Origin of the sequence: Bradyrhizobium sp. CCGB12 (genome assembly GCF_024199845.1) — a bacterium.
In the GTDB taxonomy this organism is placed as follows: Bacteria; Pseudomonadota; Alphaproteobacteria; order Rhizobiales; family Xanthobacteraceae; genus Bradyrhizobium.
Genome location: NZ_JANADO010000001.1, coordinates 338,518 through 396,188, shown reverse-complemented (window position 1 = coordinate 396,188; position 57,671 = coordinate 338,518). Strand labels below are relative to the sequence as shown.

General features: G+C 65.5%; 47 protein-coding genes, 1 other RNA gene and 2 pseudogenes (2 of these 50 only partly in view). 15 read left to right on the top strand and 35 right to left on the bottom strand.

The annotated features are described in order from the left end of the window. Positions 1-477, top strand: the 3' portion of a protein-coding gene (locus tag NLM27_RS01860; RefSeq protein ID WP_254141716.1) for a 50S ribosomal protein L11 methyltransferase. It extends 411 nt beyond the left edge of the window; 477 of the gene's 888 nt are visible here — the last part of the coding sequence; its start codon lies off the left edge, out of view; it ends in the stop codon at positions 475-477. A gap of 123 nt (positions 478-600) precedes the next feature. Here the strand turns inward: NLM27_RS01860 and NLM27_RS01855 are convergent, their stop codons facing one another. After that, positions 601-777, bottom strand: a complete 177-nt coding sequence (locus NLM27_RS01855) for a hypothetical protein (RefSeq protein WP_254141715.1) — start codon at positions 775-777, stop codon at positions 601-603. Positions 778-955: 178 nt separating this feature from the next. Between NLM27_RS01855 and NLM27_RS01850 the strand changes: the two genes are divergently transcribed. Together NLM27_RS01850 and NLM27_RS01845 are read left to right on the top strand one after the other, a co-directional pair. Beyond that, positions 956-2,785: an aminopeptidase P family protein gene (locus NLM27_RS01850; protein WP_254141714.1), complete on the top strand. Its 1,830-nt coding sequence runs from the start codon at positions 956-958 to the stop codon at positions 2,783-2,785. A 317-nt stretch (positions 2,786-3,102) separates the two neighbouring features. After that, positions 3,103-4,380 (top strand): multidrug effflux MFS transporter, encoded by a 1,278-nt coding sequence (locus NLM27_RS01845; RefSeq protein WP_254141713.1) that lies wholly within the window; start codon positions 3,103-3,105, stop codon positions 4,378-4,380. A 117-nt stretch (positions 4,381-4,497) separates the two neighbouring features. Here the strand turns inward: NLM27_RS01845 and ligA are convergent, their stop codons facing one another. Beyond that, a complete protein-coding gene (gene ligA, locus NLM27_RS01840; protein ID WP_254148729.1) occupies positions 4,498-6,651 on the bottom strand; it encodes an NAD-dependent DNA ligase LigA in 2,154 nt (717 codons plus the stop codon). A 111-nt stretch (positions 6,652-6,762) separates the two neighbouring features. On the opposite strand from ligA, the pseudogene NLM27_RS01835 reads away from it, so the two are divergent. The 3 genes and pseudogenes from NLM27_RS01835 to NLM27_RS01825 all read left to right on the top strand — a co-directional run. After that, a pseudogene (locus NLM27_RS01835) lies at positions 6,763-6,906 on the top strand (GIY-YIG nuclease family protein); the annotation flags it as partial. A gap of 91 nt (positions 6,907-6,997) precedes the next feature. Then, positions 6,998-7,946 (top strand): IS630 family transposase gene (locus NLM27_RS01830; RefSeq protein WP_254141712.1). Its coding sequence is split into 2 segments (ribosomal slippage): positions 6,998-7,333 and positions 7,335-7,946, totalling 948 coding nucleotides; the frame shifts between segments, so codons are not numbered across the junction. A 6-nt stretch (positions 7,947-7,952) separates the two neighbouring features. Further along, positions 7,953-8,099, top strand: a pseudogene (locus NLM27_RS01825) (GIY-YIG nuclease family protein); the annotation flags it as partial. Positions 8,100-8,187: 88 nt separating this feature from the next. Here NLM27_RS01825 and recN read toward each other — a convergent pair. The 19 genes from recN to rsmH all read right to left on the bottom strand — a co-directional run bounded on the left by recN (position 8,188) and on the right by rsmH (position 32,259). Beyond that, on the bottom strand, positions 8,188-9,876 hold the full coding sequence (recN, locus tag NLM27_RS01820) for a DNA repair protein RecN (protein WP_254141711.1): 1,689 nt from the start codon (positions 9,874-9,876) through the stop codon (positions 8,188-8,190). 13 nt (positions 9,877-9,889) lie between these two features. After that, complete coding sequence (locus tag NLM27_RS01815; RefSeq protein WP_254141710.1) at positions 9,890-10,774, bottom strand: outer membrane protein assembly factor BamD; 885 nt, start codon at positions 10,772-10,774, stop codon at positions 9,890-9,892. A gap of 247 nt (positions 10,775-11,021) precedes the next feature. After that, complete coding sequence (gene lpxC, locus NLM27_RS01810; protein ID WP_254141709.1) at positions 11,022-11,984, bottom strand: UDP-3-O-acyl-N-acetylglucosamine deacetylase; 963 nt, start codon at positions 11,982-11,984, stop codon at positions 11,022-11,024. 362 nt (positions 11,985-12,346) lie between these two features. Next, entirely contained in the window at positions 12,347-14,134 is a 1,788-nt protein-coding gene (gene ftsZ / locus NLM27_RS01805) for a cell division protein FtsZ (protein ID WP_254141708.1), read from the bottom strand. Positions 14,135-14,224: 90 nt separating this feature from the next. After that, positions 14,225-15,547, bottom strand: coding sequence for a cell division protein FtsA (gene ftsA, locus NLM27_RS01800; protein WP_254141707.1), 1,323 nt, complete (start codon positions 15,545-15,547; stop codon positions 14,225-14,227). Next, positions 15,544-16,572 (bottom strand): cell division protein FtsQ/DivIB, encoded by a 1,029-nt coding sequence (locus tag NLM27_RS01795; protein WP_254141706.1) that lies wholly within the window; start codon positions 16,570-16,572, stop codon positions 15,544-15,546. Before NLM27_RS01795 ends, ftsA begins: the two co-directional genes overlap by 4 nt. A 351-nt stretch (positions 16,573-16,923) precedes the next feature. Then, positions 16,924-17,910: a D-alanine--D-alanine ligase gene (locus NLM27_RS01790; RefSeq protein WP_254141705.1), complete on the bottom strand. Its 987-nt coding sequence runs from the start codon at positions 17,908-17,910 to the stop codon at positions 16,924-16,926. A gap of 72 nt (positions 17,911-17,982) precedes the next feature. Next, complete coding sequence (gene murB / locus NLM27_RS01785) at positions 17,983-18,900, bottom strand: UDP-N-acetylmuramate dehydrogenase (RefSeq protein WP_254141704.1); 918 nt, start codon at positions 18,898-18,900, stop codon at positions 17,983-17,985. A 185-nt stretch (positions 18,901-19,085) separates the two neighbouring features. After that, complete coding sequence (murC, locus tag NLM27_RS01780) at positions 19,086-20,489, bottom strand: UDP-N-acetylmuramate--L-alanine ligase (protein ID WP_254141703.1); 1,404 nt, start codon at positions 20,487-20,489, stop codon at positions 19,086-19,088. A 122-nt stretch (positions 20,490-20,611) separates the two neighbouring features. After that, positions 20,612-21,712 (bottom strand): undecaprenyldiphospho-muramoylpentapeptide beta-N-acetylglucosaminyltransferase, encoded by a 1,101-nt coding sequence (gene murG / locus NLM27_RS01775; protein WP_254141702.1) that lies wholly within the window; start codon positions 21,710-21,712, stop codon positions 20,612-20,614. Positions 21,713-21,826: 114 nt separating this feature from the next. Then, positions 21,827-22,978 (bottom strand): putative lipid II flippase FtsW, encoded by a 1,152-nt coding sequence (gene ftsW, locus NLM27_RS01770; RefSeq protein ID WP_254141701.1) that lies wholly within the window; start codon positions 22,976-22,978, stop codon positions 21,827-21,829. Positions 22,979-23,172: 194 nt separating this feature from the next. After that, complete coding sequence (locus NLM27_RS01765; RefSeq protein ID WP_254141700.1) at positions 23,173-23,577, bottom strand: hypothetical protein; 405 nt, start codon at positions 23,575-23,577, stop codon at positions 23,173-23,175. A 2-nt stretch (positions 23,578-23,579) separates the two neighbouring features. Further along, positions 23,580-24,977, bottom strand: a complete 1,398-nt coding sequence (murD, locus tag NLM27_RS01760; RefSeq protein WP_254141699.1) for a UDP-N-acetylmuramoyl-L-alanine--D-glutamate ligase — start codon at positions 24,975-24,977, stop codon at positions 23,580-23,582. 7 nt (positions 24,978-24,984) lie between these two features. Further along, a complete protein-coding gene (gene mraY / locus NLM27_RS01755) occupies positions 24,985-26,088 on the bottom strand; it encodes a phospho-N-acetylmuramoyl-pentapeptide-transferase (RefSeq protein WP_254141698.1) in 1,104 nt (367 codons plus the stop codon). Between the two features lie 117 nt (positions 26,089-26,205). Then, positions 26,206-27,585 (bottom strand): UDP-N-acetylmuramoyl-tripeptide--D-alanyl-D-alanine ligase, encoded by a 1,380-nt coding sequence (gene murF, locus NLM27_RS01750; protein WP_254141697.1) that lies wholly within the window; start codon positions 27,583-27,585, stop codon positions 26,206-26,208. Next, positions 27,582-29,039, bottom strand: a complete 1,458-nt coding sequence (locus tag NLM27_RS01745; protein WP_254141696.1) for a UDP-N-acetylmuramoyl-L-alanyl-D-glutamate--2,6-diaminopimelate ligase — start codon at positions 29,037-29,039, stop codon at positions 27,582-27,584. The genes murF and NLM27_RS01745 overlap by 4 nt, the downstream gene beginning before the upstream one ends. Before the next feature lie 83 nt (positions 29,040-29,122). Beyond that, a complete protein-coding gene (locus NLM27_RS01740) occupies positions 29,123-30,877 on the bottom strand; it encodes a penicillin-binding protein 2 (protein ID WP_254141695.1) in 1,755 nt (584 codons plus the stop codon). Next, positions 30,874-31,266, bottom strand: coding sequence for a hypothetical protein (locus NLM27_RS01735; protein WP_254141694.1), 393 nt, complete (start codon positions 31,264-31,266; stop codon positions 30,874-30,876). Before NLM27_RS01735 ends, NLM27_RS01740 begins: the two co-directional genes overlap by 4 nt. Positions 31,267-31,269: 3 nt before the next feature. Beyond that, on the bottom strand, positions 31,270-32,259 hold the full coding sequence (gene rsmH / locus NLM27_RS01730) for a 16S rRNA (cytosine(1402)-N(4))-methyltransferase RsmH (RefSeq protein ID WP_254141693.1): 990 nt from the start codon (positions 32,257-32,259) through the stop codon (positions 31,270-31,272). Positions 32,260-32,783: 524 nt separating this feature from the next. Here rsmH and NLM27_RS01725 point away from each other — a divergent pair. Continuing rightward, positions 32,784-33,566 carry an N-acetylmuramoyl-L-alanine amidase gene (locus NLM27_RS01725; RefSeq protein ID WP_254141692.1) on the top strand — a complete coding sequence of 261 codons (783 nt, stop codon included), beginning with the start codon at positions 32,784-32,786 and terminating at the stop codon, positions 33,564-33,566. 119 nt (positions 33,567-33,685) lie between these two features. Here the strand turns inward: NLM27_RS01725 and NLM27_RS01720 are convergent, their stop codons facing one another. Then, positions 33,686-34,918, bottom strand: coding sequence for an RNA polymerase sigma factor (locus NLM27_RS01720; protein ID WP_254141691.1), 1,233 nt, complete (start codon positions 34,916-34,918; stop codon positions 33,686-33,688). Between the two features lie 13 nt (positions 34,919-34,931). Beyond that, positions 34,932-35,285: a YciI family protein gene (locus tag NLM27_RS01715; RefSeq protein ID WP_254141690.1), complete on the bottom strand. Its 354-nt coding sequence runs from the start codon at positions 35,283-35,285 to the stop codon at positions 34,932-34,934. Between the two features lie 149 nt (positions 35,286-35,434). Between NLM27_RS01715 and rnpB the strand changes: the two genes are divergently transcribed. Then, positions 35,435-35,865, top strand: an RNA gene (gene rnpB / locus NLM27_RS01710) — RNase P RNA component class A. A 132-nt stretch (positions 35,866-35,997) separates the two neighbouring features. Here the strand turns inward: rnpB and NLM27_RS01705 are convergent. Together NLM27_RS01705 and NLM27_RS01700 are read right to left on the bottom strand one after the other, a co-directional pair. Then, positions 35,998-36,711: an alpha/beta fold hydrolase gene (locus NLM27_RS01705; RefSeq protein ID WP_254141689.1), complete on the bottom strand. Its 714-nt coding sequence runs from the start codon at positions 36,709-36,711 to the stop codon at positions 35,998-36,000. A 69-nt stretch (positions 36,712-36,780) separates the two neighbouring features. Then, positions 36,781-37,209, bottom strand: a complete 429-nt coding sequence (locus tag NLM27_RS01700) for a DUF983 domain-containing protein (RefSeq protein ID WP_254141688.1) — start codon at positions 37,207-37,209, stop codon at positions 36,781-36,783. Positions 37,210-37,288: 79 nt separating this feature from the next. On the opposite strand from NLM27_RS01700, the gene NLM27_RS01695 reads away from it, so the two are divergent. Together NLM27_RS01695 and NLM27_RS01690 are read left to right on the top strand one after the other, a co-directional pair. Then, a complete protein-coding gene (locus NLM27_RS01695) occupies positions 37,289-38,659 on the top strand; it encodes a PLP-dependent aminotransferase family protein (protein WP_254141687.1) in 1,371 nt (456 codons plus the stop codon). 174 nt (positions 38,660-38,833) lie between these two features. Beyond that, entirely contained in the window at positions 38,834-39,577 is a 744-nt protein-coding gene (locus tag NLM27_RS01690; protein WP_254141686.1) for a sulfite exporter TauE/SafE family protein, read from the top strand. A gap of 50 nt (positions 39,578-39,627) precedes the next feature. Here NLM27_RS01690 and NLM27_RS01685 read toward each other — a convergent pair whose 3' ends face one another. From NLM27_RS01685 to NLM27_RS01670, 4 genes are all read right to left on the bottom strand, one after another. Then, positions 39,628-41,034 carry an MATE family efflux transporter gene (locus tag NLM27_RS01685; RefSeq protein WP_254141685.1) on the bottom strand — a complete coding sequence of 469 codons (1,407 nt, stop codon included), beginning with the start codon at positions 41,032-41,034 and terminating at the stop codon, positions 39,628-39,630. Between the two features lie 66 nt (positions 41,035-41,100). Then, positions 41,101-42,900, bottom strand: coding sequence for an ABC transporter ATP-binding protein (locus NLM27_RS01680; protein ID WP_254141684.1), 1,800 nt, complete (start codon positions 42,898-42,900; stop codon positions 41,101-41,103). A gap of 414 nt (positions 42,901-43,314) precedes the next feature. Beyond that, positions 43,315-44,898, bottom strand: coding sequence for a DHA2 family efflux MFS transporter permease subunit (locus NLM27_RS01675; protein WP_254141683.1), 1,584 nt, complete (start codon positions 44,896-44,898; stop codon positions 43,315-43,317). Between the two features lie 27 nt (positions 44,899-44,925). Continuing rightward, positions 44,926-46,239, bottom strand: a complete 1,314-nt coding sequence (locus NLM27_RS01670; protein ID WP_254141682.1) for an HlyD family secretion protein — start codon at positions 46,237-46,239, stop codon at positions 44,926-44,928. A 194-nt stretch (positions 46,240-46,433) separates the two neighbouring features. On the opposite strand from NLM27_RS01670, the gene NLM27_RS01665 reads away from it, so the two are divergent. Together NLM27_RS01665 and NLM27_RS01660 are read left to right on the top strand one after the other, a co-directional pair. Beyond that, positions 46,434-47,069 (top strand): TetR/AcrR family transcriptional regulator, encoded by a 636-nt coding sequence (locus NLM27_RS01665; RefSeq protein ID WP_254141681.1) that lies wholly within the window; start codon positions 46,434-46,436, stop codon positions 47,067-47,069. A gap of 53 nt (positions 47,070-47,122) precedes the next feature. Beyond that, positions 47,123-47,464, top strand: coding sequence for a DUF6665 family protein (locus tag NLM27_RS01660; protein WP_254141680.1), 342 nt, complete (start codon positions 47,123-47,125; stop codon positions 47,462-47,464). A 75-nt stretch (positions 47,465-47,539) separates the two neighbouring features. On the opposite strand, the gene NLM27_RS01655 is transcribed toward NLM27_RS01660, so the two are convergent. Continuing rightward, positions 47,540-48,754: an extensin family protein gene (locus tag NLM27_RS01655; RefSeq protein WP_254141679.1), complete on the bottom strand. Its 1,215-nt coding sequence runs from the start codon at positions 48,752-48,754 to the stop codon at positions 47,540-47,542. A gap of 481 nt (positions 48,755-49,235) precedes the next feature. Continuing rightward, a complete protein-coding gene (locus NLM27_RS01650) occupies positions 49,236-50,078 on the bottom strand; it encodes a DUF2147 domain-containing protein (RefSeq protein WP_254141678.1) in 843 nt (280 codons plus the stop codon). 197 nt (positions 50,079-50,275) lie between these two features. Between NLM27_RS01650 and NLM27_RS01645 the strand changes: the two genes are divergently transcribed. Then, the gene (locus NLM27_RS01645) at positions 50,276-51,067 is read left to right on the top strand and encodes a DUF2147 domain-containing protein (RefSeq protein WP_254141677.1); all 792 of its coding nucleotides are present in this window, start codon (positions 50,276-50,278) and stop codon (positions 51,065-51,067) included. A 199-nt stretch (positions 51,068-51,266) separates the two neighbouring features. Continuing rightward, the gene (locus tag NLM27_RS01640) at positions 51,267-52,745 is read left to right on the top strand and encodes a FecR domain-containing protein (RefSeq protein WP_254148728.1); all 1,479 of its coding nucleotides are present in this window, start codon (positions 51,267-51,269) and stop codon (positions 52,743-52,745) included. 241 nt (positions 52,746-52,986) lie between these two features. Here the strand turns inward: NLM27_RS01640 and NLM27_RS01635 are convergent, their stop codons facing one another. Together NLM27_RS01635 and asd are read right to left on the bottom strand one after the other, a co-directional pair. Next, positions 52,987-53,553, bottom strand: coding sequence for an NUDIX hydrolase (locus NLM27_RS01635; RefSeq protein WP_254141676.1), 567 nt, complete (start codon positions 53,551-53,553; stop codon positions 52,987-52,989). Between the two features lie 71 nt (positions 53,554-53,624). Then, positions 53,625-54,488 carry an archaetidylserine decarboxylase gene (gene asd / locus NLM27_RS01630; RefSeq protein ID WP_254141675.1) on the bottom strand — a complete coding sequence of 288 codons (864 nt, stop codon included), beginning with the start codon at positions 54,486-54,488 and terminating at the stop codon, positions 53,625-53,627. 35 nt (positions 54,489-54,523) lie between these two features. Here asd and NLM27_RS01625 point away from each other — a divergent pair, with 35 nt between their 5' ends. Next, on the top strand, positions 54,524-56,188 hold the full coding sequence (locus tag NLM27_RS01625) for an aminotransferase class III-fold pyridoxal phosphate-dependent enzyme (protein WP_254141674.1): 1,665 nt from the start codon (positions 54,524-54,526) through the stop codon (positions 56,186-56,188). 338 nt (positions 56,189-56,526) lie between these two features. Here NLM27_RS01625 and NLM27_RS01620 read toward each other — a convergent pair whose 3' ends face one another. After that, entirely contained in the window at positions 56,527-57,186 is a 660-nt protein-coding gene (locus NLM27_RS01620; protein ID WP_254141673.1) for a hypothetical protein, read from the bottom strand. 155 nt (positions 57,187-57,341) lie between these two features. Beyond that, positions 57,342-57,671: the final stretch of a class I SAM-dependent methyltransferase gene (locus tag NLM27_RS01615; protein ID WP_254141672.1), read on the bottom strand. The gene runs 360 nt beyond the window's last position; the window shows 330 of its 690 coding nt (coding positions 361-690); its start codon lies beyond the right edge, outside the window; its stop codon occupies positions 57,342-57,344.

Here is a 57,671-nt window from a genome sequence, read left to right as displayed (position 1 = left end):
ACGCGCGGCTGTTTACTGCTGCTTGACCATGTCCTGAAGAGTTCCCGCCCGAGGAACCTGCTCGACCTCGGCACCGGGACCGGCGTGCTGGCGATAGCCGCGGCCAAGGCGCTGCATCGCGCCGTGCTCGCCTCCGACATCGACCCGCCGTCGGTGCGGGTGGCGGCCGAGAACGCGATGCTGAATGAAGTTGGTAACGATGTGCGGGTGATCTGCGCCACCGGCTTCGCCGCGCCGGATTTCGGCAAATGCGGTCCGTTCGACCTAGTGCTGGCCAACATCCTTGCCAACCCGTTAAGGCAATTGGCTGGGCCGATGGCGCGGCACCTCGCCCCCGGCGGGCGCGTGATCCTCTCCGGCCTGTTGACGCATCAGGCCCCCGCCGTCATCGCCGCATACCGCGCCCGCGGTCTCGTGCCAGTGCGGCATCTGCGAATCGAGGGGTGGAGCAGCCTGCTGTTGCGGAAGCTGTCGTGAGTGGCGAAGCTACCGTAGGGTGGGCAAAGCGCAGCGTGCCCACCATATCGTTCGCCATCGTGGAAAGATGGTGGGCACGGCGCTTTGCGCCTTTGCACACCCTACGGAATTGCGCTCGCCGTCCTACTTCGCCGGCTTCTCGTCCCGGCGTATCGCGCGCTCATCCGGCAACCTCCGCCTCGCGCGACGCGCGGCGAAACGGTCGATCATCTGGCTGATGAGGCCACGCGGCTTCTTCGGCAACGCAGTCGGGCCGCGGCGCACCGGCGGCGATATCTTCTCAAACGTGAATGATGGCATCGTGTGTCCCCTCGCCGTTGAGTAAAACCACTTGCTCGAATTTCCCTGTCATCCGGACGAAGCGCAACTGCCCACCCTTACTCCACTCAACTCGAACGGAACTATTTCAAGCACAGTCGATGCGCCGCAAATGCGTCTAGATTGCGGACTGATCCCCATGATCCTAAAGTGATCCCCCATGTTCGAAGCACACTTCCAGACATTCGAGGAGCCCGAGGCCGGCGTCGCATTGACGGCGCGCCTCGCTGCGCTTCGCGAAGAACTTGCCCGCCGCAAGCTGACCGGGTTCGTGATTCCACGCGCCGATCAGCAGCAGAATGAATATGTCCCGCCATCGGAAGAGCGGCTTGCCTGGCTGACCGGCTTCACTGGATCGGCTGGATTGGCGGTGGTGCTGACAAAGGAGGCCGCGATTTTCGTCGACGGCCGCTATACGCTTCAGGCCGCCAAGCAGGTCGATGCGAAGGCATGGGCAGTGGAATCGCTGATCGATCCGCCGCCGGAGAGCTGGGTGTCGGCACACCTGAAGGCCGGCGACCGCCTCGGATTTGATCCGTGGCTGCACACTTCTTCGGCAGCCGAGCGCCTCGCGGCCGCCTGCACCAAGGCCGGCGCCGAATTGGTCGCCATCGACAGCAATCCGGTCGACGCAATCTGGCAGGACCGGCCGCAGCCTCCTCTCGCGCCGGTGACCGTGCACGGAATGCAACATGCCGGCCTCACCGAGGCCGACAAGGTGACGCAGGTCCAAGGCGAAATCGCCAAGCTCGGCGTCGATGCGCTGGTGGTCTCGGATAGCCATGCTGTGGCCTGGACCTTCAACATCCGCGGTGCCGACGTCGCCCATACGCCGCTGCCGCTGTCCTACGCGCTGGTGCCGAAGCAGGGACGGCCGACGATCTTCATCGACCACCGCAAGCTCTCCAACCTCACGCGCGACCATCTCGAACAGTCCGCCGACGTGCGCGAGCCCGATGCGATGGCGCCGACGCTGATGGCGCTGGCCAAGAGCGGCGCCGCAATCGCGCTCGACAATGCCACCGCAGCCGACGCCCTGAGCCGGCTGATCGCCGGCGCCGGCGGCAAGCCGGTGCGCGGCAGCGATCCGATTGCGCTGCTGAAAGCGGTCAAGAACGCGAGCGAGATCGCGGGCACGCAGACTGCGCACCGGCGCGACGCCGTGGCGCTGGCACGCTTCCTCGCCTTCATCGATCGCGAGGCCGCAAGCGGCAAGCTCACCGAAATCGACGCCGTCGAGGCGCTGGAGACATTCCGCCGCGACACCGGCGCGCTCAAGGACGTCTCGTTCCCGACCATATCGGGCACGGGCCCGAACGGCGCCATCGTGCATTACCGCGTCACCCGCAAGAGCAACCGGCGGATCGCACCCGGCGACCTGCTGCTGATCGATTCCGGCGCGCAATACGAAGACGGCACCACCGACGTCACCCGCACCATGGCCGTGGGTGAGCCGACGGGTGAGATGCGCGACCGCTTCACGCGTGTGCTGCGCGGCCATATCGCGATCGCGCGCGCGGTCTTCCCCGACGGCACCACCGGTGCGCAGCTCGACACGCTGGCGCGGCAATATCTGTGGGCCGCCGGCGTCGATTTCGAGCATGGCACCGGCCATGGCGTCGGCAGCTATCTCTCCGTGCATGAAGGGCCGGCGCGGATCTCGAAGCTCGGCACCACGCCGCTGAAGCGCGGCATGATCCTGTCCAACGAGCCCGGCTACTACAAGACCGACGGCTTCGGCATCCGCATCGAGAACCTCGAGCTGGTCGTCGCCGCCGACATCAAGGGTGCCGAGAAGCCGATGAACGCGTTCGAGACGCTGACCTTGGCCCCGATCGACTGCCGGCTGATCGATGTCGCGATGCTGAGCCGCGATGAGCTCGACTGGCTGAATGCGTACCATGCGCGGGTGAGGGCCGAGGTGCGGCCGGTGCTGGACGAGGCGACCAAGGCCTGGCTCGATCAGGCCACGGCGGAGCTGAAGGCGTAAGGTCGTCGTTCCCGAGGCGCATGGCGCTACGCACTTTGCGCAAAGCTCTTTCCTTCACCACCGCCGTCATGCCCCGCGAAAGCGGGGCATCCAGTATTCCAGAGACAGCAAACGTATCCGGATAGGCCGCGGCGTACTGGATTCCCCGCTTTCTCGGGGAATGACGCCTGTGATGCCGCACGAGCAACGCGCCCAATCGGTCGTCATCGCGCCCTCATCATAACCGTCCCAGAATCCGTATGGCCGCATTCCGAAACGCCGATATCCGTCTTGCGCGAGCGCGCTACAGTCGATTCGAATTCGAAAGACGGACACGTATGCACGGCATGATCAGCAAGCCGCCGGAAGCGGCCACCAACATCGCGACGTCGCGCCTGGTGTTGCTGCTGCTGGTCGTCATGACCGGGATCGCGCCGATCTCGCTCTACATCCTGGTTCCGGCGCTGCCGGTGCTGGCGACGACGTTCGGGCGCGACATCTCGATCGCGCAGATGACGGTGTCGCTCTACATGGTCGGCATCGCGCTGTCGCAGCTGATCATGGGACCGCTGTCGGACAAATTCGGCCGCCGCCCCGTGCTGCTCGGCGGCCTCGCGTTGATGGTCGCGGCGAGCGTCGCCTGCATCTTCGCAGAGACCCTGCCGCAACTGATCGCAGCGCGCTTCTTCCAGGCGCTCGGCGGCGCCTCCGGCATGGTGGTGAGCCGCGCGATTATCCGCGACATCTACGAGCGCGACCGCGTCGCCTCCATGATCAGCCTCGTGGTCGCCGCGCTGATGATCGGCCAGATGGTGTCGCCGCTCACCGGCGGCCTGATCGAGACTGCGTTCGGCTGGCGCGCCATCTTCTACGCCGTCACGATCGCTGCGATCGTCGTCGCCGTCGGCATCGCAATCGCGCTGCCCGAGACGCGCCGCGATCGCGCCGTCGGCAGCGGCGGCTTTCGCAGCGATGTCGGCACCCTGATCAAGAGCCGCGCCTTCATCGGCTACGTGATGTGCCAGGTGCTGGCGTCGCAGATCATCTTCACCTTTGCCGGCGGCGGCCCCTATATCGTGGTGACGCAGATGGGCCGGACCAGCGCCGAATACGGCGCGTGGTTTGCGACGACGGGTTTTGCGTATCTCGTCGGCAACCTGCTCTGCGTGCGCTTTGCGCCCAGGCACTCGCTGGAGAAGCTGATCTGGTTCGGGCTCGGCCTGCAGCTCGCCGGCAGCCTGTTGAACCTGCTCTGGAGCTTTACCGGGTGGAACGAAGCGCCGGCCTGGCTGTTCGGCACGCAGATGATCGTGATGGTCGGCAATGCCTTCGTGATGGCGAATTCCGCAGCCGGCGCCATCAGTATCCGCCCCGAAGCGGCCGGCACCGCGTCGGGGGCGATGGGCTTCCTGCAGCAGGGCATCGGCGCGCTGATGTCGCAATTCGGCGCCTATCTCGGCGGCCACTCCGCCACCACGCTGCCGCTCACCTCCGCGGTCCTCGCCATCTCACTGCTCTGCGCCTGCATGATGATCTTCGTCGTTCCCCGCCGCGAAGTGGTGGTGAGCGAGGCGCTGATCGAGCAGGCGGAGGAGGAAGAGAGGGGGATGATGTGAGGGGCGGCACGCCCTCTCCCCGTCATTGCGAGCGAGGCGAAGCAATCCAGAGTCCCGCCGCGGTGACACCCTGGATTGCTTCGTCGCAAGAGCTCCTCGCAATGACGAGGAGAGAGTTTACTCCCCGATCAAGTTCAGCCATTCGTCCTCGGTCAGCACCTTGACGCCATGCTTGTTGGCCTCAGCGAGCTTCGAGCCGGCGCCTGGCCCCGCGACGACGAGATCGGTCTTCTTCGACACCGAGCCTGATACCTTTGCACCCAGCCGCTCCGCGGTCGCCTTGGCCTCGTCCCGCGTCATCTTCTCCAGCGATCCCGTGAACACCACCGTCTTGCCGGCCACGGGCGAATTGCTCTTCGGCTTCTCGGCGTCGATAATCTCGACCTCCTTGGTCAGCCGCTCGACAATGCCGCGATTGTGGCTCTCGCCGAAATAATCGGCGATGCTCTTGATCACGGTGTCGCCGATCTGATCGAGCGCGTCCATGTCCGCCATCGCCTCCTCGTCGCCGTTGGCAACCTTCAGGCAGGCATCGTGAAAGGCATCCCAGGAGCCGTAGCCCCGCGCCAGCGCCAGCGCCGTGGTCTCGCCGACATGGCGCATGCCGAGCGCGTAGACGAAGCGCTCCAGCGCGATCTTGCGCCGGCTCTCGATGGCGCCGAAGAGATTGCGCACCGACGTTGCACCGTAGCCCTCGATCTCCTCAAGCTTGAGTTTTGCGTTGCGCTTCTCGAGCGTGAAGATATCGGCGGGCTCCCGCACCCATTCCTCATCGAAGAAATACTGCAGCTGCTTCTCCCCCAAGCCGTCGATGTCGAAGGCGCGGCGCGACACGAACAGCTTGAGGTGCTCGATCTTTTGATAGGGACAGGCGAACTCGCCGGTGCAGCGCGCGCGCGAGCCTTCCTCGCCGGCCGCCGTCTCCTCGCGCGTGACGTCGGTGTGCAGCGGACATGGGCACTTCTTCGGAAAGTGGAATTCCTTCGCCGCCTTCGGCCGCTTGTCGAGGACGACGTCGACCACCTGCGGGATCACGTCGCCGGCGCGCTGGATCACGACGGTGTCGCCGATCCTGATGTCGCGGCCCTCGCGCAGCACCTCGCCCTTGTTGCCGATTCCCCTGATGTAGTCCTCGTTGTGCAGCGTGACGTTCTGCACGATCACGCCGCCGACGCCGACCGGTTCGAGCTTGCCGACCGGTGTGAACGAACCGGTGCGACCGACCTGGATCTCGATGTCGCGCAGCACCGTCATGGCGCGCTCGGCCGGGAATTTGTGCGCAATGCCCCAGCGCGGCGTGCGCGAGACGAAGCCGAGGCGCTCCTGCCAGTCGATGCGGTCGACCTTGTAGACGACGCCGTCGATGTCGTAGTCGAGTTTTGCGCGCTGCTCCTCGATCGCGTGATGAAACGCGAGCAGTTCCTCGACGGAATGACACAGCTTGGTCAACGGATTGGTCTTGAAGCCGCAGCGCTCGAACCAACCGATCATGCCGCTCTGCGTACCCTCGGGCATCGCACTCATCTGCCCCCACGCATAGGCGAAGAAACCCAGGGGGCGCGAGGCGGTGATGGTGGGATCCTTTTGCCGAAGCGAGCCCGCGGCCGAGTTGCGCGGGTTGGCGAAGATGGTGTCGCCCGCCGCTTTCTGCCGCTCATTGAGCGCCAGGAACGCCTTCTTGGTCATGTAGACCTCGCCGCGGACCTCGCAGATGTCGGGGATGTTGCGCCCCTTCAGCTTCTGCGGCACGTCTTCGAGCGTGCGGATGTTGGCGGTGACGTCCTCGCCTACCGCACCGTCTCCGCGCGTCGCGGCGGTGACGAGCTCGCCACCCTCGTAGCGCAACGACATCGAGAGGCCGTCGATCTTCGGCTCGGCCGAGAAGTTGATCTTGTCGTCGTCGAGCTTGAGAAAGCGCACGATACGGCCGACGAAGTCGCGCACGTCCTCTTCGGCAAAGGCGTTGTCGAGCGACAGCATGGGCACGGCATGCTGCACCTTCCTGAAGCGTCCGGACGGCGCCGCGCCGACCTTCTGCGACGGCGACTCCGCGCTGACGAACTCCGGAAAGCGCTTTTCGATCGCATCGAAGCGCCGGCGTAGCGCGTCGTACTCGGCGTCGGTGACGGTGGGCGCGTCCTCTTGATAGTAACGCTCGTTGTGCCCCTCGATCTCGAGCGCCAGACGCATGTGCTCGACCTTGGCCTGCGCCTTGGTGAGGTCTGCGACGTCGCGAGGCGGTGTTGCTTTGGATTTTGCTGCTCTGGCCATCATGCTTAAGGTTCTAGCTCGTCGTTCCGGGATGGTCCGAAGGACCAGACCCGGAACCTCGAGATTCCAGGTTCGCACTTCGCGCGCCGGAATGGCGGTGGGGAGGGGCTCATGGCTTATTACGTCTATATTCTAGCAAGCCGACGAGATGGGGCAATCTACGTCGGCATAACCAACGATCTCGTACGCCGCGTCTATGAACACCGAATCAAGGCCGTCCCGGGCTTCACGGCCAGATACAACATCACGCGGCTAGAGCCTTTCATTGCTTAATTGAATCGGAGGGGATTCCGGTTTTTGGCGGATTGTGATTCAAGATGCTGACTGGATTGGAGGCCAGCATCGCATGACCCGACCTCTTTCCCTGGATCTTCGCGAGCGTGTGGTGGCTGCGGTTTTGGCGGGCGAGAGCTGCCGGTCTGTGGCGGAACGGTTTGGTGTTGCGGTCTCGTCGGTTGTGAAGTGGTCACAGCGGCAGCGGGCGACCGGCTCGGTTGTGCCTGGCAAGATGGGCGGTCACCGCAAGCCTGTGCTCGATCCGCACCGCGCCTTCATCGTCGAGCGGATCACTCAAACGCCGCACCTGACGCTGCATGGTCTGAAGGCGGAACTGGCAGCCCGTGGGGTCAAGGTCTCACACAACGCGGTCTGGCTGTTCCTGCGCCGGGAAGGGCTGCGGTTCAAAAAAAACACTGTTCGCCCTCGAACAGGCTCGCGCCGACGTCTCGCGTAGGCGCCAGCGTTGGCGATCCTGGCAGGCCGGACTTGATCCGGGCCGGCTCGTCTTCATCGATGAGACCTGGATCAAGACCAACATGGCCCCTTTGCGGGGCTGGGGCCCCAAAGGGGCACGCCTGCGCGGCTTCGCCCCACACGGTCACTGGCGTACCCTCACATTCCTCGGCGCGCTCCGCCATGACCAACTCACGGCACCCTGCGTCTTCGACGGCCCGATCAACGGCGAATGCTTCCGCGCTTATGTGAAGCACCTTCTCCTGCCAACCCTGCGCGAAGGCGACATCGTCATTCTCGACAATCTCGGAAGCCACAAGTCCAAAGCTGTCAGGCAGATGATCCAGGCTGCTGGCGCCAGGCTCTGGTACCTGCCGCCATACTCGCCCGACCTCAACCCGATCGAACAGGCCTTCTCCAAGATCAAACACTGGATGCGGCAAGCTCAGAAGCGCACCATCGAGGACACTTGGCGCCACATCGGTCACCTCGTCCACGACATCCAGCCTCGCGAATGCGCCAACTACTTCGCCAACGCCGGTTACGCTTCAGTCAAAATGTGAAACGCTCTAGTTTGGTTCGAGGCCTATGACGATCCCATCTCTGCAATCTCCCGCGAGAAAGAACTCAAAAAGTGGAAGCGGAATTGGAAAATCCAGCTGGTCGAGAAGGACAATCCAAACTGGGATGATTTGTACGACTCGATCTGCAACTGAAGGAGTCATTTCGGTGCGGGTCGAAGAGTCGCCCCCAAAATCTCGAGATTCCGGGTTCGATGCTTCGCATCGCCCCGGAATGACGGTGCTAAGCCGTCGCCGCCTTGAGCAGACGCTCCGCGGCCGCCCTTGCCTCCGCCGTGATCTCGGCGCCGGCGAGCATCCGCGCGATCTCCTCGCGGCGGTGGTCGGCGGCCAGCGCATTGACGCGGGTGGCGACGCGCTTGCCCTTGTCGAGGGCGTCCTTGGAGATCAGGAGATGCTGATCGGCGCGGGCGGCGACCTGCGGGGCGTGGGTCACGGCCATCACCTGGACCTTCCCGGCAAGCCGGGCCAGGCGTCCGCCGATAGCGTCGGCGACCGCGCCGCCGACGCCGGTGTCGATTTCGTCGAACACCAGGGTCGGCGCGGAGCCGCGGTCGGACAGCACGACCTTGAGCGCCAGCAGGAAGCGCGACAGCTCGCCGCCTGAGGCAACCTTCATCAGCGGGCCAGGCTTGGTACCCGGATTGGTCTGCACCCAAAACTCGACGCGGTCGAAACCTTGCGGTCCCGGTGCGGCTTCGTCGGTCTCGACCTGGGTCATGAACTTGGCGCGTTCGAGCTTGAGCGGCGCGAGCTCGGCGTTGACAGCCTTGTTGAGCTTCTCCGCCGATTTCTGCCGCGCCAGCGACAATTTCTTGGCGGCGGCCGCATAGCGGCTATCTGCCTCGATCGCGGCCTGCTCGAGCTTTTTCAAGCGCGAGGCGCCGGCATCGATCAGCACGACGTCGGCGGCATATTTGGCAGCAAGCGCAGCGAGTCCATCGACCGGCGTCGAATATTTGCGCGAGGCGGCGCGAAGTGCGAACAGCCGCTCCTCGATGCGCTCGAGCTCGGCGGGATCGAAATCGGTCGCGGCCAGCGCCGCCTGCAGATGCTGATCGGCTTCCTCCAGTGCGTTGATCGCGGCGTCGATCGCCTTCACCGCGGGCTCGACCAGCGCCGGCGAATTGACACCGCGTCGCTCCAGCCGGCGGACTGCAGCCGACAAAGCGGAGACCGGTGAATGATTGCCGCCGACCGCCTCCTGCGCCTCGCGCAGGTCGGAGGCGATCTTCTCGCCCTGCATCATGGTGGTACGGCGCGAGGCCAGCGAGGTCTCCTCGCCGTCCTTGGGCGCGAGCTGCTTCAGCTCGTCGGAGGCGTGGCGCAGATAGTCGGCCTCGCGCGCGGCGCGCTCCATGCCGGTGCGATGCTCCTCCAGCGCGGCGTTGGCGGTGCGGCGGGCATCCCAGAGTGTTTCGACCGCGGCGACGTCCTTCTCCAGGCCGGCAAAGGCATCAAGCAGGCGGCGGTGGGTGGCGGCATCGACCAGTGCGCGCTCGTCGTGCTGGCCGTGGATCTCGACCAGGGCGGCACCGACCGCCTTCAGCGTCTGCACGCTGATCGACTGGTCGTTGATGAAGGCGCGGGTACGGCCGTCGGCGAGCTGCACCCGGCGGAGAATCAGCTCGCAAGATGCTTCAAGGTTCGTGTCGTCCAGGCCGTTCTCGGCCAGGATCTTTGCCGCAGGGTGATTCTTGGGGACATCGAATACGGCGGTGACCTGCCCCTGCTCCGCGCCGTGGCGCACGAGGCCGGCATCGCCGCGGCCGCCGAGCGCCAGCGCAAAGGCATCGAGCAGGATGGATTTGCCCGCACCGGTCTCGCCGGTCAGAACCGCGAGCCCGGTGGCGAATTCGATATCGAGCCGTTCGATCAGGACGATGTCACGGATCGACAGACGCGCCAGCATGGAACCAAATTTCCTAGCCGAGACCCATTTTCTTGAAGGTCCGGCTGATCCAGGACCCCTGATTCTCGCTCGGCTCGAGACCGCCGGATTTTACAAGATTATAGGCGTCCTTGTACCAGCGGCTGTCAGGAAAATTGTGCCCAAGAACGGCCGCCGCGGTCTGCGCCTCGCCGACGATGCCGATCGCCATATAGGCCTCGGTGAGCCGGAACAGCGCCTCCTCGACATGGCGGGTGGTCTGATACTGCGTGACGACGGTCTTGTAGCGGTTGATCGCCGCCGTGTAGTCGCGCTTCTGCGCGTAGTAGCGGCCGACATTCATTTCCTTGCCGGCAAGCTGGTCGCGCGCGCCCTCGATCTTGGCCTTGGCCGAGGTCGCATATTCCGAGTTCGGATATTTGCGGTTCACCTCTTCCAGCGCCGCGATCGCCTTCTCGGTGCGGGCCTGGTCGCGGCTGATATCCGGGATCTGGTCGTAGTGCGAGGCTGCGATCAGGTATTGCGCATAGGCCGCATCCGGGCTGCCGGGATGCAGCGTGACGTAGCGGGTGGCGGCGCCGATGCAGCTGTCATAGTCGCCACCCTGGTAGGACGCGTAGGCCGACATCAGCAGCGATTTGCGGGCCCAGTCGGAATAAGGATGCTGGCGGTCGACCTCTTCGAACTTCTTGTTCGCCGCCTTCATGTCCTTCTTCTCGTTCATGAGGAACAAGCCCTCATTATAGATCTTGTCGGCGGGCTCCTCGACGAAGGTGTCGTCCTTGGCGGTGAACTTGTCCCAGAGCGCGCCGGTGCCGCAGCCAGCCAGCGGCAGCGCGAGCATGAAGAGGGTGGCGGCCTGAACCAATCGACCGGCTCCGACCGAGAGATATCCGCGCGTCATACGCTGTGCCGACATGAGTTTTGCCTTGACGCCCTGTGATGCGGTGCCCGCCAGCCCATGAACCCCGTCCTGGGCGCGAAATGTAATCGTGGTGCCTGCCATGCGACCACGCGGATCTATCCGAAAAACGATCGATAACCACCGGATAGGCAGGCATTTCGCCCGGATTAAGGCGAACGTGCCGCAATGCTAGTCGATCATGGTTACCAGGACTTTGCCGGGGGTAGGTCGCCCCCCCCCGCGCCTTGCGACAACAGGTCTGTCAGGACACGTCCGGCCCGTAGGCCGCGGCGATCCGGCCACCGACGATGCCGGCACCGACTTCGCCCTGGGGACGCGTGGTGCGGCGGGCCGCTTCGCCCTCGACCACACGCCAGGCGGTACGGTCGGCCAGCAGCGCGGTCAGGACAGCGTGATTGAGCTTGTGGCCGCCACGCACCGAGCGGTAGGCGCCAAGCAGCGGCAGGCCGGCCAGCGCGAGGTCACCGATCACGTCCAGCACCTTGTGGCGGGCACATTCGTCGGCGTAGCGCAGGCCTTCGGTGTTGAGCAGCCGCTCGTCGTCGAACACGACGGTATTGTCGAACGAGGCGCCGAGGGCGTAGCCCGCGCCCCAGAGCCGCGCGACATCGCACATCAGGCCGAAAGTCCGGGCCCGGCCGACTTCGCGGCGGAAACGTTCCGGGCTGAGGTCGAATGCGTAGCTCTGCTGGCCGATGACGGGATTGGTGAAGTCGATCTCGACCTCGGCGCGGAACCCGTTGGCGTAGGGCCTGATCTCACCGAAGGAGTCGCCGATATTGACCGAGATCGGCTTCAAAATCTGAATGAAACGGCGCTGGGCCGATTGGGTGACGATGCCGGCCTGGTCGATCGCCGCAATGAAGGCGGCGGCGCTACCGTCCATGATCGGCACTTCCGGCCCGTCGATCTCGATCGTGGCATTGTCGACGCCCATGCCCCGCAGTGCAGCAAGCACATGCTCGGCGGTGGAGACCAGCGGACCGTTGCGATCGCCGAGGACGGTGGCGAAGTCGGTCGCGATCACCTGCTCGGCAGTGGCCTGAACTTCGCGGTCACTTCCCTCGAGCCCGGTGCGGACAAAAATAAAACCTGCGTCGACAGGTGCAGGCCCAAGCGTGAGAGTGACGGGAAGACCGGAATGAACGCCCACGCCTGCCACAGAGGCTTGCGCACGAAGCGTTGTTTGCCGGCTAAATTTCATCAGGAACCCGCCCCACTACGACCACCGCGACTTATACTAGACCCGCTTCGCCGGCCAGTGCCGACACCCCGCGAATCCGTATCCCCAAGTCACGGCAAACCATAGTCACTGCCTCAAACAGCGCCAACTCACGCTTTTTTACCGATTGTTACCCCAAACCTGCCGTATTCGCGCCAAGGCTTAACCAAATTGCGCCGAGCTTCGAGGCCGTTATCAACAGCTTCACTGAACCAGTGAATACGTAATTAATTATTTAAGATCAGTGGCTTATTCGTGCAATCCTGATATGCGCGGGACAAAAGGAAAGGTCCCGGCGAGCCTGTCGCCGGGACCTCTTTTTGACTGCGCTATTGTAACAATCCTCAGGTCGCCTGCCGCCGTAGGAAGGCGGGGATATCAAGATGGTCGTCACCCTGTGGCGCCGGCGCAACAGGCGCGGGACGACCATGCATGTCCAGGCCCTGCGGCGCGGGACGACGGGCATACTCAGACACCGGCTCGCTGGCTGCGATCTGCTGCGCCACGGTCTTCTGCGGCCGGCGATCAGGCAGCGGCGGCATCGCCGGGCCGGCGGTACGGGCCGCGATCGGCGCCTCGCTCTCTTCGTCGCGGCGGCCAAGACCGACATTGGCGAGGCGCTGGAGCAGCGACAGGCGGGTCTTCTGCGGGGTCTCTTCTTCAACCTCACCGCGGGCCTGGCGAATCTCGGCCTGGGCCGGCATCGGCAGTTCCTCAATGCGCGGCATCCGCGGCGCGCGGACCGGCGGCCGCTCGGCCTGGGGCGGAATGAAGTTTTCCGGGGTCATCGGCTCCTGCATCGCGACCGGGGCCATGTCAGGCTCCGGAAACAGGGTCGGCTTCTGGGCGATCGGGCGCACGGTAACGTCGCCATAGGTCTGCGTCGGGGCCGGCGACTGCGGCACGTCCGCGACGGCGGCGGCAATGGCGGCGAGCGCAGCGCGCTCGACATTCGGACGGGGTGAGGCAGCGGCCGGAGCCGGCGCGGCCGCCGGTGCCCCCAGCTGCTGGGCGCGTTCGGCCAGACGCTGATTGTCGGCACGGAGCCGCGCGGTCAGGTCGGCGAGACGGCTCTCGGCAACAGCGGCCGGAGCGGCCGCCTGCTGCACCTGGGGTGCCGCGTTCGCGACGGGAGCGGAGGTAGCCTGGCTGTTGCGGGCGATCGCGGCCTGCTCGATGCCGGTGGCAACGACCGAGACGCGGATCAGGCCGTCCAGCGCTTCGTCGAAGGTCGCGCCGACGATGATGTTGGCGTCCTGGTCGACTTCCTCGCGGATGCGGGTCGCGGCCTCGTCGACCTCGAACAGGGTGAGGTCCTTGCCGCCGGTGATGGAGATGAGGAGGCCCTTGGCGCCCTTCATCGAGCTGTCGTCGATCAGCGGATTGGCAATCGCGGCTTCCGCGGCGGTCAGCGCGCGCTTGTCGCCGGAGGCTTCGCCGGTGCCCATCATCGCCTTACCCATCTCACGCATCACGGCGCGGACGTCGGCGAAGTCGAGGTTGATCAGGCCTTCCTTGACCATCAGGTCGGTGATGCAGGCAACGCCCGAATAGAGCACCTGGTCGGCCATCGCGAAGGCGTCGGCAAAGGTGGTCTTCTCGTTGGCGACCCGGAACAGATTCTGGTTCGGGATTATCAGCAGCGTGTCGACCACCTTGTGAAGCTCGTTGATACCGGCTTCTGCGGTGCGCATGCGGCGGCCGCCTTCGAAGTGGAACGGTTTGGTGACGACGCCGACGGTGAGGATGCCCATGTCGCGCGCGGTCTTGGCGATGACGGGCGCAGCGCCCGTGCCGGTGCCGCCGCCCATGCCCGCGGTGACGAACACCATGTTGGCGCCCGAGAGATGGTCGCGCAGCTCGTCGATCACCTCTTCCGCCGCCGCCGCGCCGACGTTCGGCTGCGAACCCGCGCCGAGGCCTTGCGTGACCGCCGTGCCCATCTGCACGATGCGCTGCGCCTTCGACATCGTCAGCGCCTGCGCATCGGTGTTGGCGACCACGAAGTCGACGCCCTGGAGGCCCGCCGTGATCATGTTGTTGACGGCGTTGCCGCCGGCGCCGCCGACGCCGAACACGGTGATGCGGGGCTTCAGTTCGTGAATATCAGGAACATTGATGCTGATGGTCATGGTTGCTGCCTCTCGATCACGCGCGCGTGGGTTCGCCCCGGCCGGCGGCCGCGGGAGTTGGTGAAAATCGACAATTGCGGAAAGCAGTCATCAGAAGCCCTCGCGTAGCCATCGTCCGACCTTTCCAAAATAACCGCCCGTCCCTGTCCTGACCTGCTGCCGCGTATGCCGCGGTTCGACATGTTCGAGGTGAACATATTGCGGGTAGACGAGAAGTCCGGCCGGCACCGCGAACGCAGCGTTCTTCGCCTCGTTGGGCAGCCGGCCGAAGCCGAGCGGACGTCCGACCCGCACGGGCCGGCCGAGAATCTGGGTGCCGAGCTCGACGAGGCCGGTCAGCTGCGAGGCGCCGCCCGAAAGCACGACGCGGCCGTTGGCCTCTGATGCGAAGGGCGAATCCTTCAGCTTGTCCCGAACCATTTCGAAGACTTCCTCGGCACGGTGCTTGACGATGTTGGCGATTGTGGCGCGGGAGACGATCTGCGGCAGATCCTGCTCGTCACCGGCTGTCGGTACAGACATCAGCTCACGCGAGTCCGATCCGCCGGTGATAACGGTCCCGTATAACGTCTTGATTCGCTCAGCATCGGCAATGGTCGCCGAGAGTCCGCGCGCGAGATCCATCGTGATATGTTGGCCGCCGACGGCAAAACCCGCCGCGTGCACGAAACGGCCGCCGGAAAAGACCGCGATCGTGGTGGTGCCGGCGCCCATTTCGACGACGGCGGCGCCGAGATCGGCCTCATCATCGGTCAGCACCGACAGGCCCGCCACATAGGAGCTCGCCGCCATGGCTTCGACATTGATGTGGCAGCGTTCCACGGCCAGCATCAGGTTCCGCGCCACGGCGGCCTCGCAGGTGACGACGTTCATGTCGACGCCGAACTGGTGCGCGACCATGCCGCGGGCATCGCGGATGCCCTTGACGCCGTCGAGCGTGTAGCCGACCGGCAGCGCGTGCAGCACGGTGCGGCCTTCGCCGGTGGCGTGACGCATGCCGGTGGAGGTGACGCGGCTGACGTCGGCCGGAGTCACGGCGCCGCCGCGGATGTCGGCGGCGGCTTCGACCAATTGGCCGGAGAGCCGGCCGCCGGAGACCGACAGCAGCACGGACTCGACCCGCACCTTGGCCATTTTCTCCGCGAGCCCGACGGCCTGGCGCACCGCCTGCTCGCATTCGTTGAGATCGACCACCGCGCCGGCCTTCATGCCGCGCGACTGGATCTGGCTGTAACCGATCAGCTCCACGGCATGGGTGCGGCCGCGCAACGCATCGCTCGGCGGCGACGGCTTCAGCCGCGCGATCATGCAGGCGATCTTGCTGGTGCCGATATCGAGGCAGGCGACGAGACCGCCGCGCTTGTGCGGCATCGGGCGTGTCTTCGGCGTCTGGGTGCGATCGAGACCGGTCATGCGGAATCCCCGGCCTTCTTTTTCTTCTTGTCCTTGAACTGCTCCTCGCGCGCCTTGGCGGCGTCGTCGGACAGCTGCACCACCAGACGATCAGGCAGGCGCATGTCGACGGCGACGATGTCGCGAGAGAACAGCCTGTCCTCCTTGTCGAGCTTGGACAGCATCGCAAGCGCGTTGCCGACGTCCTGCTCGGGCAGACGGATGTCGAGGCCGTCCTTGAGCCTCAGGTTCCAGCGCCGCTCGCCGACGTAGATCGCGGCTTTCGTGATCGAATTGACCTCCGGATAGCGCGCCAGCAGCGCCAGGAAATCGCGGGCCTGCGTGTCGGCGCCCTTGCCGACCACGAGCGGCAGCGACAGGAAGCGGCGGGAGACATAGGGTTCGAGCACGGCGCCGTCATCGGCGATGACGGAGAGCCGGCCGGCCTCCTGCCACAGCGCGAACGCCTTGCGCTCGGTGAGCTCGATCATGAGCTGGCCCGGATAGAGCTTCAGCACGGTCGCATCCGCGATCCAGGGATTGGCCTTGAGCTTGTCGCGCACCGCGTCGGCGTCGAGGAACAGCAGCGAGGAGCGGCCGCTGACACCGCCGATCGCGAGGATCTCGTCCTGGGTCAGCTGCTTGCGGCCGTTGATCACGACGGAGGTGATGCGGAAGCCGGCGGAATTGGCCAGCGCGTTGCGGGCGTCGCTGACCGCGGTGATGAAATCCTGGAGATGGCCGCCCTTGACGATGCCGAAGCCGCAGCTGCCGATCAGGAGCAGCACGGTCATGCTGATTCCGACCCGGCGCGGCAGATAGCGCTCGACCAGCGCAACCACACGCGGCGGCGGCTCGCGCTCGACGACGGCCTTGGCCCTCGCCTTGGTCTTGACCTTGTCCTTGGCGGCGGCGCGCGCTTCGGTGCGCTTGTCATGCACCCACTCGCGCAGAAGCACGACCGCTCCGATAGCGGCCGCCTTCAGGTCAGCTTGGGGCCTCAGCGATCTCAGAAGTGACCGAGTGAGGCTTCCTGCACCATCCATTGCACGAGCTCGTCAACAGTTAGGCCGCGACATCGCGCGGGGGTCCTGGCGAACATGACGTCTCGGACGTGCCGGGCCGGGTGCTGGTCTTCAGCAGAAGAAAACCTCTCCCCTTCAAAGCGTTCGCTGAGGTGACATCACCGCAAACAGCTCACGCGCCGGCAGCCAAAGCGTCATATGCGCCGCCAGCGTTAACCTTCGGACGTCCTGGTAAACAAAAGGTAAAATTCGTTAACGCGGAATGCTTTTTGCCCCGTCATGTGAGGCATTTATGCCGCGATGTCCGGCATTTTACCGGGTTTGGGGACCAAATCAGGCCATTTCGGTCGTTTGGCCGTTAACCAGTCCTAATTATTTTCGGACCCGCCGCTCGGCGAGCTCGATCAGGCCGTGCAGGAAGTCGACGAACGCGATGCCCTCGGCCTTCAGCGCCTTGGGGTAGAGCGAAGAGTTCGTCAACCCGGGGAGCGTGTTGGTTTCGAGATAGACGAGGCCCTTGTCCGAGACGATGAAGTCCGACCGGGAGTAACCGGTGCAGGACATCGCGCGATGCGCCGCCATGGCCTGCTCCTTCAGCGCAGCGGTGATCTCGGGCGCAAAGCGGCCGGGGCAGATCTCCTGGGTCGACTTCAAAAGATATTTTGCGGCGTAGTCGAAATTGCCCTCGCCCGGAATGATTTCGATCGGCGGCAGCGCGATGATCGAACCATCGGTGCGCTCCAGCACGCCGCAGGTCGCCTCGACGCCGGCGATATAGGGCTCGATCACGTACTCCTCGTGCTTCGCCGCGTTGCGGACGGCGACGAGATCCTGCTTCGCATTGACGAAGATCAGGCCGTAGCTCGATCCGTCCTTCGCCGGCTTTGCGATCAGCCTGCCGTATTCGGCGAAAGCCTCGTCGATGTTTTCGAGCGCAACGTTTGCCGGCGACGTCACGCCGCCGAGCGCGGCGAAGTGCTTGGCTGCGACCTTGTCGAAGGCGAGATGCGAGGAAGCCGAGCCGGAACCGGTGAAAGCCACGCCGCGGGCTTCGCACATCAGCTGCAATTCGCCGTTCTCGGCGCGCCCGCCGTGCAGGCCGAGCACCAGCACGCGCCGTTCGGCCTTGGCCTGGTCGAGCGCCTGCGCGAGCGGAATGCCTGATGTGCCGGGCTTGAACTCGTCCTCGAACGGACGGGCATGTTCGAGCAGTTGCCTCGACTGCACCACATGCACCTTGTCCTCGATGTCCCACCACCACAGATCGGCCTCGGGCAGTGCCTGATGCAGCGCCTGGGCCGAGGCGACCGAAACCAGACGTTCCCGGTTGGAGCCGCCGAAGAGGATGGTGATACGCATGTTCATAGTCCGCAATCTCTCTCGTTCGTCATTCCGGGGCGCGACGAAGTCGCGAGTCCGGAATGACGGGAATCATGAAACCCCGATCCGCTTGATTTCCCAGTGTAGCTCAATTCCGGAATTCGCCTTCACGCGTTCGCGCACGGTCTCGCCCAGCGTCTCGATATCGTGCGCGGTGGCCGCGCCCGTGTTGATCAGGAAATTGCAGTGCATCTCCGAGACCTGCGCGCCGCCGACGCGCAAGCCCCGGCAGCCTGCGGCATCGACCAGCTTCCAGGCGGAATGGCCCGGCGGGTTCTTGAAGGTCGAGCCGCCGGTCTTCTCGCGGATCGGCTGCGCGGTCTCGCGGTGGGTCTGCACCTCCGCCATGCGCGCGCGGATCGCATCAGCGTCCCCGATCTCGCCGCGAAAGCGCGCAGAGGTGAAAATGATGGAGGGATCGACGCCGCTGTTGCGGTAGACGAATTTCATGTCGGCATTGGAGAAGCTGTACTTGCTGCCGTCGCGCCCGACGCCCCTCGCCTCGATCAATACGTCCTTGGTCTCGCCGCCATTGGCGCCCGCATTCATGCGCAGCGCGCCGCCGATCGTGCCGGGAATGCCGAAATAGAATTCGAGCCCGCCGATATTCGCGGACACCGCCACTTCCGCCACGCGCTTGTCGAGCGCAGCAGCTCCGGCGGTGACGACATCGTCGCTCGCGGTCGCCTCGCCAAAGGCGCGCGGTGCAAGGCGGATCACCACGCCTGAAATACCGCCGTCGCGCACGATGAGGTTGGAGCCGACGCCGACGACGTAAACGGGGATGTCGGGCGCGAGATGCGCGAGAAAATAAGCGAGGTCGTCCTCGTCAGCCGGGGTGAACAGCACCTGTGCCGGACCGCCGACACGAAACCAGGTGAGTTCGGCGAGCGACTGGTTGGCCAGCAGCCGGCCGCGAAGATCAGGCATCGCGGCTTTGAGTGAAGGAGTGATGTCGGGAAAGCTCATGCCGCGTCCTCAAGTAAGAGACGCACATTCTTGCCGTTCCCTCCCCCCTTGTGGGGGAGGGTCAGGGAGGGGGGTAGCCCCACGCGAGATCGGAGTGTGTGACTACCCCTCTCCCCCGCCCTCCCCCACAAGGGGGGAGGGAGCGCAGTGTGCCGTGCTGCGAGCGCTTCACTCCGCATCAGCATTCATCCCAGCGCCTTCAATTGATCCGGCAGCGCATACGCCCATTGCGTGATGTTGCCGGCGCCCAGGCACACGACGAGATCGCCGGACTTCGCCAGCCCCTTGACGATGCCCGCGAGCTCCGAGGCCGCCGGCAGCGCGATCACCTCGCGATGGCCATGGGCGCGCAGGCCCGCGACGAAATGATCGCGATCGACGCCCTCGATCGGCGCCTCTCCGGCGGCGTAGACGTCAGCGACAACAACCGCATCGGCGTCGTTGAAGCAGGTGCAGAATTCCTCGAACAGAGATTGCAGGCGGGTGTAGCGGTGCGGCTGCACTACGGCGATCACCTTGCCGGTGTAGGAATCACGCGCCGCTTTTAGCACCGCAGCGATCTCCACGGGGTGATGGCCGTAATCGTCGATAACGGTGACGCCGTTCCATTCGCCGGTCTTGGTGAAGCGGCGCTTGACGCCGCCGAAACCCGCAAGAGCACTGCGGATATTGTCGTCGGAAACACCGAGCGTGTGCGCGACCGCAATCGCCGCCGTCGCATTCGAGGCGTTGTGCCGGCCCGGCATCGGCAGCGCGAGGTCGGCGATCTCGTGCACGACCCCGCTCTTGCGATCGCGGATGACGACCTTGAATTTCGAGCCGCCGCCGCCCGCGGCGAGATCGACCAGCCGCGCGTCGGCCTGCGGATTTTCGCCATAGGTGATGATGCGGCGATCCTCGATCTTGCCGACGAGACTTTGTACCACGGGATGATCGATGCACATCACGGCAAAGCCGTAGAACGGCAGGTTCTCGACGAAATGGCGAAAGGCATCCTGCACGGCGTCGAAGGTCTTGAAGTGGTCGAGATGTTCGGGATCGACATTGGTGACGATCGCGACATCGGTGGGCAGCTTCAGGAACGTGCCGTCGCTCTCGTCGGCTTCCACCACCATCCAGTCGCCGGCGCCGAGGCGCGCATTGGAGCCATAGGCATTGATGATGCCGCCGTTGATCACGGTCGGATCGAGACCGCCGGCATCCAGCAGCGTCGCGACCATCGTGGTCGTCGTCGTCTTGCCGTGGGTGCCCGCGATGGCGACGCAGCTCTTGAGCCGCATCAGCTCGGCCAGCATCTCGGCGCGGCGCACCACGGGAATGCGGCGCTCGCGCGCCGCCATCAGTTCGGGATTATCGCGCTTGATCGCGGTGGAGACGACGACGACCTCGGCGCCATCGACGTTCTCGGCCTTGTGGCCGACCGAGACCTTCGCACCCTTCTTGCGCAGACGGTCGAGATTGTAATTGTCGGCGGCGTCCGAGCCCTGCACGGTATAGCCGAGATTGACCAGCACCTCGGCGATGCCGCTCATGCCGATCCCGCCGATCCCGACGAAGTGGATGGGTCCGATCTCGCGCGGCAGTCTCATGCTCTGTTCCTGACCTCGCCGCCGGAAAGGGCGGCATCTGGCGAAGGTCACGGCCAAATCAGCCGCGCGCCTTTTCTACTGGATGCCCCGCTTTAGAAGGCGAAGACAAGGGCTTTTTCGCGTCAGATTCCGGCGACCTTGACCACGAGATCGGCCAGTCGTTCGGCCGCGTCGAGCCGGCCGGCGCCGCGGGCGGCTTGGGCCATCGCGGCAAGTCGCGCCGGCTCGGCGGCGAAAGCGGAGATCTCGGCGGCCAACCGGTCGGACGTGAATTCGGTCTGTGGGATGCGGATCGCGCCGTCGACCTGAGCCAGCACGCCGGCATTGGCGAACTGGTCCTGATCGATCGAGCCGGGCAGCGGCACCAGGATCGAGGGCCGGCCGATCGCGGCAAGCTCGGCGACGGTGCCGGCGCCAGAGCGCGACACCACCAGATGGTTCGAGGCGAGCCGCGCCGGCAAGTCGGTGAAGAAGGGTGCGAGCTCGGCCTTGATCTTGAGCTTGTCATAGACCGCGCACACGCGGCTCATGTCCTCTTCGCGCACCTGCTGGGTGAGGACGAGGCGGCTCCACAACGCGGGCTCGAGCCGCTCGATCGCGCCGGGCACGATATCGGCCATGATGCGCGCACCCTGGCTGCCGCCGACGACGAGCAGGCGCAGCGGACCGTTCGCGTCAGGTGCGGCATATTTCACCGCAGCGGCCGCGAGGATCGCCGGACGCATCGGCGTGCCGACGGTCGTGGTCTTGCCGGAGAGCGCCGGATCGCGGTCGAGCACGCCGGGCAAGGACGTCGCGATGGCGCGGACGCGGCTCGAGAGGAACCGGTTGGCGCGGCCGAGCACGGCGTTGGCGTCGTGGATGATCCCGGGCACGCCGGCGAACTTCGCCGCGACCAGCGGCGGCAGCGTCGGATAGCCGCCGAAGCCGACGACAGCGACAGGCTTCAAGCGCTTGATCAGAGTGTAGGCAGAGAGCGTACCAGCGGCCAGCGTGAGGGCGGCATAGGCAAGCTGGAACGGATTGCGGCTGCGTGCGGTCTCGCTTCTGACGACGTCGATCGTGTCCTTGCTGAACAACCCGCTATAGCGCAGCGCGCGCTCGTCGGTGACGAGGCGGACGCGAAAGCCGCGCCGGATCAATTCGACGCCGAGCGCCTCGGCCGGAAACAGATGGCCGCCGGTGCCACCCGCGGCGAGAAGAATCAGGGGGGACGTGTCCATGGACCCTCTTGTACAAGCCCTCCGCCGTCATTGCGAGCGAAGCGAAGCAATCCAGACTGCCCCCGCCGAGGGATTCTGGATTGCTTCGTCGCTTCGCTCCTCGCAATGAAAGGATCACGCGTAACTGCGCATCGCCTCGGCGCGGCCGCTCGCCTCGACTTCGGTGCGCGGGCGCAGGCGGGTCAGGGCCAGCATCATGCCGACGCCGTAAGACAGCGACACGATCGAGGAACCGCCATAGGAAATGAACGGCAGCGTCATGCCCTTGGCCGGGATAAGTTGGAGATTGACCGACATGTTGATCGCTGCCTGCACGCCGAACAGGATCGCAAGGCCCGAGGCCGCAAAGCGCGAGAACATGTCCTCATTAGCATAGGCGCGCGACAGCGTGCGGATCACGACGAAGGCGAACAGCGCCAGCATAGCGAGGCACAGGATGATGCCGAACTCTTCGGCGGCGACCGCGAACACGAAGTCGGTATGGCTGTCCGGCAGGCTGCGCTTGGCGATGCCCTCGCCCGGCCCGAGACCGAACCAGCCGCCGTTGTAGAAGGCCTCCATGGCGGTATCGACCTGGAAGGTGTCGCCCGAAGCCGGGTTCATGAAGCGCTTGATGCGGCCGGCGACGTGCGGAACGAACAGGTAGGCGCTGAAAAGTCCGGCCGCGGCGGCGCCTGCGAGGCCGAACACCCAAATCATGCGCATGCCCGCGATGAAGAACAGCGAGCCCCACACCATCAGGATCAGCATGGTCTGACCGAAGTCAGGCTCCATCACCAGCAGCGCCACCAGCATCAGGAGCAGCACCAGCGCCATCGAGGTCGCCGGCATCTCCGGCCGCTTGGTCGATTCCGCGAACAGCCAGGCGGCGATGACGACGAATGACGGCTTTGCGATTTCGGAGGCCTGGATGTTGAGGCCGAGCAGCGTGATCCAGCGCCGCGAGCCCTTCACTTCGGGGCCGATCGCAAGCGTCAGCACGATCAGGACGATGCTGACGGCGAAGATGATCAGGGCCGAGCGGCGGATCGCGCGCGGCGACAGGAAGGAAACCCCCAGCAGCACCAGGCAGGACGGTGCCAGGAACAGCACATGGCGGCTGAAGAAGTGGAAGGGGTCGAGGCCGATGCGGGTTGCAACCGGCGGGCTCGCCGCCAGCGACAGGATCACCCCGGTCAGCATCAGCGCCAGGATCGCGCCCATCAGCGGCTTATCGACGGTCCACCACCACTCGGAAAAGGGGGTGCGTTCTTCACGGGAGAGCATGGGCGGCCGCTTTCGGACAGAGGTCAGTCCATTGGTCGCCGAGGTTGGTTACCGGGGGGTTAATGGGACGTTCAAGTTTTGAAGAGTCTCGTGCCCGGACGCAGCGCAGCGCCCTTGCGGTGCGCTGCAGAGCCGGGGCCGATTGTAGCTTGTGGGTCCCGGCTCGCGCTACGCGCGTCCGGGAAACGAGAGCCCTACTCGTAATTGATCGTGACATCCCCGGCGCGTTCATCGCGCTTGTAGATCTGGTCTGGCCCGGGAATGAAGCCGATCCTGACCACCCGCTCGCTACTCCAGGCGACGACAGGATCAAGATGCCCGCGCACGCTGACAAAGGTCGGCGTGCTCTCAGGCGAGAATGTCCGGCCGCGCGCCACGATGCTGGCTTGCGTGCTGTCGGGCACCGTCGCTCCACACGACTTCCAGACCACGACGACCAGCTTGCTGCCGCTCGGGGAAGCAAACGCACTCTGGCGAACGACGCGGCACGCGCCGAATCCGCTCATGACCTTGTCTATGAAGACAACAAAAAAGAAACCCGCGGCAACCGGAACAGCAAGAGCAGCGACAGCAATTCCGATCCAGCGTCGCCGCGACATCCTCACACCACCGGCTTCACGCCCGGCAACGCCTGTACCAGCTCGCGGAACTTGGTGCCGCGGATTTCGAAATTGCGGTACTGGTCGAAGGAGGCGCAGGCCGGCGACAGCAGCACGACGGCGTCGGTGAGCCCCGAAGCTTCCGCATCGCGCGCAGCGTGCTCGACGGCGACGTCCAGCGTCTGGCTGACCTCGTGCGCAACCGAGCCGAGCGTGCCGGAAAATTCCTGCGCGGCCTCGCCGATCAGATAGGCCTTTCGAATGCGCGGGAAGAAGCCGGTGAGGCCAGTAATGCCGCCCGCCTTCGGCTTGCCGCCGGCGATCCAGAAGATGTCCGAAAAGGACGACAGCGCATGCGCGGTGGCGTCCGCGTTGGTGCCCTTGGAGTCGTTGACGAACAGCACGTTGCCGCGGCGGCCGACCTGCTCCATGCGGTGCGCAAGGCCCGGAAAGCTGCGCAAGCCGTTCTGCAGTACGTCCTGGCTGATGCCCATCGCGAGCGCGGCGGCCGCCGCGCAGGCGGCGTTCTGCGCGTTGTGCTGGCCGCGTAGGGAGCCGATGCCGCCGAGCGCGGCGATCTCGCTACGTGCCCCGCCCGAGGTACGAATAATATTCCCGTGCTCGACATAGATGCCGCTCGCGAGCGGATTCTTGACGGAGATGCGCACCACGTTCTTGCCGGCGCGGTCGAGCCGGTCGGCGATGTCGCGGCAAAAGCCGTCGTCGACGCCGACGATCGCGGTGCCGCCAGCCTGCACGCCGGCGACGAGCCTTTCCTTCACCGCGGCGTAGTGCGCGATCGTGCCATGGCGGTCGATGTGATCTTCGCTGACGTTGAGCAAAATGCCGACGGAGGGATCGAGCGAGGGCGTGAGGTCGATCTGGTAGGACGACATCTCGATGACGTGGACGCGGCCCATGCGCGGCGGCTCCAGCGACAAGATCGCGGTGCCGATATTGCCGCCCATCTGGGTGTCGTAGCCGGCAACTTTCGTCAGGTGCGCGATCAACGCCGTCGTGGTCGATTTGCCGTTGGTGCCGGTGATGGCGACGAGCGGCGCGTTCGGCGCGTGGCGGCGGCGTTCGCGGCAGAACAGCTCGATGTCGCCGATCACCTCACAGCCTGCCTCGCGCGCCTTCAGCACGCTCCAGTGCGGCACCGGATGGGTCAGCGGCACGCCGGGCGCCAGCACGAGCGCCGCGAAATTCGCCCAGGAGACGTTGCGCAGATCAGCAGTGATGAAGCCGGCCTGCGCGGCCTTGGCGACGTTCTCGGTATTGTCGTCGGCGGCGATCACTTCGGCGCCACCCGCCTTCAGCGCGTGGCAGGAGGCGAGCCCGGAACCGCCGAGGCCGAACACCGCGACGGTCTTGCCGGCAAAGGACGTGACCGGAATCATCGATCGATCACCGCAGCTTCAGCGTCGACAGGCCGGCGAGCGCCAGCATTACGGAGATGATCCAGAAGCGGATCACGATCTGCGGCTCGGTCCAGCCGAGCTGCTCGAAATGGTGATGGATCGGCGCCATGCGGAAGATGCGCTTGCCCGTGAGCTTGAACGACACGACTTGCACGATGACGGAGACCGCCTCCAGGACGAACAGGCCACCGATCACCGCGAGCACGATCTCGTGCTTCACCGCGACCGCGATCGCACCCAGCATGCCGCCGAGCGCGAGCGAGCCGGTGTCGCCCATGAAGATCGACGCGGGTGGGGCATTGAACCAGAGAAAACCGAGACCGGCTCCCAACAGCGCGCCGCAGAGCACCGCGAGTTCGCCGGTGCCGGCGACATATTTGATCTGGAGATATTCGGCGAAGACCGCGTTACCGGCGAGATAGGCGATCATCGCAAAGCTCGCGGTCGCGATCATCACGGGCACGATGGCAAGGCCATCGAGACCGTCGGTGAGGTTCACCGCGTTGCCCGCACCGACGATGACGAAGGCGCCGAAGATGACGAAGAACCAGCCGAAATGCAGCACGGTGTCCTTGAGGAAGGGAATGGTGAGCGCGGTCGATGCGGGATCGCGGTTCAGCCGCACCAGCGCGTAGCAGGCCACCAGCGCGATCGCCGCCTCGATCAGCAGGCGAAGCTTGCTGCCGAACCCGGTCGTGGTCTGCTTGGTCACCTTAAGGTAATCGTCATAGAAGCCGACGAACCCGAAGCCGAGCGTCACCGCCAGCACGATCCAGACATAGGGGTTGAGCGGATTTGCCCACAGCACCGTGCCGACGGTGAGGCCTGACAGGATCATCAGGCCACCCATGGTGGGCGTGCCCTTCTTGGCGAGATGCGATTGCGGACCGTCGGTGCGGATCGGCTGGCCCTTGCCCTGACGGATGCGCAAGTGATCGATGATCCAGGGTCCGAACAGGAACACGAACAGCGCGCCAGTGACGACGGCGCCGCCGGTGCGGAAGGTGATGTAGCGGAAGACGTTCAGGAAGGTGCGAAATGCACCCAAGCCCGGAAATGTGTTGGAGAGCTCGATCAGCCAGTAAAACATTCAGACGGTCCTATGGCGCCTTTGCACACGCGGCCTTGGATTTGTTCTCGGCCTCAACATGCCTCACGCGCATTCGCCGCAAAGGGTGGGATTCGGGAACAGCGCCTTCCAAGCAGTTTACGCCTTTGCCTGCAAGGCGGCCACCAGGCCCGGCACAAACTTGTTGACCCAGAACATCTTCTTGCTGCCCTTGACAACCACGACGTCGCCTGCCTTCAGCAGGCTCGCAACCTCGCTCGGCTTCAGCGTGGCAGGATCGTCGTGCCAGCCGAGGCCCTTGCCTGATGGCAGCACGTCGAAGAGATGGCGCATCAGCGGCCCGACGCAGTAGACGCCGTCGATGCCTTCAAGATGCTTGGCAAGGCCGGTGTGGTAGCTTGGTGCGTCAGCGCCCAGCTCCAGCATGTCGCCGAGCACCGCAATGCGCCGGCCGCCGGTCACGTTGCGCGCCTGGAGGCTTTGCAGCGCAGCAGCGACGCTGGCGGGATTGCCGTTGAAACTGTCGTCGATCACGGTGACACCACCGACCGCCTGCTCGACGCCGCGGCCGGTCATGATGCCGACGCGATCGAGCTTGATGGCGAGCGTCGCCGCATCGAGGTTCGCCGCACGGATGGCGGCGAGCGCGGCCAGTGCATTCTGCACGCGGTGCGGCGCGCCCGGCGTCAGGCTGAAGGCGATCTCCTTCTTGCCAAGCTTGGCCACGACCTGCCAGCTCTCGCCATGCGGCGCATGCGCGACCTCGTGCACCTCGGCATGCTCGCCGAAGCGCAGGACCTTGCCCTTCCAGTCCGACGCCTTGATCCCGGCGGGAAGCACCAGCACGCCGTCCTCGGACAGGCCGAGCGCGATCGATACCTTTTCGCGCCTGATGGCTTCGAGCGAGCCGAGCTTTTCCAGATGCACGGGCTGGACGTTGACGACCAGCGCGACGGTCGGCCGCGTCAATTCGCTGAGCCGCGCGATCTCGCCTTGCTGGTTCATGCCCATCTCGACGACCCAGAGGCTGGCGTTCGGCTTCGCATTGCAAAGCGTCAGCGGCACGCCCCAGAAATTGTTGAAGCTCGACGGGCTGGCATAGGCGTTGGGGTAAGCGGCGAGAAACTCCTTGGTGCTGGTCTTGCCGGCGCTGCCGGTGAGCCCGATCACCGGCCCGCCGAAGCGCGCACGCGCAGCGCGCGCGAGGCCCCAGAGGCCGTCGATCAGCGTATCCTTCACGACGATCTGGGGAATGCGGATGCCTGCGATCTCGTGCGGCACGATCATCGCGACTGCGCCTGCGGCTTCCGCCTTGTCCGCGAACTCCCAGCCGTCACGCGTGCTGGCGAAGGCCGAGACGAAGCCGCCGCTCGGGGTGCCGCTCAGCGCGACGAACAGGCTGCCCGGTTTCACCAGGCGGCTGTCCTGGGTGACGAAATCGATCGGCGTATCCGGGAATGATCCGCCGGCACCCAGCGCGCGCGCCACCTCGGCAACCGTCCATATCGGCGCGCTCATGCAACCCTCGATGCTAATGCGGCGGCGACCGCCTCGTGATCACTGAAGGGCAGCACCTCGCCGCCGACGATCTGCCCGGTCTCGTGGCCCTTGCCGGCGATGAGCAGCGCGTCGCCCTCCTGCAAGTCCTCGATCGCCGCGCGGATTGCGGCGGCGCGGTCGCCGATTTCGCGGGCGCCTTTCGCGGTCGCGAGGATCGCGGCGCGGATCGCTTCCGGCCTCTCGCTGCGCGGATTGTCGTCGGTGATGATGACACCGTCGGCGTTCTCGGCCGCGATCTCGCCCATGATCGGCCGCTTGCCGGCATCGCGATCGCCGCCGGCGCCGAACACGACGACCAGCCTGCGCTTGGCGTAGGGACGCAGCGCCTGCAAGGCCTTCGCCAGCGCATCGGGCTTGTGTGCGTAATCGACGAAGATCGGCGCGCCGTTGCGCTCGCCGACGCGCTCGAGACGGCCCTTGGCGCCTTCGAGATGTTCGAGGCTCGCAAACACATCGGCCGCATCGCTGCCGGTGCCGACCGCAAGGCTGGCCGACACCAGCGCGTTCTCGATCTGGAACTCGCCGACTAGCGGCAGCCGGATCGCATGGCGCTTGCCGCGATGCTCGATCGCGAGCACTTGCGAAAAACCTTCGACCACGGCATCGACGAGACGAATGCCCTCGCCTGCCCCGTCGCCGTTACGGCCGACCGCCATCACGCGCAGGCCGCGCGTCTTGGCAGCCTCGATCGCTTCCCCCGAGCAATCATGATCGGCCGAGATCACCGCCGCGCCGCCGGCCGCGACCAGCTCGCGGAACAGGCGCAGCTTCGCTGCGAGATAGTGCGCGACGGTGGGATGATAATCCATGTGGTCGCGCGAGAGATTGGTGAAGCCGCCGGCCGAGATGCGCACGCCGTCGAGGCGGTACTGGTCGAGCCCGTGCGATGATGCCTCGAAGGCGAGATGCGTCACGCCCTCGCGCGCGATCTCGTCGATCTGCCGATGCAGCGCGATCGGGTCCGGTGTCGTCAGCGAGCCGTAGACGGTGCGCTTGGGCGAGACGAGGCCGATGGTGCCGATGCTGGCGGAGGCATGCCCCAGCCGCTCCCAGATCTGGCGCGTGAATGCGGCAACCGAGGTCTTGCCGCTGGTGCCGGTCACTGCGGCAATCGTCGCAGGCTGCGCAGGGAAGACTCTTGCCGCGGCCCGCGCCAGAGCGCGGCGCGGATTGTCCACCGTGATGAACGGCACCTTGCTGCCATCAGGCGCATGGTCGCCGACGACAGCCACCGCGCCTGCGGCGACCGCCGCATCGATGAAGCGCGCGCCGTCGGTCTTGCTGCCCGCAAGGGCGAAGAACAGATCGCCCGGCTTGACCACGCGGCTGTCGAGCGCAAGGCCGGTCGCCTCGAGCGCCGCGACAGCGGGCTCGAGCACGGCATCATTGCCTAAGAGGTCGCGCAGCTTCATGGTCTTCCAGTCGACACGCCGCGCCGGAAAGCCGAATCGTCAGGAAAAGCCGAATCAGCACCGGCGATGGCCACCCCGGTTGATTACTGGGTTGTCCTGGATGCTGCAAGAATAAGGCGCTCGGACGGCGGCAGGTCAAACCGCGGCTCGACGCCCAGAAGCGGCGCGATCCGCTCGATCACCTTTCCGCCGGTCGGCACCGCGTTCCAGCCCGAGGTGATGAAACCCTTCGTTTCAGGAATCGCCTGCGGCTCGTCCAGCATGATCAGGATCTGATATTTCGGGTCGTCGCAGGGCATGATCGCGGTGAAGGAGTTGAGCACGCGCTTCTTGGCATAGCGGCCGTTAATGACCTTTTCGGACGTGCCGGTCTTGCCGCCGACGTAGTAGCCCTTGATGTCGGCAGTCTTGGCGGTACCAATCTCGGCGTTGAGCCGCATGAGGAACCGCATCTTGTCGCTGGTCTCCGGCTTGATGACGCGCTTGGCCAACGCCGCCGCTTCGGATTCGCTGCGTTTCATGAAGGTCGGCGGAATCAGATAGCCACCGTTCACCAGCGAGTTGATACCCATCACCGCCTGGAGTGGCGCTACCGACATGCCCTGGCCGAACGCGATCGTGACTGTGTTCAGCTCGCCCCAGCGTCGCGGCACCAGCGGCGCCGCGCTCTCCGGCAATTCGGTGCGCAGCCGCGTCAGCTGGCCCATCTTGGCGAGGAACGCCTTGTGCGCCTCGACGCCCTGGCCGAGCGCGATCCGCGCCGCGCCGATGTTGGACGAGAAAGTGAACACTTCCTTGGTGTTGATGAAGCGCCCGAGCGGGTGGCTGTCGTGGATGGTGAACCTGCCGTAGTGCAGGTTTCCGCGCGCATCCCACGACGAGTTCAGATTGATCTTGCCGGAATCGAGCGCCATCGCCAGCGTGAACGCCTTGAAGGTCGATCCCATCTCGTAGACGCCGGTGGTCAGGCGGTTGATGCGATCGGGGTCGTGCGCTTCCTTCGGATTGTTGGGATCGAAGTCCGGCAGCGAGACCATCGCCACGATCTCGCCGGTCTTGACATTCGAGACGATGCCGGAGGCGGCCTTGGTATGGTACTTCTCCTTGGCCTTCAAAAGCTCGTCGCGGAGCGCGTGCTCGACGCGCAGATCGACCGAGAGCTCGATCGGCTTTTGCAGCCGGTCGGTGGCAAAGCCGGCGCGGTGGAGATCGGCGAGCCCCTGGTTGTCGAGCCACTTCTCCAGGCCGGCGATGCCCTGGTTGTCGATATTGACGAGACCGATGAGGTGGGCGACCTCGTTGCCGGTGGGGTAGACGCGCTTGTTCTCGCGCAGGAAGCCGATGCCGGGAATGCCGAGCTTGTGGATGTCCTGCTGCTGCTTCGGCGTCACCTCGCGCTTGAGCCAGACGAAGCCCTTGCGCGTCTTCAGGCGCTCGCGCACCTCGGCCTCGTCGAGGTCGGGCACGGTGGCGGTCAGAAGCTCGATCGCCTCGTCCTTGTCGATGATGCGGCGCGGCTCGCCGAACAGGCTCGCCGCCTTGACGTCGGTCGCCAAGATCGCGCCGTTGCGGTCGACGATATCAGGACGCGCGGTCGCAACCACCTCCTGCGCCGCGGCACGGCGGGCGCCGTGGGCGTCGGCACCGATCGCAAACATCACGAGGCGGCCGCCGATCAGGACGTAGACCGAGGCGAAGGCGAGCATGGCGAGGCCGACGCGTGCGCGCGCCTTCGCGGCGCGATCGACGTTGCGCCCGTAGAGCAGGCTGCGGATCAGCCGCTGCCGCCAGGGCTCGGGCGGCTTTTCCTTGGGCTTGGCCGGAACGGCGGCGCTCATTGATTGTCCTCCGGCTGAGGCACGGAGCCCGTCACCGTATCGGGGTCGCTCGCGGCTTCGATGGTGTTGAGCATGGCTCCGATCGGGTCGGGCTCGCCCGGCCTGAACATCCGCGGCGGACGCTCCGGCAGGTTCTTCAGCGAGTCATATTGCGTGCCGTTGACCGGCTTGAGCGCGAGATGCCGGTCGGACAGCCCTTGCAGGCGCAAGGGCGCGTCGAGCTTGGCCCATTCGGCGCGCAGCGAGGCGATCGCATCTCGCTGCTCGCGGATCTCGGCATGCAACCGCAGCACCTTCTCGGTGCGCGCAGTGGAGTCCATTTTGATCCGGTAGACATGGGCCGCCGCGAAGATCAGCGCGCCGATGACGAGGAGGTGGATGATGCGCATGCGCTAGCCGCCCCTCATGACGTCGGAGAGTTTCGGCCAGGATGTTTGCTCGCCATCGTCATGCGGCGGCGCCGAGGTGCGCTCGGCAGCGCGCAGCTTTGCGGAACGCGCGCGCGGGTTGCGCGCAACTTCGTCCTCACCGGCGACCACAGGTCGGCGCGTCAGAAGCTGGAAGCTCGGCGGGACTTGCGCGACCTCCGGCAGATGCCGCGAACCGCCGCCGGTCTTGGACCGCTCGGCGAGGAAATTCTTGACGATGCGGTCTTCCAGCGAATGGAACGAGACCACGACGAGGCGGCCGCCGGGCTTGAGCAGGCGCTCGGCCGCAGCGAGCGCGGTCTGGAGTTCCTCGAGCTCTTCGTTGACGAAGATGCGCAGCGCCTGGAACGTCCGCGTCGCGGGGTGAATGTCCCCGGGCTTCGAGCGCACGACCCTGCCGACGAGATCGGCGAGCGAGCGCGTGGTCGTGAACGGCGTCTCCTGCCTATCAGCCACGATGGCGCGGGCGATGCGCCGTGAATGCCGCTCCTCGCCGAAGAGATAGATGATGTCGGCGAGATCGCCTTCGGAGGCGCGCGCGACGACGTCGGCTGCGGTCGGGCCCACCTGCCCCATCCGCATGTCGAGTGGACCGTCGAGACGGAATGAGAAGCCGCGCCCTGCCTGGTCGAGCTGCATCGAGGACACGCCGACATCCATCACGACGCCGTCGACGCCATCGACGCCCTGCGCCACGCAGACCTCGGCGAGGTTGGAGAAACGGTCTTCGACCAGCGTGAGCCGGCCCGCGGAGCGTTCGACCAGTTCGGCACCGCCGGCGATCGCAGTGCGGTCGCGGTCAATGGCAATGAGCCGGGTTCCCGGCACGTCGAGGATGGCGCGGCTGTAACCGCCGGCGCCGAAGGTGGCGTCGACATAAATACCGCCCGCGCGCGGGGCGAGGTGCTCGACAGCCTCGCGGCCGAGAACGGGAATGTGCGGAGCCGAGCTCATGCGCGAGGTCTTCCGAACGCCCGACCTGACGCCCATGCCGGATCGCGGACGAACAACCCCATAACGCCTCGAATGATTTCGCGTCGCGGCGGTTCCACGACAAAGCCCTCGTCCAACATGGTCACCGAGCCCGGTCGTCCCGGGCCGCAAACCCAGTGTTCCCAGTGGAGTGTGTCGGGCAGCCATGGGATTTCGAGCCAAAATACGCTTTGGCCGCCTCCGGACGCGGGTCGGCTCTTCATCTCTCAGTAACGGCCCTTAGCGTTAAGAAAGCGTTGATCGGCTCGTGACAAGTCGAAAAGGTGACGGCGTGGTGATGCTTCATCCACACACATGCGCCAAAATGCACGCGTTAACCCCGCAGCGCGATTGCGCACGGTGGAGGGTAAAGGAATAGTAAAGAGAAGGGCTTGGCCCACTCTCCTGTCCGACTCGAGCTGTTTATGTCGTCCGGTTCGTCCACGCCGTCTGGATCTGATTCGAAGCGTCAACGCGTTCTCCCGGTTCCAAAGGCCGCGGCGAACATGCGGACGTTCGACCCGGATTCCTCGATCGTCTCCGACATCATCCCCTCGCCGAACCATGGCGAGCGCAACAAGGGACGGCAACCGGACATGATCGTGCTGCACTACACCGGCATGCCCGATGTCGAGGGCGCGCTGGCGCGGCTGTGCACGGCGGGCACGGAGGTATCGGCGCACTATGTCGTACTGGAGGACGGCCGCATCGTGCAGTGCGTGCCCGAGGCCAAGCGCGCCTGGCACGCAGGGATCGCCTCGTGGGCCGGCGAGGACGACATCAACTCCTGCTCGATCGGCATCGAGATCATCAATCGCGGCCACGACTGGGGCTATCCGGAATATCCGCTGCGCCAGATCGCCGCCGTGATCGCGCTGTGCCGCGGCATCATGCTCCGCCGCAAGGTGCCGGCGCACCGGGTGCTCGGCCATTCTGACGTCGCGCCCGCGCGCAAGAAAGATCCCGGCGAAAAGTTTCCGTGGCACTCACTGGCCAATTCCGGCGTCGGCCACTGGGTCACGCCCGCGCCGGTGGTGCGCGGCGAGAGCCTGATGCTCGGCACCATCAGCGACGCGGTGCTGAGCATGCAGCAGGCGCTCGCCCGATACGGCTACGGCCTGCCGCTGACCGGCAAATACGACGCTGCGACGATGGAAGTCGTCACCGCGTTCCAGCGCCATTTCCGCCCGGCGCGGCTGGACGGCGTTGCGGATCATTCGACGCTGTCGACGTTGCAGGCGTTGCTGGCGAGCTTGCCGACGGAGGGGACGGCCGTCGCGTCGAAGTGACGGCGGCCGCCACGCACTCCGTCATTGCGAGCGAAGCGAAGCAATCCAGACTGCCCCCGCGGATGCAATCTGGATTGCTTCGTCGCAAGTGCTCCTCGCAATGACGGAGTGTGTGGCGACTACCCCATCTCCCTCACCCGCCGCGCATACAGTCGCCGCAACGGCTCCAGCTGCGTCGCAGCAGCCGCCGCGCGATACGCCTCGCGCGCCTCCTCCTTCCGGCCGAGCCGCCGCAACAAATCCGCACGCACCGCCGGCATCAGCTCATAACCGTCAAGCCCGCCGCGCGCGGTGATCGCATCGACAAGGTCGAGCGCATGGGAAGGCCCATCGATCATCGACACCGCCGCGGCATGGTTCAGCTCGATCACCGGCGAGGGGCTGATGCGCAGCAGCACCTGGTAGAGCCCCGCAATCTGCGGCCAATCGGTCTCCTCAAACCTTCTCGCGCGTGCGTGCAGCGCCGCGATCGCGGCCTGCACGGCATAGGGTTGCGGCCGGCCCGGCAGTCGCAGCGCGTCCTCCACCAGGCGCAGGCCATCCTCGATTTGCGCGCGGTCCCACAGCGAGCGGTCCTGCTCTTCGAGCAGCACGATGTCTCCGGCCGGCGTCTCGCGCCCGGCGCGGCGCGCGTCATGCAGCAGCATCAACGCCAGCAGACCCTTGATGCCAGCGCGATCGGGCATCAACCGGTCGAGCAGGCGGCCGAGCCTGATCGCCTCGACGGCGAGATCGGGCCGCATCAGATCCGTACCCGACGTCGCAACGTAGCCTTCGGTGAACACGAGATAGATCACGGCGAGCACACCGTCGAGCCGCGGCGTTAGCGCGTCGCGCTCCGGCACCTCATAGGGGATGCCGGCGAGGCGGATCTTCTGCTTGGCGCGAACGAGGCGCTGTGCCATCGCCTCCTCGCTGACGAGAAAGGCGCGCGCGACCTGCGCCGTCGACAGTCCGCAGACGGTGCGCAGCGTCAGCGCGACCTGGACCTCCGGCGCGAAGGCGGGGTGGCAACAGGTGAAGATCAGCCGCAGCATGTCGTCGTCGAGCATCGCCGGCGCCTCGTCAGGCGCTTGCGCGTTCAGCTCGAGCTCGTGCACGAGCGCCTGCTGCTTGCCGCGAAAGACGGCACGGCGGCGGATGCGGTCGATCGCCTTGTTGCGCCCAACATTGACCAGCCAGGCGCGCGGATTATCGGGGACCTCGCAGGCCGGCCAGCGCTCCAGCGCGACGGCAAAGGCGTCCTGGAGTGCGTCCTCGGCGAGATCGAAATCGCCGACGAGGCGGATCAGCGTGGCCAGCGCCCGCCCCGCCTCGTCGCGGAAAATGATTTCGATCTCAGAGGGCGTCATGCGCCGAGCGTGATCACTTATCGTAGACCCAGATCGGCCGCACCTCGATCGACCCGATGCGCGCGCTTGGAATGCGCGCGGCAATCTCGATCGCGGCATTCAAATCCTTGGCTTCGACCAGATAGTAGCCGCCGAGCTGCTCGCGCGTCTCCGCGAACGGTCCGTCCGTCGTCAGCATCTTGCCGTCGCGCACGCGCACCGTCGTCGCGGTCGTGGTCGGCCGCAAGCGGTCGCCGGCCTTGAAATTGCCGCTCTGGATGATGCCTTGGGTAAAGGTCTGATATTCGGCCATCATCTTCTCGGCCGTGGCCGCATCGTTCTTCGCGTACTCGACCTCGTTCTGGTAGATCATCAGCAGATATTGCATCGCTTCACTCCTGTTGTTCGGCTGTGTCGCCGACATCCAGTCGAACGGGGCACGCTCCAAACGACATCTTCAGGATAAATTATTTGGGCACGCCGTGCGCGGCGATATCGGCTTGACGGAACCGTCACAAATGCTCCATGCGTTATCAGTCAGTCGGCCGGACGGCCGCTCCGGCAGGTGCCGAAAGGCCGCCGGGGAGGAAAGTCCGGGCTCCCTTGACATGCGGTGCCGGATAACGTCCGGCGGGGGCGACCCCAGGGAAAGTGCCACAGAGAACGAACCGCCCGCCCTCGCCCCTTCGGGGCTTTGGCGAGGTAAGGGTGAAAAGGTGCGGTAAGAGCGCACCGCGGGTCCGGCAACGGAGCCGGCAGGGCAAACCCCACCGGGAGCAAAACCGAATAGGGACGGCATAGCGGGCTGTTCGCGAAAGCGATAACGCCGCGGGGTGATGTCAGGCCCGCCGTCCGGGTAGGTTGCTCGAGGCCATGTGCAAACATGACCCCAGAGGAATGGCCGTCACGTATCGTTCGCGCAAGCGGACGATGCCCTACAGAACCCGGCTTACAGGCCGGCTGATATCTTGCAACGAGGGGTTCGATGCTAGCGCATCGGACCCCTCACCATTTTGGGCACTGTCGTTCCGGGGCGTACGCAGCCATTCAAACGGTGTCATTCCGGGGCTCGCGACTTCGTCGCGCCCCGGAATGACGAACTAGGCAACAATCTTCTCCAACACCGACATCAGCGCCTCCGGCGCCGTCACGTTCGGCGCGTGGCTGGCATCGAGCTCGAAATAACGCCAGCCCTCCTCGCTCTTGGTGCGCCTCGCGAACTGCCCGAACACGTCACCCGGCGGAATGCGTGTGCAATAGATGTAGCTGCGCGGCATTGCCGGCTCGCCGTGCGCGAGCCTCAAGCTTGTCTCGAAGCACTTGATCGGCATTGGGACGCGGCGCGCATTGAGCCAGTCGAGATCGGCCTGCGGCGTGTCTGATGGCGGCGGGTTCGGCGGGATGCGATAGCCGTCGCTGGAGCTTGCTGCCTTGCGCATCGGCTCGCGGCCGGCTTCGTTGAGATCGAACAGCGACTGGCCGTCGCGCGGCACGAAGGCGTCGAGATAGATCAGTTGCGTCACGCGCTCGCGTGCGCGATCGGCGACGCCGGTCGCGACCATGCCGCCATAGCTATGGCCGAGCAGAACGATGTCGTTGAGATCCTCGAAGGCGATGACGTTGAGGATGTCCTGGATATGCGTCTCGAGATCAATCGAGGGACTTGCCAGATGCGCGCGCTCGCCCAGGCCCGTATAGGTCGGCGCCACCAGGCGGTGGCCGGCCTGCGCCATCAGCGGCTGCATCTTTGTCCAGGCCCATCCGCCGGACCATGCGCCATGACAGAGCAGAAAGGTCTTCGCGCGTGCGGTCATCGGCGTTTCCATCGTTGTCGTTGATACGATGGAGTGTAGCGGCCGGGCGCGCGATGTAAACGTCGTCGCCTAGGCCGCGCGCGTGTCCGCCTTCACCAGCACCGGCGCAAGCTCATCGGCCTCGCGCCGCAGCTTGCTCGCCTCGAAGCCGTGCATGCCGAGCTGCCATTGCAGCCCCACGATGGCGCCTTTGGTCGGTTGCAGCAATGCGAGCGACGCGAACAGCGTTACCGGCAGCCACACGGCCAGTTGTAGCCACTCCGGTGGCGCATAGGCGGTCTCGACCGCGAGAATCGCGGGCACCACGAGATGGCCGACCACGACCATCACAAGATAGGCCGGGAAGTCGTCGGCGCGCTGGTGAAACAGCTCCTCACCGCAATGGTCGCAGGCGTCAGCCACTTTCAGGAAGCGGCCGAACATGTGCCCTTCCCCGCAATTCGGACATTTGCCGCAGAAACCGCGCCACATCGCCTTTGCCAGAGAGACCGTCGCCATGACCACACCTCTTCCTTTTCAATGATCCATACAATAGTATCTTGCATCCATACATTCAAAGGATATGGGGCTAAATTGCATGGATTGGACTCCTACAATCTCGGAGCTCTCAGGTCCGCGCTATCAGCGCATCGTCGAGGCCATGGAGGCTGACATCGCCGCGGGCCGGCTGGTGCGCGGCCAGCAATTGCCGACGCAACGGGCGCTCGCAAAAGCGCTCGGCATCGACCTCACCACGGTGACGCGCGCCTACACCGAAGCCCGGCGCCGCGGCATCATGGAAGCCCGGGTCGGACAAGGCTCGTTCGTGTCCGAGACCAGCGCGCGCCGCGCAATCGACCTGCCGCATCCGGTCGCGATCGACCTCTCGATGAACGTGCCGCCGCATCCGCTGGAGGCGCAGCTCGACGAGCGGATCATCGCAGGGATGGAGGCCATCCGCGCGCAATCGGGCCTGACGGCGCATCTCAACTATCAGCCCCCCGGCGGCAGCGCGCATGAGCGCGAGGTCGCGGCGCGCTGGATGCGCGCACGCGTTTCGCATGCGCATGCCGACAGGCTCGTGATCTTTCCCGGCACGCAAACCATCCTGTTCAACCTGCTCGCGCACCTTGCGCGGCCTGGCGACGTTGTGCTGACGGAAGCCCTCACCTTCCCCGGCATCAAGGCCGCCGCCGCACGGCTCGGTGTCAAGCTCGTCGGCGTCGCCATGGACGACGGCGGCATCCTGCCCGATGCGCTGGCGGAAGCCTGCCGCGCGCACAAGCCGAAAGCCGTCTATCTGATTCCGACGCTGCACAATCCGACCACGGCGACGCTTTCCGCCGCTCGGCGCGATGCGATCGCAAGGATCATCGGCGACGCCGACACGATGCTGATCGAGGACGACGCCTATGGGCTGCTCGATCGCTCGGCATCGCCGATCGCGAGCCTCATTCCGGAGCGGACTTATCTCGCGACCACGCTGTCAAAATGCATCGCACCGGCGCTGCGCGTCGCCTATCTGCTGACGCCCGACAGTGGCGCGCAGTTTCAAATGCGCAGCTATTTGCAGGCCACCGTGCAGATGCCCGCGCCGCTGATGGTCGCGCTGGTGACGCATTGGATCGAGACCGGCATCGCCGATCGCATCATCACCGCGATCCGGAGCGAGGCGGTCGGCCGCCAACAGCTCGCCCAACGCGCGCTGAAGGGATTTCAGTTCCTGGCCAAACCCGCCGCTCATCATCTGTGGCTGCGGCTGCCGGAGGATCGACCGGACGTCGCAGCGCATCTCCTGCGAAATGGACTGGCGGTCGTCGCCGGCGATGCCTTCACTGTGGCCGGCACACCGCCGCATGCGGCGCGGGTCTCCTTGGGCGCCGCGCGAAATCGATCAGAGCTGACGGAGGCGCTGCGCATTCTGGTCGGCGCGCTGCACAAGCCCGCCGACACCAGGCAGATCGTGTAACCGGCGATCGCGAGAGCGGACCACAGGCGCAACCTTCTGATGGCTCTTCCGCGAAAGCCCGGCACCGCAGATCACGCCTGCATGCAGCATGGATTGACCTGCACGGCGGCAAGCGTGCTATGCGGGCGATCGCGATCAACTATTCGGGACCGCCCGGACGACGAGGACAATCCGTTGGAAATGCTCACCTACTTACTGCTGGTGTTCGGCGCGCTGGCCGGCGGCTTCGTCTCGGGACTGGCCGGCTTCGGCACGGCCCTCATGGCGCTTGGCATCTGGCTCTATGTCCTGCCGCCCTCGCTCGCGGTGCCCCTGGTGCTGATCTGCTCGGTGATCGCGCAGACCTCGACACTGCCCTCGATGTGGAAGAGCTTTGACCTCTCGCTGGTGTGGCCGTTCCTGATCGGCGGACTGATCGGCGTTCCCCTGGGGACCATGATGGTCGCCTCGGCCGATCCAAAAGTGTTCAAGCTGAGCGTTGGCGTGCTGCTTCTGATCTTCTCGAGCGCGCTATATCTGAACAAGAAGCCGCTTGCCTTCAAGTTCGGCGGCCGGATCGCCGACGGTGCGATCGGATTTGCCGGCGGCATATTGGGCGGGCTTGCGGGACTGTCCGGGCCGCTGCCGATCCTGTGGGCCAACATCCGTGGCTGGAACAAGCACGAGCGGCGCGGCATCTTCCAGCTCTTCAATTTCACCGTGCTCGCCACCGCGCTGGTGTTGCAGACGGCGTCAGGTCTCGTCGAACTCAAGGTGGTCTGGCTCGCACTGGTCGCCTTTCCTGGCACGCTGATCGGCGCATGGGCCGGCGCGCGCGTGTATCACGCGCTGAACGACAAGCATTTTGGCGACGTCGTGCTCGGTCTCCTGTTCCTGTCTGGCCTCGCTCTCGTCTGGAACAGTGTTGGCGCACACTGACGCGCGCGCCAACGAAGATGCGTCCTTGTCGCGGCAGGACAAGGCTGTCGCTATGCCGGCAAGCGCGCAGGAGGCGCTTCAGGCTCAGCCTCCACCTGTTCCGGAACCTCGGCGTGTCGAAGCGGAGCCAGGCGCTTGCCGAATTCGCGGTATAGCAACCACACGCTCAACGCAGCCTGAAGCGTCGTTGTCGCGATCGACAAATACCAGACGTGCTCCATCCGAAAGCCCGGCCACGTCGAGAGCCAGATCGACGGCAGGGAATAGGTGAGGACCCGCATTGCCGAGGTCACCAGCACGGGCTTGGTGTTGCCGAGCCCCTGGAACATGCTGGAGGTGGTGAAGATCAGCCCCTGCGCCACCATGTTGAACGAGACGATGTGCAGGAAGAGCGACGCAACCGCCATCGTTTCCCGATCACTCGAGAAGCCGGCAAGCAACAGACCTGGCGCGAGTTGCGCGAGGATCAGGAAGACAATCATCACTGCGGTCGCGACAAGCGCCGCCTTGGCAAAGGTCTCCCGCACGCGCGCGCCATTGCCGGCGCCGAAGTTCTGGCCGGCGATAGGCCCCGCAGCCAGCGCAATGGCGAGCGCAGGCATCTGGATCAGGCCGAGGAGACGCGTGCCGATACCAAATCCGGCCTGCGCCGCCGGGCCGAAAACGCTCAGCACATAATAGCCCACGCCCATGATGATGAAGACCATCACGAACTCACCGCCAGCGGGCAGGCCGACATTGAGGATTCTCTTCCACTGTAGAAGCTGAGGCCGCCATTGCGCAGGATGAAAAGCGACGTAGCGCTCCAGCTTCAGGAAATACGCGAGCAGCATCAGCACGCCGATGAAGACGGCGATCGAGCTTGCGAGGCCAGCCCCGGCGACACCGAGCGGATGGCCGGTGCCCCAGCCCGAGATCAGGACCGGCGCCAGCGCAATGTTGATGCCCACCGCGAGCGCCTGCACCAGCATGCTCGGCCGCACGATGCCGGTCGCCCGCAATGCGGACGCCATCACTTGCGTCGCGAATTGCAGCGCCAGCGCCGGCATGAACCAGAGCAGATAGATGGTGCCGGCTTCGACCGTCGCCTCGTCGGCCGCGACCGCGCGCATATAGGGGCGCGACAGCGCGAAACCCGCAACCAGTGTCAGCAGCCCGATCAGCACCGACAGGACGACCGACTGGTTGAACACCAGATTGGCATCGCCACGGTCCTTGCGGCCCACCGCATGCGCCATCAACGCAACCGTGCCGACGCCGAGCACCTGCATCAAGGCATTGACGAGAAAGCCGGCATTGCCGGCCGCGGCGACGCCCGCGATCGCGGCCTCGCCCAGGCTCGAGACGAAGTAGAGGTCGACGAGCTGGCAGATCATGATCGTGATCATGCCAACCACGATCGGTGGAGCCATGCTCAGGATATGGCCCACGATGGAGCCGTGCGTCAGGTCTTTCATGTCAGTCCATCCCTGCCCTAATCCTTCGCAGCTTGCAGACGTTCTCCCCCGTCCGCAGGCTGCGCCTCATTCCGCTGCCGCGATCTGCCCGAGCTCCACCACCTGGCGCTCGAACAGACCGCGATAGATGCCGCCGGGCTTGGCCGCGAGCAGCGCATGCGTGCCCTGCTCGACGATCTCGCCGCGGTCGAACACCAGGATGCGATCGAGGCTCCGCACCGTCGACAGCCGGTGCGCGATCACGATCGAGGTGCGGCCCTTCATCAGCCGCTCCATCGCCTCTTGGATCAGCGCCTCCGATTCCGAATCGAGGCTCGAGGTCGCCTCGTCCAGGATCAGCACCGGCGCATCGGCAAGGAATGCGCGCGCCAGCGCCACGCGCTGCCGCTCGCCGCCCGAGAGCTTCACGCCGCGCTCGCCGACCAGCGTGCCGTAGCCCTTGGGCAGGCGCAGGATGAAGTCGTGCGCATTCGCAAGCCGCGCCGCCTGCTCGATCGCCTCGAGGCTGGCGCCGGGTCGGCCATAGGCGATGTTCTCGGCGAGCGAGCGGTGGAACAGGATCGGCTCCTGCTGCACGATCGCGATCTGGCTGCGCAGCGATTGCTGCGTCGCCAGCGCGATGTCCTGCCCGTCGATCAGCACGCGGCCGCCGGAGACGTCGTAAAGACGCTGCACCAGCTTGACGAAGGTGGTCTTGCCGGAGCCGGACCGGCCGACGAGACCGACCCGCTCGCCGGCGCGGATCGTCAGTGACAGCCCGTCATACAGCGGCGCGCGATGGCCGCCATAATGGAACGTGACGTCGTCGAACACGATCTCGCCGCGCTCGATCGCAATCGGCAGCGCACCGGAAGCATCCGCAATGCCGATCGGCTCGTCATGGATCGCCACCAGCTCCTCCATGTCGTTGACCGAACGCTGGAGGTTGTTGATGTGCATGCCGACGTCGCGCAAGTAAGCGTGGATGACGTAGTAGCTCGTCAGCACATAGGTGACGTCGCCGGGCGAGGCGTGCCCGGACATCCACAGCAGCACCGATCCGCCGATCACGGACGCGCGCAGGCACAGCAGCAAGGAAAGCTGCGACATGGCCGTGTAGTTGTAGCGATACCAGGTCCGCCGCACGCGCACGCTCCAGCGATTGATGACGCGTGCGAGCCGCACATCCTCACGCGCTTCGGCGCCGAAGGATTTCACCACCGCATTGCAGGTCAGCGCGTCGGCCAGCGTGCCGCCGACCTTGGTGTCCCAGGCATTGGAGACACGCGCGGCCGGCGCGATGTAGCGGGTCGAGAACAGCACCGTCATCGTGACATAGGCCAGCGCGCCGAGCGCGATCACCGCGCCGAGCGAGGCCCAGTGCACGCCGAGCAGGATCATCGACCCGATCAACACGACCAGCGAAGGCAGCAGCGCGAGCAGGATGGTGTCGTTCAAGAGGTCGAGCGCCCACATGCCACGCGTGACCTTGCGCACGGTGGAACCGGCAAACGAATTGGCGTGCCAGTCGGTCGAGAAGCGCTGCACGCGCATGAAGGCGTCCTGCGCGACCTCCGACATGATCTTCAGCGTGAACGGCACGATGGCCTGGAGACCTGCGAGCCGCAGCACCATCGAAGCCGCACCGAGCGCCACGATGGCGCCGAACGCGACCAGCGCCGCGTGACGCGCATCGGGATCGGAGGGCCCGCGCGTCAGCGCATCGATCAGATGCCCCGAGAAGAGCGGCATGAACAGGTCGGCGGCGGTCGCACCCAACAGGCTGCCGACGACGACAAGCGTACGCCCCGGCTGCTTGAGCCAGTGCTGGAAGACGAAAGGCAGCACCACGCGTATCGCTGCGGGCTTTTTTGACAGAGCGGTCATGGCATCATCCGGCCGCTCGCGCGGGCCGGCTCCATCGCTGGACGCAAGCCCGGCCGCAAGGGGCCGGACGGCGTCGCTTGATTTGGCTTGGGAAGTTGAGAGATCGGGACTTCAGACCCGATCGAAAGCTCGCGGAAATGACCCTAACGGGTCGAGCACACACCGAGCGAGAACATCGAACGCGGGCGCGCGGTCTGCGAATGTGACGAAGTCATGCAAATCCTCCCCGGTTCGATTGAATGAGGTGCGCTTTATAGATGTGCCGTTTGCGATTTGCAACGGGGCCCGTGCGAAATCACGAACGAGTGTTGCAATTTGGTGCGGGGGTGGCGAGCACTCCGCTGTCATGCCCTGGCTGATGCGCGTCGCCGCCGCCTCAATCTCCGCTGTCATCCCCGCGAGCGTGGAGCTGCGTCAATGCGCGTCGCCGCCACCGGTCATCGCGGCCGGCTTGTTCAGCAGCGCGACCAGCAGGCTGAGGCCGAGATAGAACAGCGTCAGCATGAAGAAGGCGTCGCCGAAACTCATCACCACGGCCTGGCGGTGCACGAGCTGGGAGAGCTGCTTCATCGCCATCAGCGTGGAATCGCCGAGCCCCTGAAACTTCTGCATGAACATGGTCAGGGTTTCGGTCGCGGTGGCGTTGCCCCATGTCACGCGCTCCTGGAGGCGCGTGATGTGCAGGTCGGTGCGGTCGTTGAGCACGGTGTTGATGACGGCGAGGCCGACCGCGCCGCCGAGATTGCGCATCAGGTTGAAAAGGCCGCTCGCGTTCTTCACCCGATCGGGCGCCAGCGTGCCGAGCGCGATGTTGTTGGTCGGCACCATCGCGAACATCATGCCGATGCCGCGCAGGATCTGCGGCACCAGCAGCTCGTAGAAATCGTAGTCGCGCGTGATCCAGGTCATCTGGTAAGAGCCGATCGCGAACACGACGAGGCCGAAGGCGATCATGTAGCGCATGTCGAACTTCACCATGAGGCGGCCGACCAGCGGCGCGACCAGGAACATGGTGATGCCCGAGACGAACATAGTCTCGCCGATCATCAGCGCGCTGTAGCCGCGCACCTCGGCGAGATAGCGCGGATAGATATAGGTCAGGCCGTAAAGGCCGATGCCGATGCAGAACTGCAAAAGGCAGCCGATGGCGAAATTGCGGTTGGAGAAGGTGCGCAGATTGACGATCGGCTCGGCCGCCGTGAACACGCGCCAGAAGAAGGCGACCGCCGAGATCGCGCAGATCCAGGCGCAGATTGCCACGGAGGTGTCTTGCATCCATTCATATTGCGGCCCCTCCTCCAGCACATATTCCAGCGTGCCGAGGAAGCCCGCCATGAACAGCAGCCCCCACCAGTCGAAGCGGTCGAGCAGCTCGAAATGCGGCTCGTCGAAATCGACCAGCGCCAGAACGCCCAGGGTGATGCCGATGCCGGGCAGCACGTTGATGAAGAACAGCCAGTGCCACGACATCAGGTCGGTGATGTAGCCGCCGACGGTCGGGCCGATGGTCGGGGCCAGCGTTGCGACGAGACCGATGATGGGACCGACGATGTGGAATTTCGTGCGCGGGAAGACGGTATAGGCCGAGGCGAACACCGTCGGGATCATGCCGGCCCCGAGAAAGCCCTGGAGTGCGCGCCAGAGGATCATCTCCTCGATTGTCGTGGCAAAGCCGCAGAGCAGGCTCGATGCGGTGAAGCCCGCCGCCGAGATCGCGAACAGCAGCCGCGTGCCGAAGGCGCGCGACAGAAAGCCGGACAGCGGGATCGCGATGACCTCGGCGATCAGATAGGCGGTCTGGACCCACGAGACCTCGCTGGAGCTCGCGGACAATCCGGCCTGGATTTCGCTGAGGGACGCCGAGACGATCTGGATGTCCAGGATCGACATGAACATCCCGAACACCATGATGATGAAGGCGAACAGCCGCTTCGGCGCGATGCGCTCCGAAGCGGGATCCGCCATCATGGCAGGTGAAGCGGTGGTGGCGTCGGCCATCGTCCGACCTCGCAGCGCTCGGGTTGGCTACTGCGGATGGACGGCGGGATCGTCGAGATCGACCTCGCTGTCGGCGTCGGCGGCGCCCTTGTTGGTGTCGACGGTCGCATAGACCGACATGCCGGCGCGGAGCAGGTTCTGCTTCGCCACCGACTTCGGCACCCGGATGCGGACCGGCACGCGCTGCACGATCTTGGTGAAATTGCCGGTGGCGTTGTCGGGCGGCAGCAGCGTGAACACCGAGCCGGAGCCCGCCGCAATGCTGTCGACCACGCCGGAGAACTTGCGCATGCCGTAGGCATCGACCTTGATCGTCACCGGCTGGCCGGGACGGATGCGCTTGAGCTGGGTTTCCTTGAAATTGGCGTCGATATAGACATCGTCGAGCGGCACGATGTTGCCGAGGCGCTGGCCGACCGCAACGAAGTCGCCGGTGTTGACCAGGCGATTCGAGAACGTGCCGTTGACCGGCGCGCGCACCGCGGTGAAGCCGAGGTCGCGCTCGGCCTTGGCGAGCGTGGTCTTGAGCTCGGCGAGCTGCGCCTGCGCTTCGGCCTGCTGCGCCTTGGCGACGTCGACATTGCTGACGGCGACATCGTAGGCGGCCTGCGCGGCCTTGACCGCGGCGGCGCCCTGGTCGCGTCCGGCCTCCGAGCTCTCGAACACGGCGCGCGAGGCAAAGCCCTTGTTGCTCAGCGCCTGCTGACGCTCGTAATCGAGGTCGGCGCGCTTGAGGCCGGCTTCAGCCGAGACGAGCTGCGCCTTGGCCTGCGCGACCTGGCTGTCGAGCGCTGCGACCTGGCGGCCGATGCGGTCGATGGTGGCCTGCTGGGTCGCGATCCTGGTCGCGGCGGCATCGACCGCGATCTTGTAGTCGCCCTCGTCGATGCGGAAGACGACGTCGCCGGCGCGCACCGGCGTGTTGTCGCCGGCGAGGATCGAAGAGATGTGGCCGGCAACGCGCGCACCGAGCATGGTGTTGTTGGCGCGGACATAGGCGTCGTCGGTGGAGATGTAGAAGCGGCCGACCAGCGTGTAATAGCCGGCATAGCTGGCGGCGGCGAGCGCGAGGACGAGGCCGACACCCATCAGGACGAATTTGCGCTTGCCGGACTTGGGCGCACCGGACTTGGGCGCGCCGGCAGCGGGCGCCTCTGGCGCAGGTGCGGCCGGCTTGTCGGTCACGGGCTTCTCCGGCGCCTCACGACGTTTGGTTTCCTCGGCCACATGAGCGCGCAACTCGGCAAGGGGGGCGGATGTCTCGGACGCACCATCAACGCCCGCCTCCCCCATCGCTTCGTGGCGAAGGACGCGCGCAGCCTGGTCTCTCGATACGGCCATGAAGGCCTCCCCAAAATGAATGCGACCAAGGACGGCCGTTATGCGGCCGGTTCCCCTCGCTCATTCCAAATATCATTGACCGAACGGTTCGGTCAATATACATAATGTTCCCGCGGGACCCTAGTGGCCCGAATCCTTTATTTGGGTTTCATGGCTCCAGACCCGATTCAAAAACTTTCCGAGACCCTAAACCAATGGTTGTAGCTGCCAGCGAACGTCTCCAAGTCGTCCAGGAAGAGGACAGCTCCAAGCGCCGCCAGATCCTGGACGGGGCCCGCCATGTGTTTATGGCGCTCGGTTTCGACGGTGCCAGCATGGGCGAGATTGCGCGCGCGGCGCAGGTCTCCAAGGGCACGCTCTACGTCTACTTCGCCGACAAATGCGCGCTGTTCGAAGCCATTCTCGAAGAGGAAGCGCTCCAGCACGGCCAGGTCGTGTTCAATTTCGATCCCGCGCGCGATGCCGAAACCACACTGAAGGAGTTCGGCCGCGCCTACATTCATTTGCTCTGCCGCCCCGGCGGCGGATCGGCGATCCGCACCGTGATGGCCATCGCCGAGCGCATGCCCGAGGTCGGCCGCCGCTATTATGCGCGGGTGCTCGACAAGACCATCAACCGCCTCTCCGAGTACCTCAGCGCCCACGTCGCCTCCGGCGATCTCGAGATCGACAATTGCGATCTTGCGGCTTCGCAATTCATGGAACTCTGCAAGGCCTCACTCTTCCTGCCCTTCGTCTTCCAGGCCGCGCCCGCACCATCGGAAGAGCGGATGACCGAGGTGATCGACAGCGCGACGCGGATGTTCCTGGCGGCATATCGGGTGAAATAGCAACAGCAGGCCGCGCGTTGCGCGGGTCGGCCTCGCGGCACTATATTGCGACCATGTCTCGTGATCTTCGCACACCGGTCGACATCCTCCACTATGAGATCGTCCAGGAACAGGCTTCGGCGCTTGGACGCATGGGCCGCGCGCTCGAACAGACACTGACGCGCCTGCGCGAGTTCGACACCGCCCACGAGCACGCGGAGACGCCGGCCTCGCTGCAACCGGCGAGGCGCAAGCTGGTCGCGGAAGCCGGTCAGGCGCTCTGGATGTTCGTGGTGCAGCGTGAGGCAACGGGCTTGCGCGACAGCCGCCATATCATGCGCACCTACAACGTCCCGGGCGAGGTGCAGCGGTGCATGGGGGTGGCCCCTGCACCGTCGAAGCCGACCTCGACATGACCTGATGAGCTGCCGCCTCGGCAGACACGACGCGTGATTGCGCGAAACTGTCGCCCAACCTCGGCTTCAAGCACCTCACTCGTCGGCGTACTCGTCTTCCTCATGCTTGCGCGTCGCGCTCTTGCGCGCACCGAGCGAGCCGGTGACAGAGGGATCGCGCGCATTGGCATAGGGGCTGCGCGATTGCGCGCGCGCGGCGACCTCTTCGCCGGACGCGGCGGCCGGCTGGCAGATCAGGCGACGGCTGGCGCGGCGCATCAGGTCGACGTGAATGTGATCGTAGTGATAGACGTTCGAGCCCGGCGCGAGCACCGTGGTGAAATGCGCGCACGCACCTGACTGCACGTCGCGCAAGAATCCCTGCTCTTCAGGCATGCCGCGCCAGCCACCCTTCACGGTGACGCGGCGGCCGTCGGCGAGCACGAAGGCGGAGATGTCGAGCGCATTGCCGAAGGCGTGCTCGGAGATGTGGGCATGCGAGTTGCCGTTCATGCCGCGGCAGGAATAGGCAGAGATCTGCTTGATCTCGGCGACGCGGACGCCAAACCAGCGCATGGCCGAGGGCTGCACGGTATCGGCGAGCCAGCGGTCGAGCTCGGACACGATCGGACACGCCAGCGTCGCGGTCGGCTTGATCGCAACGGGACCGACGGCGGTGACGGGATTGCCCTGCGCCGGGCCAAGACGCGGCAGCGGCTGCTGCGCGGGCGCCTGCGAATAAGGCGCCGGACCGGCCGGCCGCGACGGATAGCTCGGCGCATTCATGTAGCGCGCCGCGCCCGCGGCATCAGTGCCCTCGGGCGGCAGATCGATCTCGTCTTCCTGCGGCGCCACGCCGGGCGCGTTCAGCGACATCGGTCCGGCTGAGTTGCCATAGCCGGAGGGCTGGCGCACCGCGCTCTCGGGGTAGTTCGACCGCGGCGGATAGGAGGATGCCGGATAATTCTGGCTCTGCGGATAGTTCGATCGCGGCTGCGTCACCGGCCAGCGCGGCTGGCTGCCGATGCTCCCCGGCGGACGCAACTCCTCGTCGGCAAAACCATAGCTGCCGGAGGCTTCGCCGATGGCGGCGACCTTGAGTGGAAATTCGGCGCCACACTGGCCGGGGCCGGAGATCGGGTCGATGCGGACGATGTCCGCACTCTCCTTCACCGCCCCTGATTTCAGGCACGCCGCTTCCGCCTCGGCTCGCCACGGTTCACGTTCGGCCTGGAAGAAGCCGCGTCCGCAACCCGCTAGCGAAACAAGGACGATGGAGCCGACGAGATACAAACGAACTCCGCGCGTCATGCACGCACGTTCGGTGAATTTACTTAAAGACTCTTCAACGTGTCGGTTTCAGCTTTCCTTAACCATGCCGACCCGCGCGCGACGAAGCGCTGCCAGGACTGAGCGGCAGCAACGCTGACTTTTTCGGAAAGAGACTTTCTGTTAACCATAAAGCCAGGGCAAGGCGCGCGACAGCGGGAGCGACCTCATGACGTTCGCCGGCAGACTGAGCGTTATCACCGCCTACCTCGCCATGGCCTTCGTCGGCGCCATCGTGCTCGGCATGATCTAAAGGCTCATCAAGCGCAGGCTCTTCTTCCCTTCTCCTCTTCTAGGAAAAGGTGGCGCGCGTAGCGCGACGGATGAGGGGTTCTATCCTCGCGCGCTTGTGCTCGTGGAGACAAACCCCTCACCCCAGTGAGTCCGTGTCGACCAGCGGAGCTGCCCTCTCCCACAAGGGGCGAGGGCACAGCAATGCGCATCTAACGGCATATCGCGAGAGCTACGATCTCACACCGCTCGACTGCCGCGACGTCGTGATCATTTGCTCTCGCGGCGCCTCAACGCGCGTCCAGTCGTTGCCGGAGCAAAAGAAGTGGCCGAGCGCGCAGGCTTCGACGTGCAGCTTGCCAGAACTCTTCAGCGTCATCGTCGAGTAATAGGTGTTGCCGCTGGAACGGCTGTAGATGCTGCCGGTCCAGACGTCGTGCGTTTTCGGCTTCATGTTGACGAGCACGCTCTCGCCACGGCTTGAGGCCTCGGTCAGTGCGTAACCGCACAGTGCAGATCCACAGCGCTCGATGCGGACCGTGCCCTTGGCACCCACGCTCTCCCATTCACCGAGCGGCGAATAGGCCGGCTCATCGTCGCTGCGTTGAGAGATCGTCGTGCCCTGATTGGTCTCCGGCTTCGGGGCGATGACTGGTGGCTCCATGCGCGGCGGATTGGGGCTCAGTAGCTCACCCTTTGGTACCTCGAGTTTTGGCGCAGGCGGAGGCACGACCGGCTGTGATGTCGCGGCAGCAAGGACGGGGGCCACCGGTGCCGGTAGCGGAGCGAGGACCGCCGCTTGCGCCGACTTGACCGGCGCCGCCGGACAAACCGGCTGCGGCGCCTGGACGACCGGCGCGGGCGCCGGCCGCGCGGCCGGTGCTGTGCCGACGTCGTCTGTCGGCCGGAGGCTGCGAGTGGACATCGAAACACAGGACGCAGATCGGCAATGGCGGGGCGACTCGACATGGAAGCGGTGGCCGCGGATCGAGAAGGAAAAGGAACCAGCCTCGGCTGCGGGCGCAATCGCCATCAGGGCGATCAATGTGCCAAGCGAAATCGCAAGCCGCTTCATCGATGCCTCCCTCTGTGCCGCGGCGACGTTAGCCAGATGAAGAATGGCCGAATGTGCGCCGGCTCACGCAGACGGCCGCAAGCCCTTGTGACGTCCGTCACGGAAGACGGGGTGGACCCGGCATAGGGTCGAACCACGCTTTCATCCACCAGCGACGGTCAGTCCATACCGGGACCACGCCATTTTCGGAGGTTGTCATGAACAAGCTCACCATCGCCGCCACAGCGCTCTTCCTCGCGTCGACCGCCGCCGCACATGCCGGCAGTTCGATCTCGTTCCAGATCGAAGGCCAGCACATCCGCATCGAGACGCCGCGCAACTGCGCCTCGCTCAATTGCGTGACCATCGTCGCGCCAGGCCTGTCGGACAAGCCGATCAAGCTGAACAACATCAACCTCAAGGGCCTCGGCGGCTCCAAGGACGATGACATCGATACCACGCCGGCTCCGGCGACCACGACGGCGCAGCCCACACCGGCTCCGGTGCAGCAGCAGCCCGCGCCTCAATCGGCTGCGCCCGCCGCGCCAGCCGTTACCACTCCCGCCGCCCCGGCAGCACCCGCGACTGTTGCCGCCGTTCCGTCCGTCGGCTCCGACAACACGCAGGCCGCCCCTGTTGCGGCGCCTGCTCCCGTTCCCGCACCCGTCGCGGCTGCTCCCGCGCCGGCCCCGGCTCCCGTTGCCGCGCCTGCGCCCGCCGCGATACCGAACTCGCCGGTCGGCGTGTGGGCGACCGAAGAGAACAAGGGCAATGTCCGTGTCGAGCAGTGCGGCGCCAATCTCTGCGGCTATGCCGTGAAGACCAACGAGCGCATCCTGATCAACATGAAGCCCGACGGCTCGAAGTGGAGCGGCCGCATCCACGATCCCAACTCCGGCCGCAACTACGACTCGACCATCGCGATGAAGGGCCCGAATGCGATGCGCGTGCAGGGCTGCGCGTTCGGCGGCATGTTCTGCGGCGGCCAGACCTGGAAGCGCGTGAGCTGACGCTAACCTCATCTCCAGCACACGGTCTTCGTCATGCCCGGGCTTGTCCCGGGCATCCTACTTAGCCCCCAAGCTAGCACTGCATGCGGTTTAAGCGTTCGCCTCTCTACGACACCCATTCATCGGCCATTCAGCTGACCCCGGCTGAAATCCGCGGCTCTCGCCTCCGCGTTCTCACCGGGACCTCCTCGTGACTTCATTGGTAGCCTGGCGCCGCTTCGTGCTCGCGCTCGCCCTGCTCGCATTGCCGCTGGCAGGCAGCAGCGTGGCTTGTGCATCCGAAGCGATGGAGCTTGCCCAGGCGCAGCCACAAACACAGCCGATACCCGCTCCCTCCCCGACGCCGTCGGCCTCACCTGTTCCCGCGACAGACGCGCAGCCCGCCGCAGTCGAACCGATCGGCAACGTCGCGACGGTGACGGGGATCGCGACAGTGATCCGCGACAAGAACTCGTATCCGCTGCGCGTGCGCGACGACATCTATCTCAACGACGTCGTGCAGACCTCGTCGAACTCCTCGCTCGGCGTCACCTTCAACGACGCCACCACGTTCAATCTCTCCGCCAGCGCCAGAATCACCGTCGACAGCTACGTCTATGAGGACGGCGGCAAGCAGAATGCCGCGATCTTCGACGTCGGCAAGGGCACGGTCGCCTTCGTTGCGGCAGCGGTGGCGAAGACCGGCGACATGAAGATCACGACGCCGACCGCGACACTCGGCATCCGCGGCACGACCGGCGTCGTCGACGTGCCGGAAGGCGCAGCGGCGAACAGGGCGAGCAACGTCAACATCAAGCTCTATCCCGACGCCGACGGCCGGGTCGGGCATATCGACGTCGACGATCGCACCAGCGGCACGCGGCTTGGCGCGCTGACGCAAGCGTCCAGCGGCTTTGCGATCCGACCGGGCGCAGCGACGGCCGGAATCATGCGCTATGCGGCAGTGCCGATCACCATTCCACCGCAGCAGGTCGCGCGCGACCGCGGCTTCGTCAGCCAGGTGCATCTGGCGCAGACCACGGGCCGGCAGATCGTCACCGAACAACGCGACTTCCGCCGCTCCAATCCGAGCGCGCTCAGCCGTATTCCGCGGCCGGTCCAGCCGCAACAGCAGCAATTGCGTCCGAACACGGCGCCGGGTCAGCAACAGCAGCGGCCGAACGGCCAGCCCGGCCAGAACCTCCGTCCGGGCCAGCAGCAACCGGGCGCGCCGGGCCGCCAGGGAACACAGCAAGGCGTCCAGCCGCCGCAGCGGCAGGGCCAGGGGCAACAAGGCGGTGCGGTGCAGCCGGGTGGCCAGCGCGCGGGCCAGGGACAGCAGCAGCGGGGCCAACAGCAACAGGGTCAGCCGCAGCCCGGCCAGCAGCAGGGCACCGGACGTCCAGGTGCACAGCGCGGTGGACAGGGCACCGCGCCCAACGGCACGCCGCAAGTCCAGCCGCAGCGCGGCGGACAGCTTCAGCCTGGAGGAACAGTGACGCCACAACCGGGCACGACGCCGCAACTGAGCCCGCAGCCGCGACAGCCGCGTACCGGCATGCAGCCGGGCCAGCCGCCCGCGGCGCAACAGCCAGGCCTGCAGCGCCCCGGCGGATTCCAGCAGCGCCTGCCCGCCACACAACGCCCCGCAGCACCGCGTCGGCCCGCCTCTCCGAAGGACAAGAAAGAGCGGCGGTGACGCTCCGCACCATGAGGTCGACGTTGAGCACGGCCCTCTCCTCCGTCATTGCGAGCGCAGCGAAGCAATCCAGAGTCCCTCCGCGGAAAGATTCTGGATTGCTTCGCGGAGCCTGCCATCGGGCCGCGCTTCGCGCGGACCCGTTGGCTCGCAATGACGACTCGGAGAGAGCTGACGCCCCTACGAACATACCAGCTCGCGGACACTTCATCACCCACAAGCAGCGCGGCGCGACGACGCCTCACGCCTCGCCGCGCAGCCAGGCCTTCACCTTCTGCAACAGGCCGTGCCGCAACTCGTCGACCGAGGCGGCTTCGGCCGGCGTCAGCGGCTGCAAGGCGGCATCGATGTCGTCGGCCGCCAGCGACGGCGGCTCGGGAACGGCCGCAGGCGCCAGCCCCGCAGCCGCGAGCGCGATCGGACCAACCTGCGTGAGAAACGCGCGCTCATACTCGCGCGACAGCCGCGCGATGGCATCGTCCAGCGTCAGCCAGTCCACCGCCTTGATGTCGTTCATCAGCTTGCGGACGGGGCCGCCATCGGCCTCCATGCGCCAGAAATGCACGGCCTTGGTGCGCCCGCCCGACTGATAGACCAGCGTGCCCAGAAATTCGTGGATGGCGACATCGTGGCCAGTCTCCTCCAGCACCTCGCGATGCGCGGCGTCCTTCGGCGTCTCGCCGTCGTCGAGCTTGCCCTTGGGCAGGACCCATTCATTGCGCTTGCGCTGACGCACCACTGCAACCAGCGGCGGCGCACCTCGCCGCAGCACAATACCACCCGCCGCAAGTACCGGCGCCCGCGCCATCACTCGTTACCCGTCGTGTCGTCGAATCGTTTCCGCGGACGATATAGGCGGCGGGCGCGGCGGATTGAAGGCTACTTTCTCTTCAACAGCGCTTGACCTGCGCGAATGCGGGTGCCTTCGCCAATGCCGTCGCAGAACGCGAAATCGCCGGGCGCCAGGATGATGATGGTCGAGCCGTGCTCGAACCAGCCGAGCTCCTCGCCCTTGGTCACGTTGACGTCGCAGGGGAAATTGACGGGACCGCGCGTCTGCGCGTTCAGCACCATGTCGAGAAAGTGCAACCGGATGCTCGCGACCAGGATCGCGGCAACCGGCACCAGCGTCACGGCCTCGCCGGTCGACAAATGCGTACGGATCACCGCGCGCTCGTTCTTGCAAAAGAGACGCTCGACGCGCTTCAGCGCAATCGGGTTGACGTTCCAGACGTCGCCATGGATCAGCGTGACGCGTTCGATATGCGCATCATAGGGCGCGTGGAAGCGATGATACATGCTCGAGGTCAGCCGCAGCGTGACGAAGCTTCCGTTGCGGTGCTGGTCGACCAGGGCGGAATCGCCGACGAGGTCGAGCAGCGAATAGGGCGCGCCCTTGACCTGGAACAGCTCGGTGTCGGCGATCCGGCCGTGAGCACCGACGATGCCGTCGGACGGGCTGGCGACGACGGAGGGGTCCGGGTCGAACGGCCGCAGGCCTGGCTTGAGCTCACGCGTGAAGCAATCGTGCAGACTCTTGAAATGCGTCTTGCGCGCCTCCGACAGGTCGAGGTCGGAAAACAGCTTCCACAGCGCGATCGAGAAGTCCCGCACGAGGGGGTTCTCGATCTTGGAGAACCGGCCCATGAAGCGCGTCAGCGCCGCGCGGGGAATGCGGTTGGTCAACAGGAAGTTGAGGTCTTCCTGCTGGGTGAAAGAGGCGATGAGGGCTTTGACTGTCATGAATCTGTCAGCTCGCAGGGTTAGCGCTTGTTGTCATGGAAACGACACTCCCGATTCTCTCGATGTCCGTGGCCGCCGCAGCGTCCGCTGCCGCCGTCTTCCCGAAGCTGAAAGCGCGGATCGAACTCTCCCGCGCCAAGCACCGGTCGCTCGCCGGGCACTCCAAGATGTCGCGCCGGGTGGCAAAGCTGCTCCCGTTCTACGAGTTCGAGGGCGACAAGTATTTCGGCTGCGACGGCGCGCCTGACAACGTGGTGAAGCGGCGCAAGGACGCCTTCTTCCGTCTCGCCGCTCTCTACGCCGATCGCTACCCCAAGGGCCGCGCGATGACGAGGGAGGCGGCAGAGACGATCTCCGACCTGAACTTCACCGAGAGCTACCGCGTGCCGTTCCAGTTCTCGCGCCTCGTTCGCGAGCATCTGGGCACCTCGACCTTCATGGAATCGTCCAGCGGCGTCACCATCACGGATGTCGACGGCAACACCTCCTACGATCTCACGGGGTCGTACGGCGTCAACATCTTCGGCAACGACTTCTACAAGGAGTGCATCGAAGGCTCCGAGAAGCGCGCCCATGCGCTGGGTCCGGTGCTCGGTCCCTACCATCCCGTCATCCTCGAGAACGTGCAGCGGCTTTGCCAGATCTCCGGCCTCGACGAGGTCTCGTTCCACATGTCCGGCACCGAAGCCGTGATGCAGGCAGTTCGGCTCGCGCGTTATCACACCAAGCGCACGCATCTCGTTCGCTTCGCCGGCGCCTATCACGGCTGGTGGGGCGACGTGCAGCCCGGCGTCGGCAACCCGATCGCCGCGCATGAGACCTACACGCTCTCCGAGATGTCGGAGAAGACGCTGCATGTCCTGCGCACGCGCAAGGACATCGCCTGCGTGCTGGTCAATCCGCTGCAGGGCCTGCATCCGAATGCCAACGCGCCCGGCGATTCCTCGCTGGTCGATTCCTCCCGCGGCGGCAACTTTGACCGCGCGGCCTACACCGAGTGGCTGAAGAAGCTGCGCGAGGTCTGCGACCAACGCGGCATCGTGCTGATCTTCGACGAGGTCTTCGTCGGCTTCCGTCTCGCCGCCGGCGGCGCCCAGGAATATTTCGGCGTACGCGCCGACATGGTGACCTACGGCAAGAGCCTCGCCGGCGGCCTGCCGGTCGGCGTCGTCTGCGGCAAGCGCGAATTGATGCGTCGCTTCCGCGATGATCGTCCCGCCGACATCTGCTTTGCGCGCGGCACCTTCAACTCGCACCCCTACGTCATGACGGCGATGGACGAGTTTTTGAGCCGGCTCGCCAGCCCGAACTTCCGCGCCATCTATGACGGCCTGGAGGAGACCTGGAACGGCCGCGTCCACAAGCTCAACCAGATGATGGAGGGCGCCGGCCTGCCGGTACGCTTCGCCAACTTCTCGTCGATCTGGACGGTGAAATACACCACGCCGTCCCGCTATAACTGGATGCTGCAATACTATCTGCGCGCCGAAGGCCTCTCGTTGAGCTGGGTCGGCACCGGCCGGCTGATCTTCAGCCTCAACTACACCGACGCCGACTTCACCGAAGTCGCCGAACGCTTCGTCCGCGCGGCGCAGAAGATGAAGGCCGACGGCTTCTGGTGGCACGACGGCGTGCTTACCAACAAGAACATCAAGCGGCAGATCCTGAAAGAGATGCTGGCCAAGCGCCTTGGGCGCTGAGGCCGCAGCCCAACCGAATTGCGCCCCGAGCACCGCTCTCTCCACTCCCTCGCCCCGCTTGCGGGGCCGCGACGAGCTACGCTCGCGCTGAGAGGGTTCGGGTGAGGGGGACTCTCCGCGCGCGCGGTGAGAGTTAGTGCGCGAACCGCCACCAGTTCCCCCGCGGAGAGCCCCCCTCACCCGCACATGCGCTTCGCGCAAATGCGGCCTCTCCCCGCGCGCGGGGAGAGGCGAAGGAAGCGCCGCCGCGCGAGCAGCCCCCAAGACGTGGATGCCCGGCACAAGGCCGGGCATGACGTAACCATCAGACATCGGAGCGTTCAGTAAGGACGGCGCGCTCAGGCGTGCTGCTCTTCGAGCGTGGGCTCGCCGATGAGGCCCAGCGTGTGCTCGGGGTTGAGGTGCAGGCCGGGATCCATCAGCTCGCCGCGCATCAGGGCAAGCGGAGCCTTGCGATAGAGCATCAGATCGTGGAAGGGGTCGGTCAGGATCTTGGTCATCCAGACGAGGCCGGTCTCGACGTCCCGGATGAAGAACAGGTGCACGGTGCGGAACAGAAGACCGCCGCCGCCGATCACCAGCCAGATCTTGGCAACCTGCCGCATGAAGTCGGTCGCGGTCGCCCAGGGCGTGAACAGGCCGAACAGCGTGGGATCGACGAACAGCACCAGCGGGGACGCTGCCCAGATCGCCATCAGCACGACCTTGCGCTGAAGGTTGTAGCCGACCTTGATCTCTTCCTTGTGCTCGTGCGTCGCCTGGTTGATGTGGTCGTAGGTGTGCGGCTCGAAGAAGAAGTGACCGGCCTGGCGCGAGGTCATCGAGACCAGCCAGCCGACCAGCGCGGAGATCATGGGATCGATGAACAGCCAGACATAGGCAAAGAGGAAGCTCAGCGCGCTGACGAAGTGCAGGCTCTGATTGATGCGGCTGTGGTGATAATAGCGATGGTCGTCCCAGCGCTGGATCCGCAGCTGCTCGAGATAATTCTTGATCATGCTCTCCCCCAAAATGCTTTCGGGTACGGGATTTACAGGGATTCGATGTAGGCCGTGTGACATCATCATTTTGTCATATGACAATGTGCAGCGGCGCGATGACGCACGTGTACGCGTGAGCGGCGGATCGCGCCGCCGCTCTCACGCAGCCTTGCTCAGGCTGCCTTGGCGACGTCGACCTTGCGGAAGCGCACCAACGAGAAGTGCCCGAGCGGCGGGATCAGGCGGCGTTCGGCGAGCTCGACGCCGCGGGCACCGGCGAGCCATTTCGCGTAGCGCGACCAGGCGAACTCGGCCGTGCGGAAGCCGAGCGGACGCACCACCGGCTGGAGCCTCTGCTCGATGAAGCGGCGCATGCCGGTGTCGGCGCTGACGCGGGTCAGGATGATCAGCTCGCCGCCCGGGCGCAGCACGCGGGCGAATTCGTCGAGCGCCTTTTCCGGATTGGGCACGGCGGTGACGACATATTGCGCCATCACGACGTC

Coding starts and splice junctions, on each gene's coding strand:
- NLM27_RS01855 (WP_254141715.1), bottom strand. CDS start 777: ATGCCATCATTCACGTTTGAGAAGATATCGCCGCCGGTGCGCCGCGGC.
- NLM27_RS01850 (WP_254141714.1), top strand. CDS start 956: ATGTTCGAAGCACACTTCCAGACATTCGAGGAGCCCGAGGCCGGCGTC.
- NLM27_RS01845 (WP_254141713.1), top strand. CDS start 3,103: ATGCACGGCATGATCAGCAAGCCGCCGGAAGCGGCCACCAACATCGCG.
- ligA (WP_254148729.1), bottom strand. CDS start 6,651: ATGGCCAGAGCAGCAAAATCCAAAGCAACACCGCCTCGCGACGTCGCA.
- recN (WP_254141711.1), bottom strand. CDS start 9,876: ATGCTGGCGCGTCTGTCGATCCGTGACATCGTCCTGATCGAACGGCTC.
- NLM27_RS01815 (WP_254141710.1), bottom strand. CDS start 10,774: ATGTCGGCACAGCGTATGACGCGCGGATATCTCTCGGTCGGAGCCGGT.
- lpxC (WP_254141709.1), bottom strand. CDS start 11,984: ATGAAATTTAGCCGGCAAACAACGCTTCGTGCGCAAGCCTCTGTGGCA.
- ftsZ (WP_254141708.1), bottom strand. CDS start 14,134: ATGACCATCAGCATCAATGTTCCTGATATTCACGAACTGAAGCCCCGC.
- ftsA (WP_254141707.1), bottom strand. CDS start 15,547: ATGACCGGTCTCGATCGCACCCAGACGCCGAAGACACGCCCGATGCCG.
- NLM27_RS01795 (WP_254141706.1), bottom strand. CDS start 16,572: ATGGATGGTGCAGGAAGCCTCACTCGGTCACTTCTGAGATCGCTGAGG.
- NLM27_RS01790 (WP_254141705.1), bottom strand. CDS start 17,910: ATGCGTATCACCATCCTCTTCGGCGGCTCCAACCGGGAACGTCTGGTT.
- murB (WP_254141704.1), bottom strand. CDS start 18,900: ATGAGCTTTCCCGACATCACTCCTTCACTCAAAGCCGCGATGCCTGAT.
- murC (WP_254141703.1), bottom strand. CDS start 20,489: ATGAGACTGCCGCGCGAGATCGGACCCATCCACTTCGTCGGGATCGGC.
- murG (WP_254141702.1), bottom strand. CDS start 21,712: ATGGACACGTCCCCCCTGATTCTTCTCGCCGCGGGTGGCACCGGCGGC.
- ftsW (WP_254141701.1), bottom strand. CDS start 22,978: ATGCTCTCCCGTGAAGAACGCACCCCCTTTTCCGAGTGGTGGTGGACC.
- NLM27_RS01765 (WP_254141700.1), bottom strand. CDS start 23,577: ATGTCGCGGCGACGCTGGATCGGAATTGCTGTCGCTGCTCTTGCTGTT.
- murD (WP_254141699.1), bottom strand. CDS start 24,977: ATGATTCCGGTCACGTCCTTTGCCGGCAAGACCGTCGCGGTGTTCGGC.
- mraY (WP_254141698.1), bottom strand. CDS start 26,088: ATGTTTTACTGGCTGATCGAGCTCTCCAACACATTTCCGGGCTTGGGT.
- murF (WP_254141697.1), bottom strand. CDS start 27,585: ATGAGCGCGCCGATATGGACGGTTGCCGAGGTGGCGCGCGCGCTGGGT.
- NLM27_RS01745 (WP_254141696.1), bottom strand. CDS start 29,039: ATGAAGCTGCGCGACCTCTTAGGCAATGATGCCGTGCTCGAGCCCGCT.
- NLM27_RS01740 (WP_254141695.1), bottom strand. CDS start 30,877: ATGAGCGCCGCCGTTCCGGCCAAGCCCAAGGAAAAGCCGCCCGAGCCC.
- NLM27_RS01735 (WP_254141694.1), bottom strand. CDS start 31,266: ATGCGCATCATCCACCTCCTCGTCATCGGCGCGCTGATCTTCGCGGCG.
- rsmH (WP_254141693.1), bottom strand. CDS start 32,259: ATGAGCTCGGCTCCGCACATTCCCGTTCTCGGCCGCGAGGCTGTCGAG.
- NLM27_RS01725 (WP_254141692.1), top strand. CDS start 32,784: ATGCGGACGTTCGACCCGGATTCCTCGATCGTCTCCGACATCATCCCC.
- NLM27_RS01720 (WP_254141691.1), bottom strand. CDS start 34,918: ATGACGCCCTCTGAGATCGAAATCATTTTCCGCGACGAGGCGGGGCGG.
- NLM27_RS01715 (WP_254141690.1), bottom strand. CDS start 35,285: ATGCAATATCTGCTGATGATCTACCAGAACGAGGTCGAGTACGCGAAG.
- NLM27_RS01705 (WP_254141689.1), bottom strand. CDS start 36,711: ATGACCGCACGCGCGAAGACCTTTCTGCTCTGTCATGGCGCATGGTCC.
- NLM27_RS01700 (WP_254141688.1), bottom strand. CDS start 37,209: ATGGCGACGGTCTCTCTGGCAAAGGCGATGTGGCGCGGTTTCTGCGGC.
- NLM27_RS01695 (WP_254141687.1), top strand. CDS start 37,289: ATGGATTGGACTCCTACAATCTCGGAGCTCTCAGGTCCGCGCTATCAG.
- NLM27_RS01685 (WP_254141685.1), bottom strand. CDS start 41,034: ATGAAAGACCTGACGCACGGCTCCATCGTGGGCCATATCCTGAGCATG.
- NLM27_RS01680 (WP_254141684.1), bottom strand. CDS start 42,900: ATGACCGCTCTGTCAAAAAAGCCCGCAGCGATACGCGTGGTGCTGCCT.
- NLM27_RS01675 (WP_254141683.1), bottom strand. CDS start 44,898: ATGGCCGACGCCACCACCGCTTCACCTGCCATGATGGCGGATCCCGCT.
- NLM27_RS01670 (WP_254141682.1), bottom strand. CDS start 46,239: ATGGCCGTATCGAGAGACCAGGCTGCGCGCGTCCTTCGCCACGAAGCG.
- NLM27_RS01665 (WP_254141681.1), top strand. CDS start 46,434: ATGGTTGTAGCTGCCAGCGAACGTCTCCAAGTCGTCCAGGAAGAGGAC.
- NLM27_RS01660 (WP_254141680.1), top strand. CDS start 47,123: ATGTCTCGTGATCTTCGCACACCGGTCGACATCCTCCACTATGAGATC.
- NLM27_RS01655 (WP_254141679.1), bottom strand. CDS start 48,754: ATGACGCGCGGAGTTCGTTTGTATCTCGTCGGCTCCATCGTCCTTGTT.
- NLM27_RS01650 (WP_254141678.1), bottom strand. CDS start 50,078: ATGAAGCGGCTTGCGATTTCGCTTGGCACATTGATCGCCCTGATGGCG.
- NLM27_RS01645 (WP_254141677.1), top strand. CDS start 50,276: ATGAACAAGCTCACCATCGCCGCCACAGCGCTCTTCCTCGCGTCGACC.
- NLM27_RS01635 (WP_254141676.1), bottom strand. CDS start 53,553: ATGGCGCGGGCGCCGGTACTTGCGGCGGGTGGTATTGTGCTGCGGCGA.
- asd (WP_254141675.1), bottom strand. CDS start 54,488: ATGACAGTCAAAGCCCTCATCGCCTCTTTCACCCAGCAGGAAGACCTC.
- NLM27_RS01625 (WP_254141674.1), top strand. CDS start 54,524: ATGGAAACGACACTCCCGATTCTCTCGATGTCCGTGGCCGCCGCAGCG.
- NLM27_RS01620 (WP_254141673.1), bottom strand. CDS start 57,186: ATGATCAAGAATTATCTCGAGCAGCTGCGGATCCAGCGCTGGGACGAC.